This is a genomic window from Candidatus Symbiobacter mobilis CR (assembly GCF_000477435.1).
GTDB lineage: Bacteria > Pseudomonadota > Gammaproteobacteria > Burkholderiales > Burkholderiaceae_C > Rhodoferax > Rhodoferax mobilis.
This window is the reverse complement of the sequence record NC_022576.1, coordinates 1148970-1206640: the sequence shown is the minus strand read 5'-3', so window position 1 is coordinate 1206640 and position 57671 is coordinate 1148970. Positions and strand designations below refer to the sequence as shown.

Genomic DNA, 57671 nt, shown 5'->3' with positions numbered 1-57671 from the left:
GAAATGACGACTTCGAGGGTTTCGGCGTCGATGAGCTTGTCAGGGAGATGGTCGGAAATTTCCCCGTGGGTCAGGTAGCCACGGGTTTTTCCAAGCTTGATCAGCAGCTTCAGCCGTTGCCTGCGCTTGGCCAAGTCTTCTTCGGACAGAACGGTTTCGTCCAGCCCGAATTCCTTCATCAGCGCACGTTCCTTGGCTTTGCTGATCTTGACGCGCAGTGGCTTGCTCTTGTCATCGATAGCACTGGCGGCGTGGGGAATGCCCGCAGCGTTGCCGGGAGGGGGAGCCGCCGGTGTGGGCGGCGGCATCTTGCTTTTTCCCACAAGAGCGGCCGGGGCTGCAGCCACAGGTGCAGCAGGGGCGGGGGCCTCCGTAGGCGGAGATACGGGAGCGGCAGCCTTGGCCGGTGCCGGGGTTTTTTTGCGGCTACGCGGCGCAGCGGTGTCGCCAGTGGCTGTAGTAGGGGAGGGGGTGCTGGGCGCGTCGGCGACTACATCGGCAGTAGGGGTGTCAGGGTTGTGGACAGGGGCGGTAGGGGCAGGCCCATCGAGAGCAGTCTTTGGGGCAGTCTTGGGCGCAATCTTGGGAATAGTCTTCGGAGTAGTCTTCGCAGCAGTCTTCGAAGGAATCTTCGAAGGGGTCTGCGGAGTAGTCTTCGGAGTGATAGCAGATGCAGCAGGGGCGGTCTTTGTCGCTTTGCCTGCGGATGCACCGGCGCTTTTGCTCGCTACGGTGTTGCTCGCTGCGGTTTTGCGGGCAGACGGCTTGGGAGCACGGGGTGTCTCCGAAGCCGCGACGGGTGGGGTGGTTTCTTCAAGCTGGATTGATGGCTCGACTGAAGGCAAAGGGGCTGGCTGCAACGATGCTTCCGGCTTGGGGGTGGTGTCGGATTTTTGGGTTTTGCGTGCGCACATGGGAAAGGCTTGGAGCGGAAAAACCAGGTTGCCGGATTGGCGGGTTGATGGTTGGATGCATCAGCGAGGATGGGCATCCCAAGCATCCTGAGCAAGAGAGGAAGCCAGGGCTTTTCCATCGCAGACGGGAGAGGCACGGCACCCAGAGATACAGGGCGCAGGGCCGAGACACTACCGCGAGGTGTCGCGAGGGGAACGAATGGCAAATACCCTGCATGCAGACCGGCTGTAACCACTGCATCCAGAGCCTTGCAGCATGTCCAGTGGTACAGCGGATGATTCCGGAGCAAACCGGATTTTGGATTGTACCGACCCCTCGTTGGGGTAGACCAGCGTGGTGTGGGTATGGGTGCGACGGAAGTCGCGATGGTCTTTGGACAGAACACGGGGCAGTTCGATGCGAGCTGTGATGGCCTTGCATGGGAGTCGATTTTTTGCCCGGCTCTGAGGGGTAACATAGCCCGACGCAGACAAGGCAATTGTCAGTTTTGCGCAACACCTACCAACGGAGGTTATATGGGTACGTACCGGGGCAGCATCGTCGGGGCCGCGCTTGTGGCGTGTGGCGTATGGATGTGTCTGGCGGCTTCGGTAGCGCATGCCGCTGCGGAACCCGAAGAGGTCGTGGCGGAAACCAATCGCATCCGTGCGCTGGTTGGGCTTCCGGTTGTAGCGCGCAGTGGCATCCTTGACGTCGCGGCGCAGGCGCATTCGACCTATCTGCAAACCAATCTCACTGATGCGATTGCGCATGAAGAGACGCCTGGCAAGCCTGGGTTTACGGGCGAATGGGTGGCAGATCGCACGAGGGCGGCTGGGTACACCTGGCAGACTGTCGCCGAAGTGATTCATGGCGGCACCGATTCCGGGATCGATACGGGGCGAAAAGCCGTCCTGGGGCTGGTGCAGGCGATTTACCACCGCTTCGGCGTGCTCAACCCCCAAGTCGCGGAAGTCGGTGTGGGCGTCGCCGGGGATGTGGGTGCTTATGCCAACGTCGTCATCAATCTGGCGGCAACGCAAGACAACATCGTCACGATGCCCGCTGGGTGGGTGGGTACCTACCCGATCGATGGGCAAAGCGATGTGACGCGGGATTTTTCTTCTGACACGGAGGTGCCGGACCCCGTGGCTAATAAGGATCGCGTAGGCTACCCCATCAGCATCCATGTTCCGGTTGGTGTTGTCTTGACGGTCGATGCCTTCACGGTACGCCCAGTCGGGGGCAGTGAGCTGGCTACGACATTGCTGGATGCGGCGACGGATGCACATGTTCCTGGCAATGCAGCCGCCATCGTTCCCCTAGACGTTCTTGAGTACGGAACGAGCTACCAAGTGCATTTCCAGGGCGCAGTCGATGGAGAAGAGTTCACCAAAGATTGGACGTTCACGACTGCGCCGTACTCCAGCATGGTGGTCGATATGCCGTATCGGCGCGTGGCCACCAGTGACGTGGTTCGTGTTCAGGTCACTGGGGGCAATGGGGATGTGCGCTATGCCCGCATGGGCTGGAGTGCAGCCCAAGGCACGGAGCCTGCTCCTTCTGTGACCATGGTTTCTGCGGGTGTCTTCGAGGTGCGTGTTGCTTCCGCAGCGGAAGTCACGGTGACGTTCGAGGACAGCGATGGACAAACCGTGCAGGCTGTCATCGATTTTGTGGTTCCCGTGCCCGAAACGATCTCCCTACAAAAGGACTGGAACCTCGTCGGCAACACCATGCTCGAATCCTTTGCGGTGCGGGAGCGTTTCGGCACCCCGCAAGCGCCGATTGCTGGGGTCAGCGACCGGGTGATTTCGGTCTGGAAGTGGGTCGCGTCCCAAAGTAAATGGGCGTTCTATACCCCGTCGAAGACCGATGCAGAACTGGCGGCGTTTGCTGCACCAAGGGGGTACATCGTTCTCGACCGCATTGGCGGGGGCGAAGGGTTCTGGGTCAAGTCGACAGCGAGTCTGGACTTACCCGTTCGTACCGGCGTGCCTGCCTCGGTCATTCCGACGACCCTGGTGCGAGGCTGGAATTTGCTCGGCGTCAGCGAGGCCATGAGTCCGGCGGCGTTCCAGGAAGCCTTGGTTACGGGCGCGGTGGGAGGACACTCGCTGTGCTATTCCAGTGAGGAATGCTGGCATGTGACCACGCCCGACACCACGTTGGCGTCGTTTGGCTTCCGCACCCTGTGGGCGTGGGTGCAGGACGAAGGGCAAGAAGGGAAATGGCGCTTTTTTGCGCCCAGTAAGGCTGCGCAGGGAGGTACCGAATTGGCTGACTATGCCAGCAAGATGGGTTATCTGCCCTTTGACCTCGAAGAACACCTATTTCTGCGGCGTGGGGAGGGATTCTGGATCAACAAATAAGGGAGGTGCGTAGCCCTCCAATCGCCCCCCCTCGGGCGCGTTACATGCCCGGGTTGGAAGCCGGTGGGTGCGCGCTGCTGACATCCCGCTTCCTCGTCTTGGAATTCGGCTGGCGCAAAAGTACGCTTTTGCGTTGTCTGAATGTGCAGGGAGCTGGGCCGCACGAGCAATTCGAAGCCGGGGTGGCCGAGTTGTTTCGTGCGATCGACGGCAGCAAGGCCCGGTGCCGTTCTTGGAAGCTCGTCGTTGGGGAGGATTGGGCGCGCCCCGTCGTCCTTCCGCTGGCGGCGGGTTCGTTGTCCGAGGAAGAAGTGGAGACTGCGCTGCGGGAATATGCACGGCGCACCTATGGCGATCAGGATCAGGAATGGCACTGGTGCTGGGGTCCGCAGGCCGATTCCCTCGTCGCCGTGTCTTGGCCTCATGCGGGATGGTTGGCCTTGGCGCGAGGCATGGCGCAGCGGGGTTGCACGCTGTCCAGCGCCAAGCCGATGGGCGCCGACTTGGCTGGCGGATTGATCGTCATCAAAGACGAGATGTGGCTCGTCATTGCTGCGGCAACCTTGTCTGTCATGCGGTGGAGCTCTGGGGTGTTGCTCGACTGGTTCGTACTGCCCGACCCGGCAGAAGGCGGGCGAGTCGAAGCCCTGTGCCTGCGGTTGGAGCAAGAAGCCGCGCGCCGTGGGGATACCTGCCGCGATATCGTCCTCGTCGATTTCGAGACAGTCGGCGGTGGCGAATCGTCGCGGATCTGGGAGGGGATGCGCCATGCTGGATGGTCGGTGCATCACTGCGCTCAGCGGGAGATTCGTGGCAGCCTGGCCTGGAGGTTGCGGCAGGTGGCCTTGTCCTCGTGGCCGGCATGAGGCTCGGAATCGAGAACCCAGAGTGGGCTGTGCTTGGGATGGTGGATGGGGCTGTTGATTGCTAGCAAACATACCCCGGTTCCGAGGACATCGGACTGGGGGAACTGGCTCGATGAAACTGGAACTCGACTTTGCTCTGAATCGCGCACAGCGTGCGCGGCGCGTGCAGCTTGCCGTAGCCAGCCTGGGGCTGGTGTTGGGGGTGCAGGTGGGGGTGTGTGCCTGGCGGTACCAGGCTGCGGTGACCAGCTTGCAGGAACACGAAGATGCGATGCACGCGCTCCGGCAACCAGTGCAGGGGGCGACCTCTACGTCCGCTGCCTCCGCTGAAGTCGTCACGCAGGTGCGCGAGATGATCGACAGTCTGGCTTTCCCCTGGGACGCCGTGCTGGCCGCGATGGAGAAGGCACGGGTACCCGATGTCGTCGTCGATGCCATGGAGCAGCGTGCTCCGCAACGTACGCAAAATTCCCATGCGCAGGATCAACGTGCGCAGGAAATAGGGCACCGGGTGATTCTTCGCGTACACGCTCCCGATATCGGTTCCGTGCTCGAATGGTTGCATCGTCTTGAAGGGCAACCTGTGTTGCGCCGGGTATCTCTGGTGTCGGAGTCGCTGCGCGAGCAGGGACGTATCGATGCCGTCGTGGATGCCATGTGTGTACCGGGGTTGGCATCGCAGCCGGGGTTGCCGGGATTGGTATTGCAATGAAGGGGGGCGTTCGCCCCTCGGTGGCGGTGGGGTTGGTGCTGTGTGCGATGGTCGGGGGCCAGTGGGCTTTCGAGCATTTCGTCGCGCAGCCCATGGAGCGTTCGATAGCCCAGGCGCAGGTCGCTCTGGAAAGCGCTCGTGCCGCCCCGCCCCGTGCTGCGGCTTCCACGTCGCAGGAACGGCTCGACGCGATTGCCGCGCATTTGCGCGCACAGCCCGGTTGGCGTAATCGCATTGCGCAATGGCATCTTGCCGCGCAGCGCAATGCCGTGTTGATCCGCAAGGCCGAATACCGCTCGCCCGAGGCCGTTGGGCCGGTAGGGAAGTGCGAAGTGCGCGCCGATCTGGCGGGGGAATACCCGGCGATTCGGCAATTTCTGCAAGATGTGTTGCGCCAGGACGAAGCCGCAGCGTTGGAATCGCTGGCCATGCATCGCTGTGCCACGACGGTGTGTGCCGTGGCCCAATTCGTGTTCTATTGCCAATGACGCAGAAGACCGATCGGATACGTCGCGTGCTGCTGTGGGTGGCTGCTGTGCTGACCTTGTGGGCTACGTGGTGGGTGGGGCAGGAAGAGCCTGTGGCCCCTGTTGCCGCACAGCCTGCGCAACGTATTGCCGCGAGGGCGGAGAAAGCTGCAACAGCCGCCAAATCTGCAAAAACTGCAAAAACCCCGATGGAAGTGCCCGTCGTGTCTTGGCCGGTGCGCGCTTCGTCCTCCGCGCAAGAGGATGTGCCGGTGGACGACCTTTTTGCGCTGCCTGCTCCTGCTAGGGTCGAGCCGTTGTCCCCGCAGCCTGTGCCCCCCCCGCCACCCCCGGAATTTCGGCTGCGCTACGTCGGCGAATACCACGATGGGGTTCAGCGGCGGTTCTTTCTGGTGGATGCCCTGGAACAGGTCACGACCGTGGAGTCCGTCGGCAACGTCGTAGACGGGGACTGGGAACTCAGCGTGGTCGAAGACCATCTCTTGCAATTCCGGCACCGCAGTACCGGATTCCTCCATACCGTTTCTTTGGAAAACGCCCCATGACCCGCATTTTTTGCTACTGTGTCCTCGTTGTGTGGCTTGCCGGTTGTGCAGCGCAGCAGGCGTTTGTCCGTGGGCGGGAGCACCTGGCTGCCCAGCGCTGGGAGCCAGCCTTGGCCAGCTTTCTGGAAGCGCGGGAGCTGGACCCGGACAACGTAGAAATACGCGCTGCCGTTACGTCGAGCAGGGAGCGCGCCGTTGCAGCCGTCTTGGGCGATGCAGCCTCGGCGGTCGCCCAGCAGCAATGGGACAAAGCGGCCCAGGCATACCGCCGCGTGTTGCTGCTCGACCCTGCCAACGACCGTGCGCAACAGGGCTTGCAGGGCGTGGAGACCGCGCAGCGCCACCAGCACTGGTTCGATGAAGCGCAGCGTGCGGCGGATGCGGGGAGGGATCGCGAAGCACGCGCCAAGTTCCAGAAACTGTTGGGGGAGCGCCCCGGTCATGCGGCGGCCCGGCAAGCCCTGCGGGCGCTTGATGAGAAGATGGGCTATACCGGTCAGCTTCCGGTGCTGGAAGCAGGGTTGCGCAAGCCGGTGTCGATGGTGTTTCGCGATGCCACGCTCAAGATGGTTTTTGACGCGCTCTCGAACAATGCCGGGGTCAACTTCGTTCTCGACCGAGACGTGCGGCCCGATACGCGGGTCAGCGTTTTTCTGCGCGAAGTCGCTTTTGACGAAGCGCTCGCGCAGGTCACCCGCTCCAACGGCCTCGCCCAGCGCGTGGTCAATGCCAACACCATCTTGATCTATCCGGCGCGTGCGGACAAGATCAAGGAGTACCAGGATTTGATGGTGCGCAACTTTTTCGTCGCCAACGCGGACGTCAAGCAGCTTTCGGCTCTGCTCAAAAACGTGCTCAAGATCAAGGACATCCATACCGACGACAAGCGCAACCTGATCGTGATTCGCGATACCCCGGAGCAGGTCGCGCTCGCAGAAAAAATGGTCGCCGCGCACGACCAGCCCGAGCCGGAAGTCATGCTCGAAGTCGAAATCCTCGAGTTCAACCACACGACCGACAACCAGATTGGCGTGCGCTTCCCCGATCAGGTGACGTTTGGCGTTGCCAGTCCGATCACGCTCCAAGCCTTGCGCGCGGTCAATGACGCGGCCGTTTCCGTCAGCGGGCTGGACACCGCCGTGGTGTTGAACCTCAAGCGCCAGCTTGGAGACATCCACACCCTGGCCAATCCCCGCATCCGTGTACGCAACCGGGAAAAAGCCAAGTTCCATATCGGCGACAAGGTTCCGGTCATTACCTCGACGACCTATCCAGGTTCGACCACGGGGGCGACTACCTCGTCGGTGAGCTACCTTGATGTTGGGATCAAACTCGAATTCGAGCCATGGATCGGCCTGGACGACGATGTCGTCATCAAGACGTCGTTGGAAGTGAGTGCCATCACGAACACCGTCGTCAACACGGGAACGACTGCGTACCAGGTCGGTACCCGCAACGCTGCAACGACGCTGACCCTGCGGGATGGGGAGACCCAGGTGCTTGCTGGGCTGTACAGCGCGGATGAAACGGACACCAGACACCATCTTCCCGGGCTGGGGGATATCCCCGTGCTTGGCAATCTGTTCCGAAGCCGTGCGATCAAGGGGGGGCGTAAGGAAATCCTGTTGTCGATCACCCCGCGTATCCTGCGCAATCTGCACCGGCCTACAGCCGATCTACTCGAATTCAACGCGGGGCCTGAGACGGCGGTGTCTTCCGGGGGCATGGCGCCTGTGCCGTATGTTGCGCCGATGCCGGTCGCTCCCCGGTTCCCTCCTGCAGTCGGTGGCATGGCCCCTGGCGCTGGCGCCCTGCCTGCGTCGACGGCGCCGAATGCGCCCCCTGTACCCGGCTCACCCGCTGGATCCATGGGGAATACTTCCACTCCTGCTATGGAATTTGAGCCTCCTCCCGGCGTGGGCAGCCGTTGAGGCAGAATGCCCAAGGGGGTTGGGAGGCCTTTTCTGCTTTGGTTTTCTGCAAGCTAGGAGGACACATGAGCAAGCTTTCTGCGTCGAGCTTCCTGCGCTGGAGCGTGGGTTGTCTTCTCTGTTTCACCGTGGGGGTCAGTGCTGCTGCGGTGGTCAAAACGTACACGGATCATGGCGACGGTACCGTCACCGACCCGACCACAGGGTTGATGTGGATGCGCTGCGCGATGGGGCAAACCTGGCAAAACGACACTTGTACGGGAACAGCGGCGACCACGGCGGTGACGACGACGACCTTTGCTGGGCATAGCGATTGGCGCTTGCCCAATATTCGGGATCTGCTTTCCCTCGTCGATCGAACCATGGCATCACCGGCCATCGACACGAAGGCTTTCCCCGCAGCCCCTGCGCTCGGGTTCTGGACGAGCACGCCGATCGTCATCGGGCATCCGCAAGGGTGGGAAGCCAACCCTTTCTGGCGAGTGAATTTTGGCTACGGTGTCAGCGTGGCTGTGAGTGCGGGAACGAGTGTCCATGCCACGCGCCTGGTTCGTGGAACCGCATTGCCCTTGACCAAGTCCGATACGGCATACACCGAGAACGGCGACGGTACCGTCACGGACATTGCGACGGGCCTGGTCTGGCAGCGGTGCGCTGTGGGGCAGTCGTGGGCTGCGGGGTCTTGCAGCGGGACGCCGACGCAATATGCGTGGAAGGATGCACGCGGACTCACCAGTAGCTTGGGCGGGAATACCGATTGGCGTATCCCGACGGTCGCAGAACTCCTGACTTTGGTCGATTACGAACGTTTGGGGCCTGCGCTCCATCCCCGGATGTTCCCGAACGCGCCGACCGCACAAGGTGCGCTGTTTTTTTCTTCGACACCCGTCACAGGGTTCGCCGACAGCGCGTGGGTGGTTGATGCATTCGACGGCACTAGCCACGGCAATCCGCAAGGCCTGTCTGCTGCGGTGCGCATGGTTCGTGGCGGCAAACAGGCTTCTATCGTGTCCCTGACCGTGCTGAAAACAGGGGATGGCACGGTGCGCAGCTCGGCGCTGGGGGGGGTGGATTGCGGCGAAACGTGCGCGGGGGAATACAGCTCCGGCACCCGCATCACCTTGACTGCCGAGCCAGCGTGGCGTTGGGCCGAATGGGGCGGCGCATGTTCGGGAACGGCTACGACCTGTACCGTGACCTTGGATGCATCGAAAACAGTCACGGCGCGGTTCCATGCAGCGGATACGACGACGCAGGCTTTTCCCGTGTGTGCCGGGTGGAATCTGCTGGGCAACGGCTCGCGCCAACCCTTGGCCATCGACACCCTGTTTGGTCAGAACACTGCGGTGAGCACGGTGTGGGCATGGAACGCAGCAGGATTGCGTTGGCGGTTTTACACGCCCTTGATGGATGCAGCGGCGTTGCGCAGTCATGCAGCGTCCAAAGGCTATGACGTACTCACGCAGATCGATGCCGGGCAGGGGTTTTGGGTCAATACGACGAAATCGTTCGTTCTGAATCTACCCAGTGGGACGTCCGTTGTAGGGCAGGACTTTCAGCCGGGGCAGACTCTGGCTTTGCGTAAGGGCTTTACTCTGGCGGCGGTAGGGCAGCCTATGACGCCGCGCATGTTCAACCATGCGCTCAACACGCTGCCGATGGATCCCGGTGTCGTGCCCAACAATTTGCTGACGTTGTGGGCTTGGGATCACCCCTCGAACCGCTGGTACTTCTATGCACCCTCGCTCGACGCAGAAGGTGGCGATGCCTTGCAGCAGCACATCGACAAGGCGCGATACCTGGATTTCACTGCGGCCAGCAAGACCCTGGGCCATGGTGTGGGGTTTTGGGTCAATATCCCGTAGGTCCCGTAGGCGTGGTGGGGCAGGGTTTTCCCACGAAACGGCAATAGGACTGCACCGGGCATTCGATGCAGCGTGGCTTGCGGGCCAGGCAGACGTATCTACCGTGCAGCACCAGCCAGTGGTGGGCATGGTGCAAAAAGGCTGGGGGAATGCGCGCCAGCAGGGCGTGTTCGACGGCCAGAGGGGTTTTCCCCGGCGCAAGCCCGGTGCGGTTCGCCACGCGGAACACATGGGTATCGACGGCGACGGTGGATTCCCCAAAGGCCACGTGTAGCACGACGTTGGCGGTTTTGCGGCCCACGCCGGGCAGGGCTTCCAACTCCGTTCGGGTGCGGGGCACTGCGCCGCCGTGGTGTTGAACCAAGATGGCGCTGAGTTCGATCAGGTGCCTTGCCTTGGTGCGGTACAGCCCGATCGTGCGGATGAGGTGCTCCAGCCGTTCCAGCCCCAGTTCCAGCATCGCTTGCGGGGTACGCGCCAGGGGAAAAAGCCGCTGGGTGGCCTTGTTGACGCCCGCATCGGTCGATTGCGCCGACAGCACCACGGCGGTGAGTAGCTCGAAGGGGCTGGAAAACGCCAATTCGGTGCGAGGTTCGGGTTGCGTGCGCGACAGGGCAGCGAAGAACCCGGCAATCTCGTCGGCAGACATGGCCCGATCCGCTGGGGAATTGGGCTGGGGCGCATCTGCGCGACGGTGGGGGGGGGATGCCATAATCGTTCCGGTGTTGCGCCGCAGGGGCAGAAAATCCAGGGCGTGGCCAGTATGTGGCGAACAATAAAGGGCGAACGAAGAAGGGCGAACGAAGTGTTTGCTTTTTGTTCGCCTTTTTTATCGCCTATTTTTCACCGCTAACGAAAGCAGGGTTTGCGCATGTTGGACGTTTTCCGCAAGCACACCAGGATCATGATGTTCTTTGTGTTCCTGCTGATCATTCCTTCGTTTGTACTCTTCGGTATTGATGGATACCAGCGGATGCAGAACGAGGATCGTGTCGTGGCGGAGGTCGGCGGTACCGACATCAGCCATGCGCAATGGGAGGCCGCGCACCGGGCCAATGCCGAGCGTCTGCGTGCCGCGCACCCGGAATTCGACGCCAAGCTGCTGGACTCTCCGTTTGCGCGCTACGCCACCCTTGAAGAACTGGTGCGCGACAAGGTCTTGTCCGCCGCTGTCGAGAAATACCGCTTGGTGGTTAGCGATGCCCGGCTTGCCAAAACCTTGCACGATGATCCTACCATCGCCTCGCTGCGCAAGCCGGATGGGCAGATCGACATGGATCGCTACCGGCAGTTGGCCGCGATGCACGGCATGACGCCCGAAGGATTCGAGCACGGCGTTCGCCAGGATCTTTCACGCAGGCAGATCGAATCCACCGTGCGGGATTCGGCTTTTCCCGTACCGGCTCTGGCGGACTTGGCTACGCAGGCGTACCACGAGCAGCGTGCGGTGCAGGTATGGAACTTCCCCATCGCTACCTACTTGCCCAAGGTGCAGCCGACGGATGCGGAACTGCAGAAGGAGTACGACGCCACCCCTGGCGCATTCCTCACTGAAGAGACGGTCAGCATCGAATATGTCGTCCTCGACATCGAAGCCATTCAAAAAACGATTGACGTGCCGGAGGTTGACGTTCGCGCCTACTACGACCAGCACATCGACCGCTACCGCAGCAAGGAAGAGCGCCGCGCCAGCCATATCTTGATTCGTGCAGACAAAGATGCGGCGCAGCGTGCGCAGGCCCGTGCCCGCGCTGAGGAGTTGCTGCAAACCTTGCGCAAGGCGCCGACACGATTTGCAGAGCTGGCCAAACAGCATTCGCAAGATCCGGGTTCGGCTACCAAGGGCGGCGACCTTGGCCATTTTGGGCGCGGGATGATGGTCAAACCCTTTGAGGATGCCGTTTTTGCGCTGAAGGTGGGGGAGCTGAGCGACGTGGTCGAATCAGACTTTGGCTTCCACCTCATCATGCTGACTGACGAGCGCCAGCCTGTGCAACGCGGTTTGGAAGAGGTGCGTTCCACGATCGAAACGGAACTGCGTACCCAGCAGGCGCAGCAGCGCTTTGCCGAGGCCGCCGAATCCTTCACCAACTTTGTGTACGAGCAGCCGGATACCCTGCAACCCGCTGCAGAAAAGTGGAACCTGACAGTTCGCACCGAGCAGCATTTGGCGCGCCGTCCGCATCCTGCCGGGGGCGTGTTGGCGAACCAGAAATTCCTTGATGCCATCTTTGCCCCGGACAGCATTGCCAAAAAACACAACACCGCAGCCATTGAGCTATCGCCCCAACAGCTTGTGGCAGGGAGGGTCCTGGCCCATGCCCCGGCACGCAAGCAGACTATCGATGAAGTGCGCAAGCAGTTGCTTGCGCGTGTGGCCCGCAACAAGGCCATGGCGCTGGCGCAGCAGGAAGGGGATGCGCTGGCTGCGAAGCTGCGCAACAAAGACCCCGCCGTAGCATTGCCGCCGGAAAAGCTCGTCTCGCGCCAGTCTTTCGGGGACGTGCCTTCGCAGCTCGTGCAGGCGGCGATGCAGGCCGAAGCGGCGTCGCTGCCCGTGGTGCAAGGCGTTGCGCTGGGAACGACGGGCTACGCAGTCGTTCGCGTCGCACGCATCGTCCCTGCGGATCGTTCGGCATCAGCCAAGGAAGACCGCGAACAATACGCCCGCGCCTGGAGCGATGCCGAAGGCCAAGCCTATTCCGCAGTGCTGCGGCAGGTACTGGGTGTCCGCATCCTCGAACCCAAGCCCGGCGCCGCTGCGGGCCTTACGCTACCTTGACCAAGTGCGTGATGAGCATGACGATATAGCCCCCTTACTCGTCAGACGATGCCGCGCACCTGCCTGATTCAGGGTGTCTGTGCAACGTCATGGCAGTCATCCCCACCTGCCGTACTGTTTGGCACTGTCTGCGTGGGCATACCTAGCCGGGACAATTGTGCGTAAGTCCTATTCTCTGCGAGAGCCAGAGCAAGGCGTCGATTGATGCGATGGATGTAGAAGGCAATACCGCCAACGAGCAACAAGATCGAGACAGTCGTCGCCAGCGCCCAATACAAACGTCGAAGATCGACTTCTCGCTTTTCCTGGTAGAAAAAATCATCGAGAGGTCGGTCGAACTTGACTAGTCCGAAACGCTGATAAGCATTCGCGATGTATTCCCAGCGGCCAGGATTGCTGTGGCCGATCTCGATCACAGTGGGGTCGATCAGACGGTACAGCGCTTGGGCCTCGTAGGCAAAGTGCTCGCGGCTTTTGTGTTGGGTGTTGTAGCGCGTGAGAAGCAGATCGATGATTTCCGACTGGTGTTGCAGCGCGTATTGCCAGCCGCGCATCGATGCAGCGCGAAAGGCCGCGACGACATCGGGCCGTTCGGTCTCCATGGCTTTGCGGGTGAACAGCACGTCGCCGTAAAAATCCATGCCATAGGTTTGCGGCTTGAAGATGGTGTGCGGAATACCGCGCAGATTGAGCAGGAAAGGCTCATTCGACACGTAGGCGTTGAGGGCTTCCACGCGGCGGTCGAGAAAGTCGTCGAGGTGGCGCTCGTTGGGCACGATGTGCAGCTTGTCAAGCGCAATGCCTTCGTTGGAAAACATCGCCTTGAGTTCGACGTCCTGGTCGCCGCCCATGAGTGCGATGGCTCCTTTCCCTGGGCCAGCGAGATCAGCCAAGTGCTTGTTGTGTCCATGCATGAGCAGGATGTTGGGGGAATGCTGGAACACCGGCCCCAACATCAATACCGGCTTGCCCTTGAGGTACTCGATGACGAGGCTCGACACCGCGATACCAAAATCGCTGTGACCTTCCAGTACATCCACCACCGGGTTGATGTCGGGGCCACCTTCCTTGAGCGTGACCTCCAACCCAGCTTCACGGTAGTACCCCTGGTGCAGCGCAGCGTAGTAGCCGGCAAACTGAAATTGATGCCGCCAGCGCAGTTGTAGCGAGACGCTTTCGAGTGAGAAGGCTGACCCAGCAGTACAGGCAGCTAGCAAGGCCAGTGCCAGCCTGCGTCGAATGGCGTAGGGCGTGAGGAAGGTGAACAGCGTAGGCATAGTGGAAACCGTGATGGACAGATGCGTCAGGGCGAAAGTCGTGGCAGTGATCCTGAAAAAATCGAAGGAACTTCGGAGCAGTGGTGAACTGCACAGTCAGCTTGCTTACGGGAAGATGTGCAAGGCAATGTGCAAGGCAATGCGATAGGCACTGCGCATTGCGTTACGCATTGTTATCACCTCGCTCGTTGCACACCTCAATCTGTTTCAACAGTCGGTCGAAGTCGCTTTCAAACAAGCGGTCCTGCATGATGCGGTATTTCTCGAATTCGCTTTCGGCATGCGTCTTGGCGATTTCCGCAGAAACCTTGCCTGCATCCTGAAGGATTTCCCGGTCCCAGAGTTTCAGGAAGCCACCCAAGCGTTCTTCCCAATCCTGCATGGTCATGGGGATGCGGCGCATGGCATGGAGTTCGGCCATGTCCAGATACGCTGACACGATTCGCTGCATCTGCGCCAATTCGAATTCGGAGAGGTAGTTCTTGGCGACGGACACGTCGTATTTGTGGATCTTGCCGTGGGGTGTGCCTTCCCAGTGGGTCAAGCCCATGTTGTCCTTCTGGTGATTCGCACGGTCTACGATCACCTCGGCTGCCGTCTGCCCGTGAATGGCATAGTGCAGCTTGTTCTGCACCGCTGCAAAAAAACGTTTGGTAGCCGTGGCTGAGGAGTCGTAATCCAGCGCCGTAGCATAGATGTCGGTGATCTTCTGGTAGAACTTGCGTTCAGAGAGCCGGATTTCCCGGATCTTCTCCAACTGCCGCTCGAAGAAATCGTCGGTCAGCACGCTGCCACCGCTCTTCAGGCGATCCACATCCATGACCCAGCCTTGAATCGTGTAGTCCTTGACGATCTGGTTGGCCCATTTGCGGAACTGCACGGCTCGCTCGTTTTCGATTTTGAAACCGACGGCAATGATGGCCTGCAGGCTGTAGTGATCGACCTTGCGCTGAATCTCCCGTTCGCCTTCGGTTTGAACCATTAAGTACTGCTTAATAGTTGCGTCGCGCTCCATCTCGTTGTCGGCATAGATGCGCTTCAAATGCTGGCTGATAGCCGACACGGATACATCGTAGAGCGTGGCCATCATTTTTTGCGTGAGCCAGAGGTTTCCATCCTCATAGCGCATTTCCACGCTGGCGTTGCCACTGCCGGTCGCTGCGACAAAGGTCAGATATTCTGCTGCCGAGGAGCGAACGAAGGAAGCCTCGGCTTTCTTGGAGGGTTGTGGTGGTTTGCCAGATTTCATGCTCTGCCCATAAAGTGGACCCCAGTGTCAAGACAATTTTTCAGTCAATTTCAGTCAATATAAGCTGGGCCTGTTTGCACACACAACTGCACGGCGTTGCCCCGGTTTTGTCTTGGTATTCGGTTGCGGTGGTCCCGGTAATCCCTTGGAGCCAGTCAGCGTTCGCTGAGCCAACTATCCGAAAAATCGGCACTGCCGCACCCCGCCTCCCATGCCTGGAGCTTGCGTTCGAAGCTCCAGCCCGCATTGGCCGGGCTGGTCGAAGGCATGATGCGGGTGTCGAAACCGAGCGCTGCCAGTTGCGGCGCGAACCGGCCGGGCGTTTGGCCGTTGAAGAGGACGCGCCGTAGCGATGGCGCCCACCGGGGCAGCGCGCCGAAATCGTTGGGCCTGCCGTTGCGGATTGCGCTGTCGAGGCTGCCTTGCCGTTCGCATTCGGCATAGACATCCCAGATGGCGATGCCTGCCGCTTGCACGGCAGCTCGTCGGGTGGCGTAGTCCATGGCGATGAGTGGGCTGTAGGGGCGATGGGCTGCATCCCCGGTCTGCCGTCGATCCAGGATCGCGCCCAGAATCTTCCAGAAATGGTTCTGGGGGTGCGCGTAGTACTGCTGCGCGGCCAGGGATGCCGTAGACGGGAACGACCCGAGGATCAAAACCACCGACCGTTCGTCGATGATCGGGGGCAACCCCCGGAGCAAGGTTGCTGAAGCATGGAGCGCGGTAGCCATGCGGGTTACGGCGACGATGCGGCTGGGAAGGGTGGCGAGAGGGTCAACGCGATCGGCTTGCCTTCGGTAGTCGTGGCAAAGATGCGTGCCGGGGCATCGGCATGGATGCAGATGATGGCGTCATACCCCCCATCGCCGCCAGGGGACGCCGCCGCCTGCACCACCGTCCCGCACGGGGTTTCGGGGTCGGCGCAGATCTCCTGCCCCGCATGGAGTGCGACGGCACAGCGTGCCAGACAGGCGCGGCGTTGCACCTTGCCCCGGTATTGGCTGCGTGCGATCACCTCCTGCCCAGGGTAGCAACCTTTGCGGAAGTCGATGGCGCCCAGGGCGTCGTATCCCAGCATTTGCGGGACGAACAGGTTGGACGTGCGCGCCGTGATCCACGCGATGCCACTGTGTACGGCCAGCCATTCCCAGGTTTCTTCGTCCAGCGCATTCGGTTCATTTACCTCGTTGTCTGGACTCGCGGGTGCGGGGGGCTGGGTGGCGGGCGAATCACCAATCCACAGGGCACGCGCCACACCTGCGGCATCGGGCAGGCGCACCACGTCGGCGCCATTGATACGCCAGCGCATCCAAGGGGCCGCATCGTCGGCAGCGTGTTGCGGGGCACAGGCGGCGACTGCGGAACCGACGAGACCCCATACCGGTCGATGCAGGCTGCAATCTTCGAGGATCACTCGGGAGCGCAACACGAATTTGCGCAGTCCCTGCAATGTGGTGGCGACCAGATCCTGGGCCACGACCAGGAACACGGCCTCCTGCGTTGCATCATGCACCGGGTTTTGCGTGGTACCTGGTGTGGCATTCGGGGTGGCGTTGGGCACCGCCACTTGCGTCCCGCGCAATAGCACGACGCTAGCCAGCAGCCGCCCCTGGGGGGAACACCACCCAGCCAGGCATGCGTGGTTCGCGTCCCGATGCAACACGTCCTGGGTCAACATGTTGTGGAGAAACGCGGCGGCATCCTGTCCCTGGCAGCGCAATACCCCGAGTCTCGTACACCGAACGACACCGTTATGCATCCTAAAAAGCCTACAAATTCATTAGATTGCGGTTTTGGTGGAGGGTTGTGCGTGGCCCCCCAATGCACGGCGTCTGTTTCTCCATGGCGCGATCCGGCAGGAGCCTCGGGAATTATGATCTTTGCCCCCCACCAGGGTGGGGAGCGAGGGGCGCAGCGTTGATGTGCCGGTTTCGGGTCAAGGAGTGAGAGTGCGGATCGTTGTCGGGTGGATCGTCGTTGTGGCGTTGGGCGTGGCCGGATGGGCGCGCTGGTGGGTCGATGCCGACCTTGAGCTGGCCACGCCGACGGTCGAGGTGTTGATTCCCTATGGCATGTCGCCCCGAGACGTTGCAGTAGCCGTCGTCGACGCCGGGGTGCAGACCCCCGCATGGCTGCTATACGCATGGTTCCGGCTTTCGGGCAAGGCGCCCCAGCTCAAGGCGGGGAACTACGAATGGGAGGCGGGCGTCACCCCCAGATCATTGCTGGCGCGTCTGGTACGTGGGGACATTTCGGTGCGGGCAGTGACCCTGGTCGAAGGCTGGAATCTGTGGCAGTGCTTGCAAGCGCTATCGCGCGAGGAGCATTTGCAGCACGACGCCCAAGGCTTGGAACCATCTGCGCTGATGAAAAAACTCGGTCGGCCGGGTAAGCACCCCGAAGGCCGGTTCTTCCCCGATACCTACCACTACACCAAAGGCTCCAGCGAACTGGCTTTGCTGCGCCGTGCCCTGCGTGCGATGGATACACAACTCGCCCAGGCTTGGCGGCAACGAGTGCCCCAACTGGCGGTGTCCACCCCGGAAGAGGCGTTGATCCTCGCCAGCATCATCGAAAAAGAGACGGGGACTGCTGCCGATCGCACGATGATTTCCAGCGTGTTCCACAACCGGTTGCGACGCAAAATGCCTTTGCAATCCGACCCCACGGTCATCTACGGGATGTGGAAGCGTTTCGACGGAAACCTGCGCAAACGTGACTTGCAGGAGTCTTCTCCCTGGAATACCTACACCCGTGCCGGGTTGCCGCCGACACCCATCGCTATGCCCGGCAAGGCTGCATTGCTCGCTGCCGTGCAGCCTGCGCGCAGTGCGGCGCTGTATTTCGTTGCGCGTGGCGATGGAAGCAGCCAATTCAGCAATGATCTGTCCGACCATAACCGTGCCGTCAATCGCTACCAACGTGGACGTTGAGTCTGCTGCCCTCCTTTTTTCTTCTGGCCGGCCTTCTTCCGGTAAGCCTGTGCGCGGCCTGTTTTTGAGCGTTGAAGGCATCGACGGTGCGGGCAAGTCCACGCATATCGACGCCCTTGCGCAAGCCTTTGTGGCCCGAGGGCGTAGCGTCGTGTGTACGCGCGAGCCAGGAGGCACGCCCTTGGCGGAACGCTTGCGAGCGTTGGTGTTGCATGAGGACATGGATGCGACGACGGAGGCGCTGCTCGTGTTTGCAGCGCGGCGGGATCATCTGCAACGGGTGATCGAACCCGCTTTGCAGCGCGGGGAAGTCGTGTTGTGCGACCGGTTCACCGATGCCAGTTTTGCCTACCAGGGGTTTGCCAAGGGGCTGGATCTCGACGTGCTTGCCACGTTGGAGCGCATCGTGCAAGGGTTGCCCGGCCCACGGTTGCTGCAGCCGGATCTGACGCTGTGGTTCGATCTCGATCCAGAGGTCGCGGCGCAACGGTTGGCAGGGGTGCGCGTTCCTGACCGTTTCGAGTCGCAGCCCATGGCGTTCCATGCCTTGGTCGTCGAAGGCTACCGCTGGAGGCGGGATCGTGACCCGGCGCGGTTCGTGACGATTGATGCAGGGCAGCCGCAGCAGGTGGTTTGCGAACAGGTCTTGCAGGCTCTCGTTGCGCGGGGGGTGCTGGCGTGAGTGCGGAGGCCGTGTGGATACACAGGCAGTTGCAGCGGTTGTTGGCCCAGCGTGGGCATGCATTGCTGTTGGCGGGGCCGGGAGGGCTGGGGCAGTTCGATTTGGCCATGGCCCTAGCCCAATCTTGGTTGTGCGAACACAGCACCCCTGACGGCGCGTGTGGCGCGTGCGCGGCCTGCCATGCGATGGCGGTGCATACGCACCCGGACTTTTTCGCGCTGTTGTCTCCTGTCAAGCGGGTGGAGCTGGGTTGGCCTGGCGAAGAGGATGGGGGCGCCAAACCCAGCAAGGACATCCGCATCGACGCCATGCGCGGCGCCGTCGAATGCGCCCAGCGAACCTGCGTGCGGGGCCGGGGCAAGGTGGTGGTGGTGTATCCCGCCGAGCGCATGAATGTCTACACCGCCAATGCTTTGCTCAAGACGCTCGAAGAACCCGCGCCCGGGGTACGGTTCGTTTTGGCAACCGAGGCCGAGCACCAAATCCTGCCTACCCTGCGCAGCCGTTGCGTTCGCCACGCGATGGCTTGGCCTGCCCCCGACGAAGCCATCGATTGGTTGTGCGCGCAGGGGCTGGATCGTTCGCAGGCCGCTGTGGCGCTGCGTGCGGCTGCCGACAAGCCCCATGAGGCGCAGCGCTTTGCCGCCTTGGCAGGGGTATGGCCTACGTTGCCGAGAGCGGTGCAATTGGGCACCGTGCAAGCCCTGCAGGGGTGGACGGCAGCGCAGTGGGTTGATCTGCTGCAAAAGCTTTGCCACGATCTGCTGCGTACCTTGTGCGGCGCCGCGCCCCGGTTCTTCGACCCCGCAGATCTGCCCCGCGCGGGCACTTGGGGGAGCCTGACGTCGTGGGCGCAGTCGCTTGCCCGCACGGCCCGCACCGTCGAGCATCCCTACCACGCAGGGCTATTGCTTGATGCCTTGCTGCTCGAAGCGCGGGAGGCCATGCGTGCGGATGCACGGCCTACAAGCCGATAAGGGTGTGATGGGGTAGACAACGCTTAACGCGGTTGAGGGGCTGCCGGGGCGCTCGTCGCTGCGGTGGGCAAAGGCGGCAGTTCCAGGGTGACGGTGGCTGTGTCTTGTCCTTGGGGGGCCAAGTCCACCGTGCGGGGGCTGACAGCGTGCAGCACCAGGGTGTCCGCAACGACTTGTCCCACACCGAAAGGCTGGGGCGGCGCGCCATCGACGGCGATCAACGCCCGGCCCCTCGCGCCTTGGGCGATCACGCCGAGCAGTTTGAACCGGGTGGAAGCCGCTTTGGCGGGCGCGGGAGCCGATGCCGGTTTGTTCTGCGATGCCCCGAGCAATTGCGCCAGTTTCCCCTGCGCGGCATCGTCATGGTCTGCGCGATGGGTGGGCAGGATTTCTGCGGTCGAGGCAGCGTCGAACGGCGCAGGCACATCGCGCCACCGTGCAGCCCAATAGCCCATGCTCGCCGTGGCAAGCGCTGCGAGTAGCAAAGCGCTGAGCTTGGGGAGCCAGCCTGGGGTGGAAAGAGAAGGATCCACAGGAAGAAGGTCGGCGGGAGGGCCGATCGAGGTGTGTGCAGGGGACGCGATAGATGTCATAGAGGATGTTAGCAATCGCGACGAATGGAGCCGATTACGATGAGCATCGTTATGCCCATGAACCCCTCCTCACACCACGCAGGTTCGACGATGCTGTACTGTTTTTTGCCTTGGCTACGGTTTTGCAAAAGGGTTCGATGGGCGCTGTGCGTGCTGGTTGGCATGTGGGCGATGGGGGGCGCATGGGCAGCCGGGTTGCCTGCGCTGGGCGAATCCAGCCCCTTGTCTGCTGCGGAAGAGCGCGCTTTGGGTGACAGCATCGTCCGCAGCCTGTACCGCGATCCCGACTATCTCGACGATCCCGTTCTCGGCGACTATGTCGAGGGCTTGTGGCAAGCCTTGCTCGCGGCGGCGCGCAGCCGGGGGGACATTCCCACAGAACTGGATGAGCGTTTTGCGTGGAAGATTCTGCTGGGCCGCGACCGCAGCGTGAATGCCTTTGCGTTGCCGGGGGGCTATCTGGGCGTGCATCTGGGGTTGTTGTCCGTCGTCGAGACCCGCGACGAACTGGCCTCGGTATTGGCGCATGAACTGAGCCATATTACCCAGCGGCACATTTCCCGCCTCATTGCGCAGGAACGCAGGAATGCGCCGTGGTTGCTCGCGGGGGTGGTGCTTGGCGCAGTGGCTGCGTCGCGCAGCCCCGATGCGGGCAATGCGCTGATGGTGGGAAGCCAGGCATTGGTTGCACAGGGCCAATTGAACTTCTCGCGCGATATGGAGCGCGAGGCAGACCGCATGGGGCTGGGGATGATGACCCAGGCCGGGTTCGATGGCCAGGGTACCGTGTCGATGTTCGAAAAGCTCCAGCAGGCAACGCGGCTCAACGACAGTGGAACGTATCCCTATTTGCGTAGCCACCCGTTGACGACGGAACGCATTGCAGACATGCAAGCCCGCGTGGGCTTTCCCGTGCATGGTGCGGCGAAAGGGAACCCGGACTTGGTGCATGGGCTGATGGCAGCGCGTGCGCGGGTGCTGGCAGACCACACAAGCCGCGATGTGCTGTATGGCTGGAGCAAGGGCCCTGACGATGCAGGCCCCACAGCCCATCCCGTAGACCGCCAAGCGCCTGCCTGGTATGCGGCGGTGCTATCCGCCAGCCTGTTGCAAGAGCCTGCTCTCGCTCGTCGGCATCTGGAGCGGTTGCGCTCGGTGCTGGCGGGGCAGGGCGACGCGGTGCAACAAATTTTGGGGTATCTGGAAGTCGACATCGCGCTGACCGCGCACGACCGCACCCCCGCACAGCGGTTGGCGCTGGGGCATTTGGTGGGGTTGCCTGCCGGGAGCGCTCCAGCAGGCGGTATGGCCGATGCTGCCCACTCCCGCGCAGCCTTGGCGTTGCAAGCGCAACTGGTTCGTACTGGAGCGCAGCGTAGCGATGTCGAGGGCGTGTTGCGCCGCCTGTATGCGTGGGTGGGAACGAACAAGGACGACGCAGGCGCGTGGCAGTGGATTGCTTGGCTGCAACAAGGGTTGAGCCGTCCTCTCCAGGCCGCCCGTGCCGAAGCCGAATCATGCTGGGCGCGATTCGACGAACAGGGCGCGCTAGACCGGCTTCGCTCCGCGCAGGACTACGTACGCAGCAACGCCGCGCAACTCGGCCCAGGCGACTTGGTTGAAGCCGCGATCATCGATACGCGCAAGCGGGACATTGAGGAACGGCTACGGCAGCGTGCGCCGGAGCAGGGTGGGCGCAACCCGTAAAAGCCTCTGTAGATTTTTCGGGATCAACGTATGCGTGCCAGGCGTTTTTCGATGTCTGCGGTGCCCACTGCGCCGGGGATGCGCGAGCCATCGGCGAAAACGAGCGTGGGGGTGCCGGTGATTTTGTGCTTGCGCCCCAGCGCTACATTGCGAGTCAGCGCCGAGGTATCGCAGGTCGCCGTGGCGGGGGCGAGATCGCGAACCATCCAGTCCTGCCAAGCCTTGACCCGATCTTTGGCGCACCAGATGTTTTTGGAACGTTCGAACGAAGCGCCACCGAGGATTGGGTAGAGGTACAGGCGAACCGTGATGTTGTCGATCTGGAGCAGATCGCGCTCGAACTTTTTGCAGTAGCCGCAGTTGGGGTCTTCGAAGATCACGATTTGCCGCTTGCCATTGCCTCGGACGATCGTGATCGCATCCGCTGCGGGCAGGGCATCGAAGCGAATGGCAGTGAGCTGGTCGGTCCGCTCCTGCGTCAGGTCGCGCTGTTGCCTGGTGTCGATCCAATGGCCTTGGAACAGATAGTTGCCTTGCGCATCGGTGTAGAAAATGTCTGCATCGTCGACGCGAATCTCGAACAGTCCGGGTAGGGGAGTTTTGCGCACTTCCTGAATAGGGGGCAATTGGGGCAGACGTTCGCGGAGGTTTTTGCGGAGCACGGCCTCTTGGGCGCATACCGATCCGACGAGCAGGGATAGGGCGATGGTCAAGGTCAATAAGAGCTTCATGCAGTGCAGGGGGTAAGGTGATTGGCCAGAAAAATCCATTGTCGCCAAAACCCCCTCTTTCCACAGGTTTGCATACCGCAGCTTTCCCCTCTCCTGCAAGGGCTGGATGCCCTGCAATGCATGCTGTGTCCCCGGTCGATACACTCCCGCGCTTCGTTCCCGACTGGCCTGCCGCTGTTCCGCACCACGATGCATTCCGCTCCCTCAGCGCCCCATGCCCAGGTTGCCCCCCAGGCTGACGCTGCCAAGCCGCAGCGTGGTAAAGGGTTGCGCCCGCAGTGGGGGGGCAATGTGGCTCGCAACCCCCTGCTGTGGTCCGTGCCGCAGCGCTTGGCTTTGGTCATGGTTGTGCTCTGCCCGTTGTGGTTTGCAGTCTGGTGGGCGATGGGACGCTGATGGTCGTTCCGGCGGATATGGTCGTTCTCGACAATCTGACGGTCAGCTACCGCCAGCACCCTGCGTTGCACCATCTGCGCGGTTGTTTCGCTTCGGGTTCTTTGACGGCGGTCATGGGTCCGAATGGGTCAGGCAAGAGCACCTTGCTCAAAACCATCGTTGGCTTGTTGCGCCCGGCAGGGGGGCGGGTGGTGGTCCATGTCCCTAGGGAGCGGGTGGCGTATTTGCCGCAGCTTGCGGAGATCGATCGGAACTTCCCCCTGTCTGTGCTCGATTGCGTGGCGTTCGGGTTGTGGAACACCGTCGGGGCCATGGGGAAGGTCGGGCATGACCAGCGTGGGCGCGTGTTGGCGGCTCTGCGCGAAGTAGGGTTGGCCGGTTTCGAGCAGCGTACCCTGGGGTCGTTGTCCGGGGGGCAGCTACAGCGCGTGCTGTTTGCGCGCCTGTCGGTGCAGGAGGCTGACCTGGTCTTGCTCGACGAACCGTTCCACGCCATGGATTCCCGCACCACGACTGCGCTGCTTGCGCAAATCCACCGTTGGCATGGGCGCGGTACCACGGTCATTGCCGTGTTGCACGATGAAGGCATGGTGCGTTCGCATTTCCCCCAAACCGTGCTGCTTGCGCGGGAACTGGTAGCGTGGGGGGCCACGACGGAGGTGCTGACCCAGCCTCACTTGGAACGCAGCAGGTTGCTGGCCGAAGCCTGGGACGATCAGGCCGATATTTGCCATAGCGACGATTCCTTGCCCATGGCATCTCCGTCCTCGCCTTCGCATCTGCATTCCAATCCGCCCCCGTCTTGGTCTGCGCCATGATCCAGACCGTCCGGGAAGTCCTCGTCGATCCCTTCGCGGACTTTGCCTTCATGCGCCGTGCGCTCGTCGCGTGCATGGCGCTTTCCCTGGGGGCCGCGCCGTTGGGGGTGTTGTTGACGCTGCGTCGAATGAGCTTGTTGGGGGATGCGCTCAGCCATGCGGTGCTCCCCGGGGTCGCGGTGGGGTTTGCGGTGGCGGGCCTTTCTTTGCCTGCCATGGCTTTGGGCGGGGTGGTGGCGGGGCTGTTGGTTGCCGGAGTTGCCGGGGTCGTCAGCCGATCCACCTCCTTGCCGGAGGATTCGAGCCTGGCGGCGATGTACCTCGTTGCGCTGGCCATAGGTGTGGCGCTGATCTCCCGGCAGGGAAGCCAGCTCGACTTGCTGCACATCTTGTTTGGCAGCGCGCTTTCCGTCGATGTCGATGGACTGGTGCTCGTCGCGTCGGTGGCTAGTGTGAGCCTGCTGGCGCTGGCTGTGGGCTACCGGGGGTTGGTGCTCGAATCCTTTGATCCCATCTATTTGCAAGCCAGTGGGCGCAGCGTGTGGATGTGGCAGCAAGGTTTTCTGCTGCTGGTTGTGCTCAATCTGGTTGCAGGCTTCCAGACGATGGGGACGCTGATGTCTGTCGGCCTGATGATGTTGCCTGCGGTGAGTGCGCGCCTGTGGCATGACACCTTGGGTGCGCAGCTTGCCCACGCGAGCATCCATGCAATGGTTGCCAGTTTGGGCGGGTTGCTGCTGTCCTATCACCTGGATACCCCAAGTGGGCCGACGATGGTGGGCTGCGCGGGGGTGTTGTATGGCGTGTCGTTGTTGTGTTCCCCATCGGGGTATGTGCCTCGCTTGCTGAAGCGCCCGCACAGGGTGGCCTGAAGTATGTGTGAAGCAGACCTGGAGTTGGTGTGGTCAGTACAGGGAGGTTCGCGATGTTGTGGCAGTGCTGGAAGCAATGGATGGTGGGGCTATGCGCTTTGTTGGTCTCTATGGCATGGGGCGCTGCCTCCAAGCCGGTACCGATGTCGGAGCCAATTCCTGTCGTGGCCAGTTTCAGCATCTTGGGCGATGTCGTTCGCGTGGTCGGCGCAGACCGCATTGCTGTGACAAACCTGGTTGGGCCTAGCCAAGATGCACACACCTTTGAACCACGGCCCACGCACGCTCGTGCCTTGCTGGCGAGTCGCCTGGTGGTTTTGCATGGCATGGAACTGGAGCCTTGGGCGCAAAAGTTGTTGCGATCCAGCGGGTACAGCGGGGCTGTCGTCGTGGCCAGCGTAGGGGTGCAGCCGCGTCGTTTTGGCAATGCGGTGACGTTGGGTGCGCATCATGAACACCATGACGATCATGATGATCATCAACACCATGGGCATCACCGGCACGGTGGCATCGACCCGCACGCATGGCAGAACCCCCTCCACGTCGTGCAGTATGCGCACAACATTGCCGAGGCACTATCCAAGGTCGATCCTGCTGGTGCAGCGCAGTACCGGCGCAATGCACAGTCGTATGAGAAGGAATTGCACGCCTTGGATGCGTGGATCCGGGATCGGTTGTGGACGATACCCGTCGCACAACGCAAAGTGTTGACGGCCCACGATGCCTTTGGGTATTTTGCCGATCGCTATCAGGTCACGTTTCTGGCCCCGCAGGGTGTGTTGACCGATGCCGAACCAAGCGCCAAGGCGGTAGCCCAGCTCATTCAACGGGTTCGCAAAGAGCAGATCCGCGCCATCTTCACGGAGAACCTCGACAACTCTTCCCTATTGCGGCAGATCGTTGCAGAGACGGGGGCCAAGGTGTTGGGCAGCCTGTATTCCGACGCACTCTCCCTGCCTGGAACGGCAGGGGACACGTACTTGCGAATGATGCGCCACAACGTGGATTTGCTGATGCAAGGATTGGCCCGGTAGTCCGGCTACGAAATCTACGGAGCCTTTGCCACCCGCACCTTGCCACCGCTGGTGACGACGCGGATGCGCTCCCCGGCAGCAAAGGTTTCATTGCCCTTGGCTTGCACGATTGCGCGTTGTTCCCCATTGCCGAGGCGCACGATGATTTCGATGGCATCTTCACGGGTAGCCATGCGCTCAATGGCGTTCCCCGCAGCGGCGCCTGCAACGCCCGCAAGCATCCCCAGCACTTGCGATTCGCGCTGTACGCCGCTGGCGCTGTAGCCTGCAACGGCGCCGGTGATGCCGCCGACGACGGCGCCCACACCGCTTTGGCTTCCGTCGACGACCACGTTCCGCACGGATACCACGACGCCGTCCTGAATTTGGGACATGCGCTGCGCATCCTCGCGCGAGATGACGTCGGGGCTGCTGGTGGCACAGGCCCCCAGCATGAGCGCTACGGCCAGCGCGTATCCTATGGCTGTTGTACGTTGCATTGCGATCTCCTTGTTTCGGCTGCTGTACGCTGAATGACTGCAACCCGCGCAAGGCGGGATGCCATGCAGATTGGTGGGCCCCCGGGGAGTCGAACCCCGCACCAACGGATTCCGGTTTGCGTGGCTTTCGCCACTCCCTGGACTATGCCTTCACCATGGCGCAATGCTGTAGGTGGGTGCCGTCTAGTCTCTACACCTTCCTCGGAACGGTTGTTCCGGGGCTTGGCTCGGCGTTGCCATGCGCAATGCGCGTACAGGTTTCACCGACTTTGACACCATCCCTTGCGCCGTTTCCGAGCGCAAGGCACAAATCGAATTGCGCGATCTATGAGTCCGCTGCTCTAACCATGCATGAGCTAGAGGCCCGCCTCCACTGCGGCTCAGAAGCCACAGCAGAGCCAAGCATTGTAGGAAACCAGGACATACCACCGTGCAGGCATTACCGTGGATGGCTGAGTGCGTTGCTGACGAGCTTGGCCGTGATGTCGACGATCTCGATCATGCGGTCGTAGGCCATGCGCGTGGGGCCTACCACGCCGAGGGTGCCGACGATCTGGCCGTCGACTTTGTAGGGTGCGCTGACGATGGACAGTTCCTGGTAGGGCACGACTTGGCTTTCCCCGCCGATGAAAATGCGCACTCCTTGCGCACGGCCTGTGACGTCGAGCAGCCGGATGAGCTGGGCTTTCTGCTCGAACAACTCGAAAGCCTGCCGGAGCTGGTTCATATCGTTGGCGAAGTCGCTGATGGACAGCAGGTTCTTTTCGCCGGAGATGATGACGTTATCCGCAGTCTGTGCGGAAACATCTGCGCTGACATGCACCGCAGCGGTCATCAGACCGACAATTTCCACGCGCAGGGAAGCGATTTCTCGTTCCAGCCGTTCCCGCATCTCTTCCAGGGTCAACCCTGCGAAGTGGGCGTTGAGGTAGTGGGCTGCCTCGATCAGTTGGGCCGGGCCGTAATCGATTTCCGTATGCACGACCTGGTTATGCACGTCCCCATCCGGGCCGATGATGATGACCAGCAACCGCCTTTCGGACAACTGCAGAAACTCGATGTGCCGCAGTACCGAGGGCCGACGGGGAACGACGACGACCCCGACGAAATGCGACAGGCTCGATAGCATCTGCGCAGCGTGGGACATGACCTTTTGGGGTTGATCTGCTGCGAGCTGCGAAGGCACATCCAACGTATTGCGCTGCACAGTGAGCATCGTGTCGACGAAGAGCCGGTACCCCCGTGCGGTGGGAATCCGTCCAGCAGAGGTGTGGGGGCTGGCGACGAGGCCCAGCTCTTCCAGATCCGACATCACATTGCGGATCGTCGCGGGGGATAGCTCTACCCCACTTGCCCGCGATAGGGTTCGCGACCCCACGGGCTGTCCATCGGCGATATAGCGCTCGACGAGCGCTTTGAGCAGCATCTTGGCGCGATCGTCCAACATCAAGGCATTGTAGGAGGCGGGTTTTTGCGCGGAATTCCCCCCATTGATACACTGCCAGGCTCCCGTTTACCGGGGTTTCACGGGGCGTGCGTGCCGTGTGCGGCAGGGTGGCGACGTCCGGGTAGTGGTGCTGTGGATTGCATAGGAGAGGCAAGTTGACACTGTTGTCGTACGGCGTGGCGCTGTTGTTGGGAACCTTGGCGGCTGTGGGGCTGTTTTTCTTCTCGGCGACCCGGGGCGCCTTGCTGGTTCGCGGTGCGTTGGGGCGGTTGCGCGGCGAGGATGCGCATGTGTACCCCCTGTACTCGGATATGCGGCTGATCCGGTTGGTCGATTGCCAGCCGATCATTGCGGCGATTTTGCTGTTCCAGTACAGCAGACTGGTGTCGATCATCACGCAGGGGATGCAGCACATTGACTTGCATGGTCGGCGGGTATTGATCACGTCCTGTGCTTTTGGCAACGTGATGCCCCGTGTCGTGCGCGCTGCAGCGCAGGCTGGGGCTTCCAAGGTGCTGGTGGCCGACATCATCCAGAACGAGCTGGATCACGCCATGCGCAAGCTGGCCGACTATCGCGAGTACATCGAGCCGATGCGTGACAACGCGGTATCGATGCGGCTGCAAGACGGTTCGGTCAGTGCCAACGTCATGTTTTTCCTGCTACACGAGCTGCCCCATGCCTATAAGGAGGACGTGGTTCGAGAGGCCATTCGGGTGTTGGCGCCGGGGGGCAAGCTCTTCCTGGCGGAATTCCATCGCCCTGGGCCATGGTTGCTGCGGGCCTTGAGCTGGGTGTACTTCAAGGTGTTCGAGCCGTATGGCTTGGCCTTGTGGGATACGCACGACCCCGTCACGCTACTCGAAGCCATGCCCGGGGTTACGTGCGAACGGCACCTGGCTTTTTTTGGCAATTTTCAGGTCATTGTTGCGACCAAGGAGTGAAACCTTAGCGGGAGCGTTGCGCCGCCAGCGCCGCCGCCGCAGTGGCCCAGCGCCGTGCCATGGCGGGCGTGTTGATGCACGTGGTGGCGTGGGCTGTGCTGTAGACGGATCGTTCCAGCAATTGGATGTCCGCTTCGTGCTGTCGGGCCACGTGGGGGTCTTCGAAGAAGATCACTTTTTGGCACTGCAAGTCGAGCACGCGCTCCGCAATCTGCGCGTCCCCACCGAGAGGGCCGCTTTGGTAGCACGTTACCCAGGGGCGCGAACTGTCCCATCCGCGTGACCACGCCATCGCGTTGAGCTTGCGCCCTGTCGTCCCGGTGGCGACACGGCTGGCAAAGCGCGAGAGCGTGTCGAAATGGTCCCCGGCAAAGGCAAGCATCTCGTTCTTGAGCGCATCGTGCGCAACCAAGGCCATGGTTTGCGCTTCAAGCTCCCAGCATGCACGCGCCTGGGGAAAGAGTGCATCAGCTTTCCCAGCCAGGATCAACTCGACGGCGATCCATTCGATTGCGCCAGCCAGGGTGGCGACGAAGGGCTTGGCGTGGATGATGCACTGGCGCTTGAGCGCAAGGGTTTCTGGATACATCGACGTAGGGTTGACCGGGTCGATGAAAAATACCACGCCATCCAGCACAGTACCAGGTTCCACCCCCCCGGCGATGCGTGACACCAAGCGCATCAGCCCACCGTCGCGACCATAGCCTACGGAGACGAGTTGGTCACGCAGTAGGCCGTTGACGACCAGCACATCGTGTGCTCCACCCGTGGCGTGGAAATGGAGACCGAGTTCGCGCAGCCCAGGTTCGCATAGCCGTGCCCATTGCAACAAAGCGCAATCCTGGCCGATGCGATGCAGCCGGTGCGCAACGAGTCCGTATTGCACAGAAAAATTCCTTCCTTACTTCCAGCACTCGTCGCGGGAGAGCGTGGCCCCCACGACACCCTTCATGCCTTCCTGGTTGATCGTGAACGATCCGCAAGGGTCAGATCCCATGGGCGATCCGCTGACGGGCTGCATGGTCAGGGTGTAGCTGCTCGCGTTGACGTTGGAAGAATCGAGCGTGACGAGCGCATACATCTGCTCGCCTTCCGCCGGGGCGCGCTTGAGTTTGTCGGGGATCTGGCTGAAGACACCGTTGCCTCCGCGATCTTGGTCGTAGCGGTCATTGGCGGAATAAAACCGCTCCATGAATTGCGCTACTTGCAGCAATTGCACCCGTGCGTCTGCGCGCCGACTTTTGGCGATGTGGCTGGTATACGCAGGTGCTGCAATGGCCGCGAGGATGCCGATGATCACGACGACGATCATGATTTCGACCAGGGTGAAACCATAGTCGCGCCGTGCCTGTGCGGGCCGGGCAGCACCAAGGTGGTTAGGCATAAGACGAGTCATGGTGTACAGAGTATGTGGTGCAACAAGGCTGGCATTCTCGGTGACGCAGCGTGGCAGTTTCGTGTGCCAGTCGCGAAGCGGCTTCACGAAACTCCCCTCGCCCAATGGGAGAGGGGCAGGGGGTGAGGGGGGTCTGTGCAAAGTCATGGCAGTTATCGCATGAACAACTGCCTCCACTCGCGGGAACGAACCCCGGTAATGGGCGCGGGCTGGCAGTTGCCCATCAGTGTGCAGCTCAGCTTGACGGTGATCCCGGAACCATCGCCGCCGGTGATGCCGGTGTAGACGGTTTGGGTGGCGTCGCTCAACGCATTGACCTTGAGCCAGGTGTTGCGTCCGTCCGCCCGGGCAGTGAACCCGCTGACCATTGCGTCTTCGGAGTTGATCGTCCCGTCCCCGTTGGTATCAAGCACCTGCTCACCGGGACCGGCGCCGGTCAGCCCGTCGATGATGTAGACGTAGCCCGTTCCCTGGCCGCTTTGCGCGCAGACGTTGGAGGAAACATTGCTGGGGGAAATGGCATCGACGGCGATATAACGGCCCAGCAAGCCTTCCAGCGGATACACCACGCGCTCGCCGGTGTGGGGCAGATCAATGTACCACCCCCGTTTGGTGGCCCAGTTCACTGCATTGCGCGAGACAGAGTAATAGGTCACATCCTGCACCGAAGTCGACAAATCGCTGTTGACGACAGTGCGGCTTAGGGTTTGCGCCTCCGAAATGGTCTGCTGCACCAAATTGCCCGTACCAGTCTGCGGAATGCCTGTCGAAGCCACTGCGCTCCCGAAAGGCTGGCTGTCCCAAATGCCATAGGCAGTTTGTTGGTCAGTCGTCGAGATGTCGCTGGTCTCGAAGAATTTTCCGGTGCCAACCACGACGAGGTACCCCGTCGTGGGGGCTTCATTGGGGGTATAGGGGTTGGGGCGGAGGAGGACGGCAGGTGCGGCAGTGATCGGTTTGGTGTTCCCTACAGCCAACAAGGGTTGCCCTTCGAACCCCAGCTTCCAGTCGGAGGCGGCAGGGCCACTGAGGTCGAATTTCCAGAGATTCCCTTTGAGGTCGCCCGCATAAGCGCCGACCACCTGCTGGTAGTTGTTGCGAACGATCCGAACGCCACCCAGCCCATTGCCAGGGCCGTTTTCTGCGACGATTTCCTTGAGGAGTGCCCCGGTGTTGAGGTTGACGACATACAGCCGCGCCGAGCCATTGGCGCTCATGTACCCATTGCCAAAGATGGCAACCCAGTCACCGCTTGGTAGCAGCCCAGCCTGGAGGTCGGTGAGGATGTGCCCCAGTTGCGCAAACCCCGTGCGGGCCGGGGTGATTTCCCAGAGCACGCTGTCGGCAGTCATGGCCAAGGGATCGGTGACATTCAGCGCAAAGATGGATTTGGGGCCTGCGCCAGAGGTTCCCAGCAGGAGGTTGCGCCACTGCGTTCCATCGTAGCTGGCGGTTTCCATCAGCGGGCCGTCTACGTAATAGCGGTGCGCATACGCCTTGTCAGCCAACAAGTGAAGCTGGGGCAGCACGGCATAGGGCACATAGGCAAAAATTTCCGTGCCAGCATCGTCTGGGGTCGATGTCGTGCCGTCGCGGAACGCATGCAGCATCCCGTCGTTCGCGCCGACGAAGAGCACCCCTTCCAGGTTCGTCGAGTTCCCAAGGACGAATTCGCGGTAGGAACTAGCGCCCGGCACCCCGCTCGGGAGCTTGTCGTACTGCAAATCCACGCCTTTTTTGACGAGCATCGGGCTGGAATTGACGATATCGCCCAATCGGGCTTCGCGGGTACGGAAGCGGCCAAAGTCCCCTTCTTCTGCTGCACTCCCACGCAAATAGTCGATGAGCGCAGCATCCACAGTGCCTGTCATTCTGCTGGTCAGCCCAGCGGTCGTCATGGCTGCCAGCTTGAATTCGACGGCTTTGGGAGAGGTGGTTGAACCGGTTCCCACGACGATATTGCGGTCGTTGGGGTCGGGCAAGGTGCTCAGGGGGTCGCCGGAGACGGCGTCTACGGATTCGACTTGCCATGCAGTGCTGACCTCATTGCCCGTCACAGGGTTGAGATTCCGCGCCGTGACGTTGCCTACCCAGGACCCCGTCGTGTACTGCGGCGTGTATTTGCGCGTGCCGTCGACCAGATTGGCCGTGGAAACCGCCACGCCGGACTGCGACGAGCTGAGCTTGTTGATCGCGGTCATCATTTTTTCGATGGCTTCCGAGAGGCTATCGGAGTCCGCAGCATTGAGGAACTGCCCGCGCGAATTGATTGCGGCGTGCCACATGTCGTCAATCGCGCTGGGGCTGTCCGCAGTAGCCACAGGCCACAGGATGTCACCGCTGGCAAGGCTGGCCAGGGTGGCCTGGGTTTGGGGCAATGTTCCATAAATGCCCAGACCAATACCATAAAACGACACGTTTTGCCAGAATGCCTCGTTGATCCCGCTGATTGCGGGGATATTGTTGGTCAGATCCGTGCGCAGGTCGTTGACCCAATACTTCATCGCCACGTCGGCAAGCGTGTTGCTTGTTTCGTCTTTGTAAGGATAGGCGGGGGTGTATTGGTAGGTCGATCCCGTGACGCTAGTAATCGAGGGGCCTGTGGTTTTGTCGACGTTGCCAAGGGTGGGATTGGGCGCAGCACCGTTCCAGTATCCATCGGTCATCAGCAACATATTGGAGCGTCGACATGTTGCATGGTCGCTCTTGGGTTCGGTTCCCCCCGTGGTGCTGGGGTCTGTACTGGTCGACTCAAAATCGGGCATCGACCCCCAAGGGCCGTTGCTATCCGATCTGCTGAAATATCGCCCTACGTAGTGCATTGCCAGGCGGTTGGGCGTATCCCCAGTAGCGTTGGTACTAGAACCATAGAGCCAGTCGTAGAAAGCCTGCTTGCGTTCCGTAGTGAACAGACTCACGCCTGCGTGGAGTACTTTTTTGCTTTCCAACCAGTTGATGGTGCCCCACCCCAGGCGGAACGTTGATGTCAACGGTTGGAATGCGAGGCCGATCCCCGTGCGGGCCAGTTCTACACGGGTGGAGTGGTACAGCTTCCAGTTGGCGTAGTTTTGCTTTTCTTCTTCCCACGTGCAAACATTGCCTGCACAGTCGGTACGGGCGGCGAATTTGGGGTATTGGGTGACGGAGCTGGAAGCAGTGTTTGGGTAGCGGATCGAGGTGGCTCCCGGCGCCAAGGGGCTTGCTTCATCGGGGAGATACCCTGCCGGGGTGCCGGAAGTGAAATAGTCCGCGAGGGCACTGGGGGTACCCGTTCCATCCCATTTGCGGTTGACTACTGTCGACGCGGGATCGACTCCCATGATGACTTTGTACTTGAACCCGGAACCGCTACCCTTGTTGGCCAAGGTTATGGTAGGGACAGCGACATAGCCAGACCCATGGTTGGTGACATTGATGGCTGTGATTTGTTTGTTGCTGTTGACAGTGACGGTGCCTTCGGCCCGTACACCACCGGAAGGAGGGGCGGAGAAGGACATGGTGACCCCGCTGGTCGGGTACTTTTTGCCACCGTTGGTGACACTGACGCTATCGACTTGCAGGGTTTCGACGCCGGGCTTGTAGAAGTACACACTGAATGAGGTCACGGCATCGGGGGATGCAGGGTCCATCTCTGAACCGTTGGCATTGATCCGCAACTTGTATCGGATGCGCGGGTCGTAGTACATCAGGTTGACATCTGGCGATTTGGGTGCGTAGTTGCCCCCCGGAGAAGCCATGCCATATCCGCTGTAAGAGGTACCGTACTGGTACATGTAGCTTGAAGCCATCGAACCCGAGTCGTCGAAGACGAAGACGAGATTTGGCTCTGCGGCGGAGCTTTGGGTCAGCAGCGGGGTTTGCGCCATGTCCGCGACAGCGCTGCCCAGGCACAAAAACCAGGACAGCAGCGATGCAATGAGTGCGTTGCGCATGGGAATCTCCTTGTCGTCACAAAACCTGAGCACCGGGTACTGCAGGGAACAGTCAGCGGATCATGTCGCCGCCATCTCCATCGTTGCCCCCGCCTCCTCCGCCACCGCCGGTGATCGAGACACCAAGCTCGAAAGTTGATTGCAGCCAGACTTCCGATCCCTGGGGGCGACGGTTTGCACCGGTGGCAACTCCTACGACTTCTGGGCCAAAGCCCCGGGCAGTGATGAGGAACGATGTACTGTTGTTGGCTGCCTGACCTGTCGACAATTGCACGGGAACGGCTTCGATGATGCATTCCGGGGCGCGTTGGTAGGTGCTGCCTAAAGCACTTTGGTTGACGATGGTCCCAGGGACTGCAAATACCCCCTTGGTTAGTGCGTCGTGTGCATCCCAAAACGTCAGGCTTTGCCACATGGGGCTACTGGGATTGACGAAGACGGTAGGGGTTGTGGTGAGCGAAGGAGGGAGAGTAGGTGTTTGGCCGTACGCCATCGTGACCACATCTTCACAAAACCGCAGCCCAATCTCCGCAGCCTGCGCAGCCAGGTTGTTGGTGCGTACCGCGCCGGAAGCAGATTCGGTCGATGCGGAATTGCGTATCGAAAACGTGGCCAGCATCGAGACGACCATCAGCACGATCAACGCTGCAATCAGCACCACGCCGCGTTGCAGTGGTTTTGCAGGATAGGTTCCAAGCATGGCGTACCCCCTAGATGACGCGGTTGCGTAACACCACGGTGGTGGAGTACGCACGCCGCAAGCGCAAATCGGGCGGGTTGTTTTCCAAGGTGCCGTCGCAGCGAACATACCGGGCCGAATCCAGGTTGTCGAGCACAGGGTTTTCGCTTCGCATCACGACGCAGATGCGCACTGTGGACACCTTTTGCCAGCGGGCGGAATCGCTAGGCAGCCCGGAAAGGCCCGTGGCCGTAAGGACTTCCGCCGCATCCAAATACCCCGCAACTGCCAGGGTGCCGGTGTTCGTGGCGATGTCGGTTCCGTAGCTGAACTGCAAGTCTTCGACGTTCTCTACCAAGGGTTGAGGAACTGTGTTGCCGTTACCCAGGCAATACAGGCTGGGGGCAAGAATGTTTGTGGACGTGCCGATGTAGAACCGGTTGTCGGCAAGGTAAAAGTTGGGGGTGAGTGTGGTTTGCTGCGTCCCGACCACTCCTGTGACTTGCGCAGTCATGGTGGGTATAGATTGGCCTAGGCAGTCGGTGGGGCGTCCAGCCCCCGTGACTTCCGTATTGAACGTATCGGCCTCGTAGCTGACGGCAATCGAATCCGGCAAGGTGGTCGTGCCGGATGGGCAGGTTAGCGCGTCGAGGTCGGTAGCCGTCCCAAGATTGCTGAACCTGCCATCGCAGCCGCGCACGATGAAGGTGTGCGTGCCGACAACCGCGCAGACATCGACGACGGTGGGCTGGACGACCCCCGGAGCGTAAATGGGGTTGCGAGGGCACGCCAGGGTACGGTTGGATTGTTTGGGGTTGTTGCCCGCCATGCGCAGGTGTTGGCTCAGGATGGCCAGCACGGCGTTGGCATCCTCGTTCATCAACGCCTGGGCGTCGGCCATGCGTGCCGTCGTTGCCGAACCCATGTAGGTTGCCAACGTTGCGACGATGAGCACCAGCCCCAGCGCCATCGAAACCATCATTTCGATCAGGGACAACCCGCGTTGGCGAGCGCTAGGTGCAGGGGAGCAAGGGAACAGGTTCATGGTTGCAGGGAGAGCAGAGCGAAACACTCAAAGCCGAAAACGCACGTACAGGCAACGCGGTTTGGGGTCTTCGAACGAGGCGACTTGCGATGGGCATTGATCCGAGCTGCTGGGGTTGATCGCGGCAAAAGTTTGGGGCTCGTTCCAGATGATCCACAAATTCCCGTCTGTCACTCCGGCAGAGGTATCGCGTTCCACGCGCATACCCCCGGCGGGCAGTTCGCTATCGAGCTTCCAGTTTGTGTAATTCCTGTCCAGCGTGGCGAGCAGCGCAGGGGTGCAGTTGGGGTACACGCAGTCGCTGGAGGGTTTGGAAAGACCCTTGCGCATTCCGTTGTACGTCAATTCCTCGTTGTAATTGCCCGCGATGAAGGCCGGGATATTGGCGCGCATCCGCTCAATATGGCCGGACGCCAATACCGAAGCCGTGGCACGCAACCCAGCTATCTTCGGCAATTGCACCGATACCGCAAGCATGCTGCCGAGCGACAGCAAACCAAAGGACAACACCAGAACGGTGACCAGCACTTCGATCAGCGAAGCACCACTTTGGCGCAGACAGTGTGGGAGGGGAAACGGTAGGGTAGACATGGCTAAGGTACACATTAGGAGGCGCAACTAGCATACCCATCACCGGCAACGCGGCCCCTGCCGCCGACACTGACGCAGACCATTCGTCTGGTGGGAATCGGAAATTTGGGGCCTCCGAATTGAAGGGAGAGCGTTCCACCACTGAGACTGCGTAACCGGCCAGTGGCCGTAAAAACAATCGAGGTGGTCGAAGATCCGCCAATCGAATCTAAGGAAGTCAACGGTTCTTGTCTACGCAGGATAGGGTCGGAAGAGGATCGGCCGTTTAGACTGTCCGCGTCGTAATAAACGATCCAGCCGCTGACCCATCCATTGCCACCAGGACCGGAGCCCGTATTGCATGCCGGGCTGGTCGCCAAGGGGGCATCACTGCGGCACATAACGACCCCCCCACCCCGCCGAAGCGCCTCACTGCGCGCAAACCGCAGATCGGCCAGGAAGGTATTGACTCCCGAAGCAATGGCACCTGTCTGGATGATGGAACGCAGCGAGGGGGCTGCAATGGTGGACAGAATAGCCACGATGGCCAATACCACCATCAATTCGATCAAGGTAAAACCACGATGCTGGCTGTGCAGGATGTTGCTCATGATGCTTGGCATTATGGGACGGGAGCAAACGCAACGTATCCCCCATCGGGGCTTTCTCCGTGAGAGGAATGTAATCAAACCGACTTTTTGCTGTAGTGGGTGGGAATGGAGAGCATCAATGCAGGGGAATGGGGGCACGGGGAGTGTGCAAACGGCGCTGTCTTGCGACTTCCGTCGCTCCTGCAACATGGACAACGCCAAAGAACCAAACAGGCTACAGAAAAAGCGGAGAAAACTGCGTGTTCTTCGCGTATCATCTGCGCCGTGTTGCCTGGAAAGGTGGATACATGGGTCGTGGCGTTCAATGCTGCGTCCTCTCCGGGCTGTCGGTAGTGCAGTGGCCTTGTGTAGGGCTTCTTCCTCCGCGTCGTCCCGCGCTGTGTTTGTGCAGTTTTTGCACAGTCTTATTGGGAAGTTATTTGGAAGGGGCCTCTTTATGGGCAACAAGTTGTACGTGGGCAATCTGCCCTATTCTTATCGTGACGAAGATTTGCACCAGGCGTTTTCTGCGCATGGTTCCGTCACTAGCGCGAAAGTCATGATGGAGCGCGATACCGGTCGATCCAAAGGCTTTGGCTTCGTCGAAATGGGCACGGACGCCGAGGCGCAAACCGCCATCAATGCGATGAACGGCCAGCAAGTGGGTGGCCGTGGTCTGGTGGTCAATGAGGCCCGTCCCCTTGAACCGCGTCCTCCCCGTAGTGGTGGGGGGGGCTATAGCGGTGGTGGTGGCGGCGGCGGTGGCAGTTATGGTGGTGGCGGCGGTGGCGGAAGCTACGGCGGCGGGCGATCCGGCGGTGGTGGTGGTGGCGGTAGCCGGGGAGGCTACGGCGGCGGGCGCGGCGGCGGGTATTGATTTCCTGTCAGACCACGATCAATGTACGATTGATTCACGATGCAGTCACGCTAATGCCACGCTAAACCCGCGTTCATCCGCGCTCATCGACGTAATACAAACGGCCCCTTGTGGGCCGTTTTTTTTGGTGCGTACTAGGAGCGCAGAGGATGCACGCTTTTTTTTGCCGTGTGCAACCCTCGCGACTTCCGTCGCTCCTACAACGGGAACGGAGGCATTGGTTACCCTGGTGGCCCGCCAAGCCGGGCACGTGGCTTGCAGGCAGCCGCTGTGCCAATCGATCAAATACCGCATTCGGCAGGATGTGCAGGATTCGGGCGATGATCGCCATGGGCCATGGGATGACCTGGTAGCTCTTTCTGGCTGCGATGCAGGGCACTGCCTGGGCAGCGAAGGCTTGCGCCGACATCAGGAAGGGCATATGGAACCCGTTGTGCTCGGTGAGCGGGGTGCGCACGTATCCTGGGCAGATCGTCACGACCGAGACACCTGTTCCTCGCAGCTCCCCCCGTAGGCTCTCGCAGTAGGTAATGGCCGCAGCCTTGCTGGCGCAATACGCCCCGTGGCCGGGCAGGCCACGAATCCCCGCTACGCTGGAAATGCCCACCAGCACCCCGCTTGCGCGGGCACGCATCGCGGCAAGGAAGGGGGAAAAGGTGTGCGCAATGCCCAGCACATTCGTTTCGATGATGTTGCGCAGGATGAGCAAATCGTCTGCCTCTGCGGTATCGACCCCCGCGCTGATGCCTGCATTCGCAATGACGATATCGGGCAGCCCCTGGCGTTCGATGCAGCGCTGGGCGACCTGGGCCATATCTGGTGCGTTACGCACGTCGGCAGCGTAGGCACAGTGGCCGGCAGGATGAGTGGGCAGGGCGCTGAGCACGGTTTGCAGCGCATCCTCCCGCCGTGCAACCAGTGCCAGACGGTGGCCCAGCGTGGCGTAGCGATGCGCCAAGGCTTCGCCGATGCCACTGGTCGCTCCGGTGATCAGCACCAGGGAACTCGAACTCATGGGGAGTGGGGAGTGGCGCGAGCCATCAGCGTGGCGCGAACATGGCCGTCGAGCACGACGGCCTGGGTGCGGTCATCCATGTCTAGACGATCCGCAGTGAAACGGTGGGCACCATGCCTCAGTGCTATGGGCCGGTCGGAAATGACCCGGCGTGTCGTCGTGAAGATGTGCAGGAACTCCCCCCGAAATTCCATGGCAGGATGTTTGCGACCGCTGGAGGCAGCAGAGGCAGCAGAGGCAGCAGCCTGCAGGATGTGCGCGTTGCCGACGAGACGCACTTCCGTCGCGTCGGCATCTGTCAGGGCACGGTTGGCGCTGGCGATGCTGGGGTGGCCTGCCGCGTCGAAGGAACGGATGCGTACCCCTTCGATGTCGAGCGTGCCGGAGTCGGGGTAATGCTTGGCATGTGCGCCGACGATTTCGCTGCGCAATCGCCCTGCTGGGGTGTAGGTACGCAGCGAAAAGCCGTGGAGGAAATAGTCGTCATGCGGGGACGCGGCCTCGCTTGCAGCCGGTGTAGTCGGCGCAGCCGAGGTATGCACGAGCCAATACGAGAACGAGGCTAACGTTCCCATCAGCAGCACCGGGGAATACAGCGTAAGTCGGGAGAGTACGCGCAGCATCCACGGGGGAGGCGGCGAACCAGTCATGCCGTGGCGTCGTGCAGTAGGCGGGCGTAGTGGCCGCCTGCGGTCAACAGCAAGTCGCAGCATTCGCGCACGGCGCCTTCCCCACCTCGACGGCGGGTGGTGTAGTGCACGGCGGCAAGCACTTCGGGGTGGGCGTTGGGGGGCGCGCAGGAGAGGGCGCAACGCTGCATCAACGGCAATTCATGCCAGTCGTCGCCCATCACGGCGGTTTGTTCCCACGTCGCGCCGACGACCTGCAACACCGAGAGGGCGGCGGGAAGTTTTTGCACCTGCCCATAGTGGGCATGTTCGATGCCCAGCGCACGCAGCCTTGCCCGTACCGGTTCCGAATCCAGGCCAGTGATGACGGCAACGTGGATGCCTACCCCAGCCAGCAGCCGCAAGCCCAGGCCGTCGTGGGCATGGAAGCGCTTGAGCACCTCGCCCCCCGCGCCGAAATACAGCCCTGCATCGGTCATGACGCCATCGACGTCGAGGATCAGCAGGCGTACCCCTTGGGCGCGCAGCAGCAATTCCGGGGAGAAGGAGAGGACAGGGGTAGTCATGGCGATGGAGGGTAGTGAGAGCGCTGGTCAGATGACCTTGGCGCGGAGCAGATCGTTGCTATTGAGAGCGCCGCACAGGCATCCCTGATCATCGACTACCAGCACGCTGGTGATGGCGCGTTCTTCCATCAGTGCAACGGCATCGACGGCCAAGGCATCAGGGCCTAGTGTCCAGGGCTTGGGGTGCATCACCTCTTGCGCAATGCGGGTGCGCAGGTCGATGCCTTGTTCGATCCATCGGCGCAGGTCGCCATCGGTGAAGATACCTTGTACGCGATCCTGTGCATTGACGATGGCGCTGCAGCCCAGCCCTTTGGCGCTCATTTCCTGTACCAGTTCGGCAAAGGTGGCATCCATGCCTACGCGGGGGATGGCCGTGCCGGTGCGCATCACATCCCGCACGTGGGTGAGGAGCTTGCGCCCGAGTGTTCCCCCGGGGTGGGATCGGGCAAAGTCTTCGGCCCGGAACCCCCGCGCATCAAGCAATGCCACGGCCAGTGCATCCCCCAGGGCAAGCTGGGCAACGGTGCTGGCGGTGGGTGCCAAGTTCAGTGGGCAGGCTTCCTGCGCGACGCTGCAATCGAGCACGTGGTCGCAACACTGCGCCAGGGAAGACTGGAGCCGCGAGGTCATTGCGATACGCAAGACCCCCATGCGCTGTAGGGGGGGGAGGATGGCCAGGATTTCGTCGGACTCGCCGCTGTAAGACATGGCGAGCACTGCATCCTGCGCCTGGATCATCCCTAAGTCCCCGTGGATGGCTTCCGTAGGGTGGACGAATAGGGACGGGGTGCCAGTGGAAGCGAGCGTGGCGACGATCTTCCTGCCGATGTGCCCGCTCTTGCCCACGCCCATGACCACAAGCCGACCTGGCGTGTGCAGAATGGCTTGGACGACATGGGCAAAACGTTCGTCGAGCCGATCACGGATGCCGAGCACAGCCTGGGCTTCGATATCCAGCGCCTGCCGTGCCAAGGTGAGGATGCGCGAATCGTCGGGCGAAATCGGGGCGCGGGGGGCATCGCTAGACATGGAGAAATTGTAGGAGTGGGCCGAAAAGTGTCCCAAGGGAAATGGGATGTACGCAAAACCACCCCAGCGTCGTTATATCCCCTTGTCGCACTGTCTTTTTGTACTGTCTGCGTGGGGAGGCCTAGCCGGGACAATTTTGCGTAAGTCCTAGTAAAGTAGTCCGCATGGGTTCCTTGGAATTGACATTGTTGTATCTCTTGGCCGCCGTGCTGGGGGTGGTGGTGTGCCGCAGCCTGAAGCTGCCGCCGATGTTGGGGTATTTGGCGGTCGGGGTATGCATCGGCCCACATGCGATGGCCGTGGCGCGCGATGCGCAGGGCGTGGCGCATTTGGGCGAATTCGGCGTGGTCTTTCTGATGTTTGTCATCGGGCTGGAATTCCACCCCCACAAGCTGCGTGCCATGCGCAAGCATGTGTTGGGGCTGGGGCTGCTGCAAGTCGTCGCCACCGTGTTGTTGGGCACTGGTGTGGCGCTTGTATTGGGGTGGGCAGTCGGATTGGGGATCGACGCTCGGGCAGCCTTCGTGCTGGCAAGCGCTTTGGCCATGAGTAGCACGGCTATCGTCGTCAAGTTGATGAGTGAGCGGCTGGAGTTGGAGTCGGAGTACGGCAAGCGCGTGATGGGCGTGCTGCTGTTTCAGGATTTGGCGGTGGTTCCCCTGCTGGTGCTGATTCCCGCGTTGGGTGGGCCGGCGGGGGATATGTTCGCCACCCTGCTATGGGCGGTGTGCAAGGCTACTGTGTTGGTGGTGTTGCTGCTGGTTGGCGGGCCTGCCGTGATGCGATGGTGGCTGACGCTCGTTGCGCGCAGGAAGAGCGAGGAACTGTTCGTTCTGAACATTCTGCTCGTCACACTGGGGCTGGCGTGGCTGACCGAGCTTGCAGGGCTGAGTATGGCGCTGGGGGCTTTTATTGCGGGGATGCTCATTTCCGAGACCCAGTTCAAACAGCAGGTCGAAACCGACATCCGTCCTTTTCACGACGTGTTATTGGGTCTGTTTTTCATCGGCATCGGGATGTTGCTCGATTGGCGGCTGGTGCTGGAACGCTGGCCCGTGGTGCTCGTGCTGCTGGGCCTGCTTTTCGTATTCAAGGCTGCCGTGGTTGTCGGGGTGGCGCGGCTGTTGGGGGCCACGCCGGGATCGGCGTTGCGAACCGGGTTGTATCTGGCGCAAGCGGGGGAGTTTGGGTTTGTGCTGCTGACGCACTCGCATGGGATCATTCCGGCGGAACTCTTCAACCCCGTCCTGGCGGCGATGGTGTTGTCGATGCTGGCGACCCCGCTGATCGTCTTGCGCAGTGGGGACATCGTCATGGCTATCGCGGCAAACGAGTGGCTGATGGAATCCGTGCAGATGACGAGCATTGCCCGGCAGTCGATGAAGGTGCGCAAGCACGTCATCATTTGTGGATACGGGCGTTGCGGGCAGAACCTGGCGCGGATGCTGGAAGAAGAACATATTGCCTATGTCGCGCTTGATCTCGACCCCGACAGGGTGCGGCTGGCTGCCGCTGCGGGGGATACCGTCGTCTTCGGCGACGCTGCACGGCTGCAAGCGTTGATGGCTGCGGGGCTGGCGCGTGCTTCCGCCGTCGTCGTCACCTACCTCAACACACCTAGCGTGATCCGGGTGTTGGGGCACATTCGCGAACATGCCCCGCACGTCCCTGTCGTCGTGCGGACGCAGGATGACCACGATTTGGAGCTGTTGCAGCGTTCCGGCGCAACCGAAGTCGTGCCGGAGGCGATTGAAGGGTCGTTGATGCTGGCCAGCCATGCGCTCGCGCTGGTGGGAGTTCCGATGCGGCGCGTGATCCGTAGGACGCAGGAGCAGCGCGATGCCCGCTATGCCCTGTTGCGCGGCTACTTTCGCGGTGCGGACGACGCCCCGGATGGCGATGACATGCAGCAGGAACGTTTGCACAGCGTGCGCCTGCCCCTGGGGGCGCGCTGCCTGGGCAGGACGGTCGATGCCCTGCATTTGTCGGAGCTGCACGTGCAGCTTGTGAGCCTGCGGCGCAAGACGGGACAGGTGTTGTCCCCGGCGGATGCCACGAGTCTTTTCGAGGGGGATATCCTGCTGCTGTCAGGCAAGGGGCCTGCGTTGGAAGAAGCCGAGCGCAGGCTGGTGGCGCGCTCCGGGCCAGGGTAGAGCGCAGCGGCAGTGGGGAATAGTGGGGTGCCAGTGGGGTGATGGCGTAGCCTGTGTGCTACTGCTACTGCGATCACTGCTGGCGGAAGCGGTGAGATTCGAACTCACGGGCGCCTTGCGACGCCGCTGGTTTTCAAGACCAGTCCATTAGACCGCTCTGGCACGCTTCCATACCGTTTTGCACTGGAATGGGGCATTGTAGGGAGCGGCACAACGCGTCCGTTCTCGTTGTAGGAGCGACGGCAGCCGCGATGTCCCCACGGGACTACTGGTCGTCGTGCGGAATCCTGGGCAAGGCAGCCAACCATTTGCGCAGGGATTCCTTGAGGACGCCCACTGCAACGGGCTTGGTGAGGAAGTCGTCCATGCCCACTGCCAGGCAACGCCGACGATCTTCTTCGAAAGCATCGGCGGTGAGGGCGAGGATGGCGGTGCGCGATTTGCCAGTCGTCGCTTCCCACGCACGAATCCACTCCACCGCAGTGCATCCGTCCATCACGGGCATTTGCACGTCCATCAGGACGAGGTCGGGTAAGTCACTATCCTGTTTGGCGTGCTGAAAAACGTCGACGGCCTGCTGGCCATCCGCCACGACATCGACCTGCATACCCATGGCTTGCAGCATCGATACGATCACAAGGCAATTGACTGGGTTGTCTTCTGCTACCAGGATGCGTGCTTTGGGCAAGGGGATTTCCGCGATGTCTCCGCGCAGTTGCACGGGGGCTTCCGGGTTGACGTTGCGGGTTTCCCCTCCATTGGGCAGTGCGCGAACGGGCACGCGGAACCAGAACCGCGACCCCTTGCCCACTTCGCTTTCCACACCGACTTCCCCCCCCATGAGCCGGGCAAGGTGTTCGACGATCGATAGCCCCAATCCGGAGCCACCGTATTCGCGCGTCGTCGAGCTATCGGTTTGCGTGAATGGCTGAAAAAGGAGATCGAGTTTCTCCGGCGCAATGCCAATGCCGGTGTCTGTCACCGCCCATTCGAGCAACGCAACGTCCTCGCTTTCGTCGACGACATGGCATTCCACGCGCACTTGGCCCTGGTGGGAAAACTTGATGGCGTTACCAAGCAGGTTAGAAATCATTTGGCGAAGCCGGTAGGAATCTCCCTGGAAACGTCGGCCAGCAGAGCCATTCCACACACCGTGCAATTGCAGATGCTTGGCGTCTGCGGCGCCGCTAAAGAGCATGCACACTTCTTGCAGTAGCGCGTGGGGGTCGAAAACGATGGTGTCGAATTGGAGCTTGCCGGCCTCGATCTTGGCCAGGTCGAGCACGTCGTTGAGTAGCGTCAGCAAAGTCTGCCCCGACGCGAGGATCGTCCTGGCGTAGTGACGCCGCGTGTCTTCAGTGACCTCGGGCGCCATGAGCAACTGGGCAATCCCCAGAATGCCATTCATGGGGGTGCGGATCTCGTGGCTCATCGTCGCGAGAAATCGGCTCTTGGCAACGTTCGCAGCCTGGGCATCCTGCGTGGCGTGAACCAGGTCGGTGATGTCTACCCGGAACCCTGCCGTGTGTCCATCGGGCATCTTGCGCTCGATGACCCGCAGGATGCGCCCGGTGTCGAGTTCGACTTCCATTTTTTCGCCGTCGCCACGGTGAACCGCGAAGCGTTGATCCAGCCATTCTTCTTCTCGCCCGACAGCATCCTTGTACTGGCCGCGACGCACTCCTTCCCGCACGATCGATTCGAAATCGGCGCCGGGAACGAACAAGTCTGCTGATGTCGCATACAGCTCGCGGTATTTGTCGTTGCAAAACACGAAACGGTCTTGCGCGTCGAAGAGCACGAAGGCTTCGTCGACCGTGTCAATGGCGGCACGCAGCAGGGTTTCGATGCGTTGCAGCTCTTTGCGCGCACGGTGGTGCTCGGTGATGTCGAGGCTGATGCCGACGTAATGCAGCAGCTTGCCGTCTTCGTCGTGCATGGCGGAAATGTTGGCCCAGACGATGTACAGCGAGCCATTGGCCCGCCGGTTCTGGATTTCCCCCGACCAGTGATCCACGGTGTTGAGGGACTGCCACATCGTTTGGTAGAACTCGCGCGACTGCTGGCCAGACTTGAGCACGTTGGTTTTGTGTCCCCGCACGGTTTCCAGCGAAAAACCCGTCTGTTTCACGAAAGCCGGGTTGACGCGGATGATGCGCGTCTGCGGGTCGGTCACGACGATCGATTCCTGCGCGCCCATGAATACCGCCTCGCTCAACAGCGCCTGCCGCTGCTGGTCTTTGAGCACGGTGATGTCCGTAGAGATTCCGGCCACGCCGTAGATCGTCCCGGAACGGTCGCGAAGCGGGAACTTGCGGGTGAACAAATCCAGCTCGCCGCGTTGGGTGGCAGCGAAAGTCTGCTCTTCCAACGTCAGCACTTCGCCACTGGAGAGGACTTTGTGGTCGGTCTCGTTGTGGAGGATGGCATCTCGCAGCGGCAAGAATTCTTCGCGCTTGTGGCCGACGACTGCTTCCCGGGGCAAGCCCCACATGTGTAGACAAGACTGGTTCGCCAAGAGCATTTGGCCGTGCTTGTCCGCCGCGTAGATGCTGCTGTCGCTGGAATCCAGCAGCAGTTCGTAGAACAGACGATCCTGCTCCCGGGCGATTTCTGCGGTTTGGTCCACGAGGGTCAGCAGAACCCTGCGGTCGAGCTTGTAGTCGATCGACAGGCACATCAGCGAGACGTCGAATACCCGCTCTTGCCCATCAATCGTGACGAAGACTACCTTGGGGACGGAAGCCGTTTGCCCGGGTAGCACATCGCGCACTACACGGTGCAGGCGCCCCCGTTCGCCATTGCCGAGCCTCTTCCAGAGCCGCACGTCCAGGCCAACGTTGGGCCCTAGCACGCCGAGAAGTTTGTCCGCCAGCTCGTTGGCATCATCGACGATGCCGTTGGTATCGATGACGATGGCAGGGATCGGGAGCCGGGCAAACAGGCTGTGGTAACGGCCACGCAAAACTTCCGCGTCTTGCTGCGCAGCACGCAGTTCGTCGTTTTGTAGTTCCAGCTCGATCTGGTAAATGCGCAGATCTTCGAGCAATTGGAGTGCTTCGACGTTGTCGGGCATGCCCGCAATACGCCCGGCGTCTGCCTGATCGAGCACCGCCTTGGCTCGCTGCTTGAGGCGCAACAAACGTTCGCTATTTTGTGTAGTGGACTCCATGACGCCCTTCGAGCAGAGTATTCCCCCCGCTGCAACCTACAGCCGTCGTGCTACCCCAACCCTGATCTCCCTGTGCCGACAGCCAAGAATGGCCATTGTAGAGAGTGCCCCATAGGCAAATAAGAAGACTCCATTCCATAGATATGGCACAGCGAATCCATGCGTTGGCGGTATGTGTGAGCATCCCGTCAGGCTCCTAGAATGCCCTTGCGCAGCCGACCGTTTTTGGCTGTGCAAACACCGCTGCCACCTATTGCGGCAACTGGTTGAGCCATGGCATCTTCTGCTTCCGAACTTTCCGAGGACACCCAGCCGCACTATCTCACTGCGGAAGAGTTGCGTATCGGTGTGTTCGTCATCCTGGACATCGCCTGGTTCCGGCATTCCTTCCCCCTTAGTAGCTTCAAGATTCAAACGCGGGAGCAGTTGCGGGAGCTTAAGGCGCTGGGGTTGCAACGGTATCGCTTCGATCCCCAGCGTACCGATCCCCCCGCCGAGACACCCTTGCCGCCAGCATCGGCGGCAGAGGCTTCCTCCCCGCACAGCACCCGCCATGCCACCGGCACCCCGGAACAGCCGCAGCGCCCCCCGGCGGTTCGGCAGTACCTGCAGAGCGTCGATCAAGTCGAGTTGGCTTTTTCCAAAACCGTAGGGGTGCTCAAGAATTTGCAGCGCAGCATGCGCACCCAGCCACGCCAGACGGTCGAGGAAACACGCGCCTTGGTCGTCGAGATGACGGACACTTTTTTGCAAATCCCCAACGTCACACTGCATGTCCTTGGCGAAAAGGTGGGGGGGGAGGATGTGTACTTTCATAGCCTCAACGTCACGATCCTGGCGATGATGGTCGCACGGGAACTGCGTTTCTCGCCCGAAGACGTGCGAGAACTGGGCGTGGGAGCCATGTTGCATGACGTGGGTTTCGTCGACATTCCCGACCGTGTCGCCAAAAAATCGCCGAATGACGCCACGACCGCTGAGCGGCATTTGCAGCAAACACACGTCGCCCTGGGGGTGGATTTCGCGCGGAATGTCGGCCTATCGGAGCTGGCATCGTCTGTGGTCGCGCAGCACCATGAATTTGTCGACGGAAGCGGGTACCCCCTGGGGCTTGATGGCGCCCGCATGACTCCTGCAGCCAAGCTTGTCAGCTTGGTAAACCACTACGACAAGCTCTGCAACCCTGTCGATGCGACGATCGGTATGACCCCGCACGAGGCACTCTCCCATCTGTTTGTGCAATACCGCAAGAAGTTTGACGCCCAGATCCTCCATACGCTGATCCGCAGCCTAGGGGTGCATCCGCCTGGTTCGCTACTCTTGCTTTCCAATCATGCGGTAGGGGTGGTGACGTCCGTCAACCCCCAAAAGCCCTTGCGACCGTGGGTCATGCTGTACAGCGAGTATGTTCCCCGAGATGAGGCTCCCGTCCTCAACCTCGAAACCGAAACGTCAATCAACATCGTCAAGTCGATCCATCCTCAGCATCTCCCCCCCAATATCTGCTCTTACCTCAACCCGCGCAGGCGGATGGCCCTTTTTTTCGGTGCAGACGCTGCTGGTGAAGCGAGCGCAGACCACTGACCACCTAACACTGACAGGGAGACTGCCGCCATGCATACCGATGCCATGCTCTTGGAGGCATCGAGCGAGATGCTTTTTTTGCTCGATGCGCACAGTCTCCATATCGTTGCAGCCAGCCCGGGTTCCCATGCGCAGCTTGGCTATCCCACCGGGGAATTGCTTGGCAAGCACATCAGCGATATCGAAACCGCGTTGTCCGACCATTTTTTCTGGGAGGAAATGGCGACCAGCCAAACCCCTCTGGAGGCCTCGGGTAGTTACCGCCGCAAAGACGGCACGGAGTTCGATATTCGCAAGCTGGCCCGGCGCAGTGATCTCGATCCTGCGTACTACGTGCTGCGTTCGCGCCCGGCGCGTGGACCGCAAAAGCCGGGGATCGTGCTGGCAGATGTCGGGTTGCATTTCGCAGCCACGCTGGAATCGACCGCAGACGCGGTGTTGTTGACCGACACCCACGGCGCGATCATGAACATCAACCGGCGCTTTTCTGCGTTGTGGTCGTTGCCGCAAACCTTGCTGGATGAGCATAACGACCGTGGCATCGTCGCGTGGATCGAAAACCAGCTTCGTGCAGCACCAGGCTCTACAGCGCGTTGCACCACGCTCCATCAGGTCGTGATGCATGGCATCGACCCCGTCGGGGACGCCCAGGAAACACTGCTTCTGGCCGATGGCCGGATCGTCGAAACCTTCTCCCACCCGGTGCGCAGCAGGGAGCAGACCATAGGCAGGGTGTTCTTTTTTCGGGACATGACCGAGATCAAACGCAACGAAGCTGCCTTGCAAAAGGCGCGGGACGAGGCAGAGTGCGCACTGGAAAGCAAGGGCCGGTTTCTGGCCAATATGAGCCACGAGATTCGCACGCCGATGAATGCCGTGTTGGGCATGCTCGAATTGCTGCAGGATACGGACCTCAGTCGGCGACAGCTCGACTACGTTCGCAAGGCAGACATTGCCGCGCATTCCCTGCTGGGGCTGCTCAACGACATCCTCGATTTTTCCAAGATCGATGCAGGCAAGATGGTGCTCGACCAGCAGCCTTTCGACCTGGACGCCTTGCTGCGCGAAATCTCTGTCGTCCTGGCCGCCACGCTGGGAACCAAGTCGGTGGATGTGTTGTTTGACGTGGCTTCCACTACCCCACACCACCTTGTCGGGGATGTGTTGCGCCTACGGCAGGTATTGACCAATTTGGGCAACAACGCGATCAAGTTCACGCATACCGGGCAGGTCATCCTGCGCGTGCGGCCGGTATCTATGTCCGAAACAGTCTGTACGTTAAGTTTTTGCGTGCAGGACAGCGGTATCGGCATTGCCCCGGAACATCTGGAACGCATCTTTGAAGACTTTACGCAGGCCGAGACGACCACCACGCGCCGTTTCGGGGGTACCGGGCTTGGCTTGTCGATCAGTAGGCGGCTCGTCGCGCTCATGGGCGGGACATTGCGCTGCGAAAGCGTTCCCGCAGCGGGCAGCGCTTTCTTTTTCGAGATCGATCTTCCCCTGGCGAAACCGGCCTCGCACCAGGTGCTCGCGCTTGATGCGACAGCCGTGTTGGATGTGCTTGTCGTTGATGACAACCCCGTCGCGCTCGAACTATTGGGATCGATGGCCCAATCGCTGGGGTGGCATGTGGAATGCGCGCACAGCGGCGCCATGGCCGTCGATTTGTCGAACCGTCGGGCACGCCGCAGCAAACCTCCTTACCACGCTATCTTCATCGACTGGGATATGCCGGGCATGGATGGATGGGAGACCATCGCCAAAATTCGCGAGGTATGGAGAAAGGACAACACCGAACCAGCCAAAGAATCGCTGGTCGTGATGGTGACGGCGTACGACCACCATGCTCTGATGCGCTGCGATGCAGCGCAGCGCGCAGCCTTGCATGCATACCTCGTCAAACCGATCACGGCATCCATGTTGTGTGAGGCCGTTGCGCATTCTTCCGGGCAGGATGCCCACATCCTTCCGGGCCGCATCCGCACGACCAACCGAGGCAGATTGACGGGGATGCGACTGCTTGTCGTCGAGGACAACCTCGTCAACCAACAAGTGGCTGGCGAACTGCTCTCGCGGGAAGGGGCGCTGGTCGAGCTGGCCGACGACGGCGCAGCGGGCGTGGCGGCGGTGGCAAGGTCGTTGAACAGCGAGCCTTTCGATGTGGTGCTGATGGACATGCAGATGCCGGTGATGGACGGCTTGGCCGCAGCCCGAGCGATTCGCCAAGAGTTGGGTCAGTCCGAAATTCCGATCATCGCCATGACCGCGAATGCCTCTGCCGCAGACCGGGAACAGTGTCTTGCAGCAGGCATGAACGACCACGTGGGCAAGCCCTTCCACCCCGACGCCGTGGTGGAGCTACTGCTCCAGCACACGGGCCGGGCCGGGACTGTGGTGCCCTGACGGTCGCCGAAGCAAGCCTCAGGGGCGGTGCGTGTTGTGCCCTCAGCCCAGCCCCGTTCCTGGCTGGGTACGGTATCGGAAGTAGGACTTATGCAACACCGCCCCAGCGTCGTTCATGGGAAAGTCGCGAAGCGACTTCTCGAAGCTTCCCTCGCCCAGCGAGAGAGGGGTTAGGGGGTGAGGGACACTGCCATGACTTTCATAATGCAGGGCGTCTGCGTACAGTCATGGCAGTTATTTCCGGGCATGTAGGGGTACGGCGCATTCGCTGTCGGAGTGTCTGCAAAGGGGTGACAACGATGGGTGCTTCCTGGAGAACATGGTGGGCGTGCTGTGCTTGGGCACTGTGTGCCGGCATGGGTACTTCCGTCTGGGCAGCTCCGTTGCGGGTGGGCTTGTACGAGAACCCGCCCAAGGTTTTCACTGACGACTATGGTCGCCCTAGCGGCAGCTTCATTGAGCTGCTCCAAGAGATTGCCAAGGTCGAAGGGTGGACGCTGGTCTTCGAGCGCTGTGCGTGGGAGGAATGCTTGGAGAGAGTCGAAGCCGGCGCGCTCGATCTGATGCCCGACGTTGCCGTCACCGAGGAACGGGTGGCGCGATTCGACTTCCACCGTGTCCCCGCAATGCATAGTTGGTCGCAGTTGTACCGCCACCCCAGCGTGCGCGTCGATTCGCTGCTTGATCTGGCTGACAAGCGCATCGTCGTGCTGTCTCAGGGAGTGCAGGCTGCTGCGCTCGGTGATTTGTTGTCGAGCTTCAACGTCCACGCACAGATGATCGAGGTGCAGTCTTTGCGGGAGGCCTTTGAAAAGGTTGCATCCGGGCAGGCCGAGGTAGCTGCGGTCGGCCACCACTTTGGCGAATACACCGCGCACGAATATGGCTTGGTAGCCACGCCCGTGCTGTTCCAGCCCGCGCGGCTCTACTTTGCCGTGCCTCGTGGCCGACATGCCGCAGTGCTGCGTGCCATCGACGACCGCTTGGAACAGTGGATACGCGACGATGCGTCGGTGTACTTTCAGATCATGAATCGCTGGGGGATGCGTGCCACCCAGCGCCCCCATTCCCGCATCATCCTTATAGCGTTGGCGGGGTCATTGTTCATCGGGTCCATGTTGGCAACGGGGGTATGGTGGCTGCGCCGTCGTGTACGGCAGGCAGTGGCCGACTTGCGTCTGTCCCATCAGCAATTGGAGGCTACGTTGCAGGCGATCCCCGATTTGCTGTTCGAGGTCGATCACCGTGGGCGATACCTGCACGTCCATGCCAGCAGGGAGGAACTTCTTGCTGCTCCGAAGGGAAAACTGCTTGGCAGCACTATCGACGATGTCTTGCCCGTACAGGCTGCGGCGACCGTACACAAAACCATCGGAGCCGCCATTGACCGTGGGCGTTGCGATGGGGATGTGATCGAGCTTGAAGTGGCCGGGGGAACGCACTGGTTCGAGCTATCCGCAGCGCGCAAGGTGCTGCAGGATGGAGGGTTGCCCAACGTCATCATCCTGTCTCGCGACATTACCGAGCGGGTCAACGCGCAAGCGCAGTTCCAACATCTGGCGCGGTTCGATGGATTGACGGGGCTGCCCAACCGCGCCTACGTTCGCCAGCTCTTGCAGCAGGCGACGATGGCTGCGCACCGTGAAGGCAAACAGGTGACGGTGCTGTACCTGGATGTGGATCATTTCCGCACCATCGTCGATACCTTGGGGCACGACGTTGGGGATCGGCTATTGACGCAACTCTCCCAGCGGTTGGGCAAAAGCCGACGCGAGGCCGACATTGCGGGACGGATGGGAGGCGATGAATTCCTGCTGGTGTTGCCGGGCATTGATGCTGCCGGGGCAGCCGTGGCGGCGCAGCGGGTGCTCGACTCGATGCAGCCGAGTTTTCGGGTTGGCTCGCATGAAATCAGCATCAGCGTGTCCTTGGGCATCGTTGTGTACCCCCGTGACGGAACGGACGTCGATGCGCTGCTGCGTAGAGCGGATGCGGCGATGTACCAGGCCAAGTCCGAGGGACGCAATGGCTACCGGTTCTTCACTACCGCGATGCAGGAGCGTTCCGCACGCACTTTGACCATTTCCAACGCCTTGGCGCTGGCGCTGGAACGGGAGCAGTTCCAGGTGCATTACCAACCCATTGTGCGGATCACCAATCGTGAAGTGATTGGTGCGGAGGCCTTGCTACGGTGGACGCATCCGCAACTGGGGCAGGTACCTCCCTCGGAATTCATCACCGTCGCAGAGAGTGCTTCGCAAATTGTTCGCATCGGGGAATGGGTGCTGCGGCAGGCTGCAGGGCAGGCGAGAAAGTGGCTCGACTTGGGCAGGGAGATCGTCGTTTCGGTCAATGTCTCGCCGGTGCAGTTTCGGCAGCCCAGTTTTTTGTCTACCGTGCGCGCTGTGCTGGAGGAGCACACATTGCCACCCTTCTTGTTGGAGCTGGAAGTGACGGAGTCCTTGATGATGGGGGACGAACGTGCGGTGCAGAAAACCATGCATGCCTTGGCCGATATGGGGGTGCGTTTTGCGATCGACGATTTCGGAACGGGGTATTCGTCGATGGCTTACCTGCGCCGCATGGGTTTTCACAAACTCAAGATTGATCAATGCTTCGTTCGCGATATCGGTACAGACCCGGACGACGAGTGCATCATCGACGCTATCTTGCAACTGGGGCGCAACCTGGGGATGGCCACGCTCGCCGAAGGGGTGGAGACCGAGGAGCAGCGTGTGTTCCTCGCCGCGAAGGGCTGTGATTACCTCCAAGGCTGGCTGGTCAGCCCGGCGCTGCCGCCTTCGTCGTGGGATCTGATCCTCGGGGTGGGTCGCCCGCTGCCCTAGGGAGTACAACCCAAGACATTCCCGGCAATGCCCCAGGAATAAACCCTCGCAGTGGCCTGTGCCGATTCCAGACCATGGATGCGGGTCGGTATGATCTTTGCCTATGCATTCTTCCCAAACCCCCATTTCTGCCCATCCTCCGGCTTCCGATCCTGTTCTCGACGGCGCATCGGGCTTTGTCTACGACCGTGCCGCCCTGGAGGGTGCCGTCGATTTTGCGCTGGATCACGCAGCTCGTTTGGGATGCAGCGATGCATCCGCCTACGCGAGCGAGAGCTGTGGGCTGGAGGTCTCGGTGCGCAATACCGAGCTGGAAAGCGTGGAGCGCAGCCGGGACAAATCGTTGGGGGTGACGGTTTACGTAGGGCACCGCAGCGGCCATGCCAGCACCACGGATTTGGCGGCTGCGGCCATTGCCAGAACGGTGCAGGCAGCCTTCGATATTGCCCGATTCACTGCCGAAGACCCTTGCGCGGCTTTGCCTGATCTGGCGGATGTGGTGCTTCCTGCACAGCAGCGCGGCGATCTGGAACTGTTTTTTCCGTGGTTGATGTCGACTACGGACGCTACGGAATTGGCATTGCATGCAGAACGCGCCGCGCTGGAGCTGGATCCACGCATCACCAACAGTGAAGGGGGGAGCGTTGCGATAGGGCAGTCACAGTTTTTTCATGCACATACCCACGGTTTCCGGGGAGGATATGCCAGCTCAATGCACTCCGTGTTTGTCGGGGTCATTGCCGGTGCAGACGATGCGATGCAGCGCGATGGGTGGTCTTGTACCCGTCGTCATCCGCTCGACCTGGAATCGCCCGAGTCCATTGGACGGCGTGCCGCAGAGCGTGCATTGGGGCGGCTCGGGGCGCGCAAGCTGGCGACCACTGAATGCCCCGTGTTGTTTGAAGCCCCTGTGGCGGTGGGGCTGATCGGTCACTTCGTGCAGGCAGTCAGCGGCGGTGCGTTGTACCGCCGTAGCAGTTTTTTGCTCGATGCGTTGGGGCAGCGGGTTTTTCCGGAACACATCGACATTGCTGAAGACCCTTTCCTTCCCCGTGGACGGGGCAGTGTCCCCTTCGATGCCGAAGGCGTGCGCGTGCAGCCTCGCAACGTCGTCGAAGCCGGAACGGTACAGGGGTACTTTCTTGGCTCGTATTCGGCACGCAAGTTGGGTATGCGAACGACGGGCAACGCTGGCGGCTCGCACAATCTGCGCCTGTATTCGCGCAACACCACGCCCGGTGACTCGCTCGAAGCGATGCTGGAACGTTTGGGTACGGGGCTGTTCGTCACCGAATTGCTGGGCAGTGGCGTGAACCCCGTCACCGGCGACTACTCACGCGGGGCTTGCGGATACTGGGTGGAGCGGGGGCGCATCGCCTTCCCGGTACACGAAGTCACCATTGCAGGCAACCTGCGCACGATGTACCAAGAGCTTGTCGCGGTTGGCGCCGATGCCTATACCCTGGGTGCCAAGACGACGGGGTCGATCTTGCTGCGTAGCATGAAGGTTGCCGGCGCTTGACTCGATCAGGGGCGCGCACGGCACGCTGCGTGGATGGCTGACGCTGCCTCGCCCACCAAAGCAGGCCCGTTGTACAGCAACCCCGTGTAGAGCTGGATGAGGTCTGCCCCAGCATCGATTTTTTCGACAGCATCCTCCGCGCACAGGATGCCTCCGACGCCGATGATCGGAAAGGTTGGGCCTAGCAGCTTGCGCAGTTGGGAGACAACTTGGTTGCTGGCGTGGCGCAGTGGAGCGCCGGACAGCCCCCCGGCTTCCTGCGCGTGCGCCAGCCCTGCGACGTTGCTGCGATCCAGGGTGGTGTTGGTCGCGATGACGCCTAGCGTGTCGTTCGCGTTGCCTGCGGTGTCGCAACCATACTGCCGCAATGTGCGTGCGATGGCGTCGAGCTGTTCGGCGTCGAGATCGGGCGCGATTTTCAGGAAGATCGGTACATGCCGCCCCATGCGTTGCGCCAAAAGTGAACGGCGTTCGCACAATGCCCCCAGCAGCGCATCCAACGCTGCATCGCGTTGCAGGTCGCGCAAGTTGTGCGTGTTGGGGCTGGAGATGTTGACGCAGACGTAGTCCGCGTGGGCAAAGACGGTATCCATGCAGCGTAGATAGTCCTGCACTGCGTGTTCGATGGGGGTATGGGCGTTTTTGCCGATATTCAGGCCCACGATCGTCGAAGGGGGTGCTGTGGGATGACTGGTGAGCCTGCGCAGGTAGTGCCGGGATTGCGTGACGTGGTCGACGAAGGCGGCCAGCCCGTCGTTGTTGAAACCCATCCGGTTGATCAGCGCTTGCGCGGTGGGGAGGCGGAACATCCGGGGGCAGGGGTTGCCTGGTTGCGCGACGGGCGTCACCGTTCCCACTTCGACGAAGCCGAAACCCATTGCGCACAGGGCATCGATGCAGCGGGCGTCCTTATCCAGCCCCGCAGCCAGACCGACCCGATTGGGAAAGCACAACCCCGCGATGCGAATGGGATCCTCGACGCGCCGTTGCGCATACAAGTGGCGCAAAACGGTGTGCTGCGTGCGCTCCAGCATCCCCATCATGAGCGTGTGGGCGCATTCGGGGTCGAGCTGGAATAGCCAGGGCCGCAGTAGCGCATAGGGAAAGGGTGCCATCGGATAAGCTTTCCGTTGTTTGCGCAGTCGTTGCGCGTTGCATTCGTTGTGCGTTGGTGTATCGACGATGCCTACCTCAGGAGGCCCCCATGCAGGCACTATCCCAGCAGCAACTCAAGACGTTGGTCGGCGAAGCCGCCCTGGAATACGTCAGCGGGGGCGAAATTATCGGAGTGGGTACCGGATCGACGGTGAACTGCTTTCTCCACGCACTGGAACGGATTCGTGATCGCATCAAGGGGGCTGTGTCCACCTCGCCCGCCAGCACTGCGTTGCTGCGCGAACTGGGAATCCCGGTGCTTGACCCCAACGACGTCGACGAACTGGGGGTGTACATCGATGGTGCCGACGAAATCGACCACCACGGGTACATGATCAAAGGCGGCGGGGCCGCACTGACCCTCGAAAAAATCGTCGCAGCCCAGTCCCGGCGCTTTGTCTGCATTGCCGATGAATCCAAGCTCGTCGACTTGCTGGGGACATTCCCCTTACCTGTAGAAGTGCTGCCTGTCGCAGAGCGCAGGATCGTCCGGCAGTTCGAGGCCATGGGGGCGCAGGCCACGATTCGTCAATGCGGCGGGGCTGCGCTGCTGACGAACCACGGCATGCACATCGTCGACGTTCGTGGGTTGCAAATCACGGATCCCCTCTTGTTAGAAGCCCAAGTAAGTCAGTGGCCGGGGGTTGTTACGGTGGGGATATTTGCCAGGCAGAAGGCGCATGTCTGCCTACTTGGGACGGGACAGGGCGTTCGCACCCTCACTTTTTGCGCCTGAATTCTCTGCACGGTTGATGTAAGGTTCTGCGTGCGTATCGGTGTAACGCCGCTGGCCAACAGGGTGCATGGCAAGGACCTGTACTGAAGGCTACCTGCGCGACCGTGCCCGGAGAGAACTCCAGACGGCAAGTCCCATCCGGGGGGCAAGGCCAGCCGAACATGGGTCACTGATCAGGCGACGCGCTGTTGATAACACCCCTGCAGGCAAAAACAGCATAGAACCTATTCCAGTAGGGGCTGCGCCATCGCATTGCACGCGGCGGCGGTGCTCGGAATCCTCATGTACTGTCAGTACATTCCGGTTCCTGCGCTCCGGCGCCACGCACACTGCTTCGGCTCGCATGCCTACTGAAATAGGTTCATAATCGATTCTGAAGCCTCTCAGTTACCCAAAACCGGCTCCATTACGCTGATCCTCGGGTGGACCCAATTCACCGATTAGTGACAGCAATCAAAGGTCTGATTGTTGAGATTTTTGTCTTGTCTCGGTATTCGAATGATGGCGTAGAAACCCTGGTTGGGATGGGATCGTCATCCGTCCTGAAAAATGCAATGCTTTGCTGCAATTGTTCTGCCTGTCCAGATAGTTCTTCACTGGTAGCTGCAAGCTCTTCAGATGCGCTGGCATTCTGCTGGGTAGCTTTGCTCAATTGTCCCATGGCCCCGCCAATCTGCATGATGGATTCGCTTTGTTCAGAACTGGCGGAAGCAATTTCCTGCACCAGTTCAGAAGTTTTTTGAATACTTGGGGCAATTTCGTTGAGCAATTGGCCCGCTATCTCCGCAGTGGTTACGCTGCTCCCTGCCAATTCACTGATTTCCTTGGCGGCTTCCTGGCTGCGTTCGGCGAGCTTGCGCACCTCAGCGGCTACAACGGCAAAGCCTTTTCCATGTTCACCAGCGCGTGCTGCTTCAATGGCAGCGTTGAGTGCCAGAAGGTTCGTCTGGTAGGCAATGTCATTCACAATACCAATTTTGGACGCTATTTTTTTCATCGCTGTGACTGTCTGACTGACGGCGCTTCCACCCTCAATAGCTTCTTTTGTGGCTTTGGCCGCCATTGCATCGGTGATCTTCGCGTTATCGCTGTTTTGGTTGATAGACGCTGATATGACATCTATGGAAGCACTGGTTTGCTCAACGCTTGAAGCCTGCTCGCTGGCGGCCTGT

General features: G+C 61.1%; 47 protein-coding genes, 1 tRNA gene and 1 pseudogene (2 of these 49 cut by a window edge). 24 read left to right on the top strand and 25 right to left on the bottom strand.

Going from position 1 to position 57671, the window contains the following annotated elements; all coding sequences use genetic code 11:
* Positions 1-914 carry the beginning of an RNA polymerase sigma factor RpoD gene (rpoD, locus tag CENROD_RS05010; RefSeq protein WP_022772028.1) on the bottom strand. The gene continues 1720 nt to the left of window position 1, outside the view, so the window shows 914 of its 2634 coding nt (coding positions 1-914); its start codon is at positions 912-914; its stop codon lies beyond the left edge, outside the window.
* Between the two features lie 516 nt (positions 915-1430).
* Between rpoD and CENROD_RS12420 the strand changes: the two genes are divergently transcribed.
* The 7 genes from CENROD_RS12420 to CENROD_RS04975 all read left to right on the top strand — a co-directional run bounded on the left by CENROD_RS12420 (position 1431) and on the right by CENROD_RS04975 (position 9673).
* The gene (locus tag CENROD_RS12420; RefSeq protein ID WP_051360305.1) at positions 1431-3266 is read left to right on the top strand and encodes a CAP domain-containing protein; all 1836 of its coding nucleotides are present in this window, start codon (positions 1431-1433) and stop codon (positions 3264-3266) included.
* 44 nt (positions 3267-3310) lie between these two features.
* Positions 3311-4132 carry a hypothetical protein gene (locus CENROD_RS05000; protein WP_022772025.1) on the top strand — a complete coding sequence of 274 codons (822 nt, stop codon included), beginning with the start codon at positions 3311-3313 and terminating at the stop codon, positions 4130-4132.
* 112 nt (positions 4133-4244) lie between these two features.
* Positions 4245-4844, top strand: a complete 600-nt coding sequence (locus CENROD_RS04995; RefSeq protein ID WP_022772023.1) for a hypothetical protein — start codon at positions 4245-4247, stop codon at positions 4842-4844.
* Positions 4841-5332 carry a hypothetical protein gene (locus CENROD_RS04990; RefSeq protein WP_022772022.1) on the top strand — a complete coding sequence of 164 codons (492 nt, stop codon included), beginning with the start codon at positions 4841-4843 and terminating at the stop codon, positions 5330-5332. Before CENROD_RS04995 ends, CENROD_RS04990 begins: the two co-directional genes overlap by 4 nt.
* Positions 5329-5877: a hypothetical protein gene (locus tag CENROD_RS04985; protein WP_022772021.1), complete on the top strand. Its 549-nt coding sequence runs from the start codon at positions 5329-5331 to the stop codon at positions 5875-5877. The genes CENROD_RS04990 and CENROD_RS04985 overlap by 4 nt, the downstream gene beginning before the upstream one ends.
* Positions 5874-7808, top strand: a complete 1935-nt coding sequence (locus CENROD_RS04980; RefSeq protein WP_022772020.1) for a secretin N-terminal domain-containing protein — start codon at positions 5874-5876, stop codon at positions 7806-7808. The genes CENROD_RS04985 and CENROD_RS04980 overlap by 4 nt, the downstream gene beginning before the upstream one ends.
* A 65-nt stretch (positions 7809-7873) precedes the next feature.
* Positions 7874-9673 carry an Lcl domain-containing protein gene (locus tag CENROD_RS04975; RefSeq protein WP_022772019.1) on the top strand — a complete coding sequence of 600 codons (1800 nt, stop codon included), beginning with the start codon at positions 7874-7876 and terminating at the stop codon, positions 9671-9673.
* Here the strand turns inward: CENROD_RS04975 and nth are convergent.
* Positions 9660-10322, bottom strand: coding sequence for an endonuclease III (gene nth, locus CENROD_RS04970; protein WP_022772018.1), 663 nt, complete (start codon positions 10320-10322; stop codon positions 9660-9662). The two genes, CENROD_RS04975 and nth, sit on opposite strands and share 14 nt — an antisense overlap.
* Positions 10323-10544: 222 nt before the next feature.
* Between nth and CENROD_RS04965 the strand changes: the two genes are divergently transcribed.
* A complete protein-coding gene (locus CENROD_RS04965) occupies positions 10545-12455 on the top strand; it encodes a SurA N-terminal domain-containing protein (protein WP_022772017.1) in 1911 nt (636 codons plus the stop codon).
* Between the two features lie 68 nt (positions 12456-12523).
* On the opposite strand, the gene CENROD_RS04960 is transcribed toward CENROD_RS04965, so the two are convergent.
* The 4 genes from CENROD_RS04960 to ygfZ all read right to left on the bottom strand — a co-directional run bounded on the left by CENROD_RS04960 (position 12524) and on the right by ygfZ (position 16659).
* Complete coding sequence (locus tag CENROD_RS04960) at positions 12524-13732, bottom strand: ABC transporter substrate-binding protein (protein WP_022772016.1); 1209 nt, start codon at positions 13730-13732, stop codon at positions 12524-12526.
* 163 nt (positions 13733-13895) lie between these two features.
* Positions 13896-14981, bottom strand: coding sequence for a virulence RhuM family protein (locus CENROD_RS04955; protein WP_022772015.1), 1086 nt, complete (start codon positions 14979-14981; stop codon positions 13896-13898).
* Positions 14982-15136: 155 nt separating this feature from the next.
* Complete coding sequence (locus CENROD_RS04950) at positions 15137-15682, bottom strand: DNA-deoxyinosine glycosylase (protein ID WP_051360425.1); 546 nt, start codon at positions 15680-15682, stop codon at positions 15137-15139.
* Positions 15683-15717: 35 nt separating this feature from the next.
* A complete protein-coding gene (gene ygfZ / locus CENROD_RS04945) occupies positions 15718-16659 on the bottom strand; it encodes a CAF17-like 4Fe-4S cluster assembly/insertion protein YgfZ (protein WP_051360304.1) in 942 nt (313 codons plus the stop codon).
* Between the two features lie 271 nt (positions 16660-16930).
* Between ygfZ and mltG the strand changes: the two genes are divergently transcribed.
* From mltG to CENROD_RS04930, 3 genes are read left to right on the top strand one after another with little or no spacing between them, the layout of a single operon-like run.
* Positions 16931-17914, top strand: coding sequence for an endolytic transglycosylase MltG (mltG, locus tag CENROD_RS04940; RefSeq protein ID WP_041193290.1), 984 nt, complete (start codon positions 16931-16933; stop codon positions 17912-17914).
* A 49-nt stretch (positions 17915-17963) separates the two neighbouring features.
* On the top strand, positions 17964-18596 hold the full coding sequence (gene tmk, locus CENROD_RS04935) for a dTMP kinase (protein ID WP_022772010.1): 633 nt from the start codon (positions 17964-17966) through the stop codon (positions 18594-18596).
* A complete protein-coding gene (locus CENROD_RS04930; RefSeq protein WP_041193288.1) occupies positions 18593-19573 on the top strand; it encodes a DNA polymerase in 981 nt (326 codons plus the stop codon). The genes tmk and CENROD_RS04930 overlap by 4 nt, the downstream gene beginning before the upstream one ends.
* A 23-nt stretch (positions 19574-19596) precedes the next feature.
* On the opposite strand, the gene CENROD_RS04925 is transcribed toward CENROD_RS04930, so the two are convergent.
* Complete coding sequence (locus CENROD_RS04925; RefSeq protein WP_022772008.1) at positions 19597-20166, bottom strand: type II secretion system protein N; 570 nt, start codon at positions 20164-20166, stop codon at positions 19597-19599.
* Between the two features lie 39 nt (positions 20167-20205).
* Between CENROD_RS04925 and CENROD_RS04920 the strand changes: the two genes are divergently transcribed.
* Positions 20206-21873, top strand: coding sequence for a M48 family metalloprotease (locus CENROD_RS04920; protein ID WP_238551827.1), 1668 nt, complete (start codon positions 20206-20208; stop codon positions 21871-21873).
* Between the two features lie 23 nt (positions 21874-21896).
* Here the strand turns inward: CENROD_RS04920 and CENROD_RS04915 are convergent, their stop codons facing one another.
* Complete coding sequence (locus tag CENROD_RS04915) at positions 21897-22604, bottom strand: DsbC family protein (protein ID WP_041194110.1); 708 nt, start codon at positions 22602-22604, stop codon at positions 21897-21899.
* A gap of 189 nt (positions 22605-22793) precedes the next feature.
* Here CENROD_RS04915 and CENROD_RS04910 point away from each other — a divergent pair, with 189 nt between their 5' ends.
* The 4 genes from CENROD_RS04910 to CENROD_RS04895 are packed head-to-tail and all read left to right on the top strand — an operon-like array spanning position 22794 to position 25724.
* Positions 22794-23000 carry a hypothetical protein gene (locus CENROD_RS04910; RefSeq protein ID WP_151194585.1) on the top strand — a complete coding sequence of 69 codons (207 nt, stop codon included), beginning with the start codon at positions 22794-22796 and terminating at the stop codon, positions 22998-23000.
* A 17-nt stretch (positions 23001-23017) separates the two neighbouring features.
* On the top strand, positions 23018-23818 hold the full coding sequence (locus CENROD_RS04905; RefSeq protein ID WP_041194109.1) for a metal ABC transporter ATP-binding protein: 801 nt from the start codon (positions 23018-23020) through the stop codon (positions 23816-23818).
* Positions 23815-24690, top strand: coding sequence for a metal ABC transporter permease (locus tag CENROD_RS04900; protein ID WP_022772004.1), 876 nt, complete (start codon positions 23815-23817; stop codon positions 24688-24690). Before CENROD_RS04905 ends, CENROD_RS04900 begins: the two co-directional genes overlap by 4 nt.
* Positions 24691-24743: 53 nt before the next feature.
* Positions 24744-25724, top strand: a complete 981-nt coding sequence (locus tag CENROD_RS04895) for a metal ABC transporter solute-binding protein, Zn/Mn family (RefSeq protein ID WP_022772003.1) — start codon at positions 24744-24746, stop codon at positions 25722-25724.
* Between the two features lie 14 nt (positions 25725-25738).
* Here CENROD_RS04895 and CENROD_RS04890 read toward each other — a convergent pair whose 3' ends face one another.
* Both CENROD_RS04890 and hrcA read right to left on the bottom strand, forming a co-directional pair.
* Positions 25739-26203: an outer membrane lipoprotein gene (locus CENROD_RS04890; RefSeq protein ID WP_022772002.1), complete on the bottom strand. Its 465-nt coding sequence runs from the start codon at positions 26201-26203 to the stop codon at positions 25739-25741.
* 439 nt (positions 26204-26642) lie between these two features.
* Complete coding sequence (gene hrcA, locus CENROD_RS04885; RefSeq protein ID WP_022772000.1) at positions 26643-27650, bottom strand: heat-inducible transcriptional repressor HrcA; 1008 nt, start codon at positions 27648-27650, stop codon at positions 26643-26645.
* Between the two features lie 155 nt (positions 27651-27805).
* On the opposite strand from hrcA, the gene CENROD_RS04880 reads away from it, so the two are divergent.
* Positions 27806-28594: a methyltransferase domain-containing protein gene (locus tag CENROD_RS04880; protein ID WP_022771999.1), complete on the top strand. Its 789-nt coding sequence runs from the start codon at positions 27806-27808 to the stop codon at positions 28592-28594.
* A 4-nt stretch (positions 28595-28598) separates the two neighbouring features.
* On the opposite strand, the gene CENROD_RS04875 is transcribed toward CENROD_RS04880, so the two are convergent.
* The 7 genes from CENROD_RS04875 to CENROD_RS04845 form a co-directional block, all read right to left on the bottom strand.
* Positions 28599-29480: a methylglyoxal synthase gene (locus CENROD_RS04875; RefSeq protein ID WP_022771998.1), complete on the bottom strand. Its 882-nt coding sequence runs from the start codon at positions 29478-29480 to the stop codon at positions 28599-28601.
* 15 nt (positions 29481-29495) lie between these two features.
* Positions 29496-29990, bottom strand: a complete 495-nt coding sequence (locus CENROD_RS14485) for a type IV pilin protein (RefSeq protein WP_022771997.1) — start codon at positions 29988-29990, stop codon at positions 29496-29498.
* Positions 29991-30142: 152 nt separating this feature from the next.
* Positions 30143-33922 (bottom strand): pilus assembly protein, encoded by a 3780-nt coding sequence (locus CENROD_RS04865; protein WP_022771996.1) that lies wholly within the window; start codon positions 33920-33922, stop codon positions 30143-30145.
* A gap of 52 nt (positions 33923-33974) precedes the next feature.
* A complete protein-coding gene (locus CENROD_RS04860; protein WP_022771995.1) occupies positions 33975-34622 on the bottom strand; it encodes a pilus assembly PilX family protein in 648 nt (215 codons plus the stop codon).
* A 10-nt stretch (positions 34623-34632) separates the two neighbouring features.
* Complete coding sequence (locus CENROD_RS04855; protein ID WP_022771994.1) at positions 34633-35646, bottom strand: PilW family protein; 1014 nt, start codon at positions 35644-35646, stop codon at positions 34633-34635.
* A 27-nt stretch (positions 35647-35673) separates the two neighbouring features.
* Positions 35674-36237, bottom strand: a complete 564-nt coding sequence (gene pilV, locus CENROD_RS04850) for a type IV pilus modification protein PilV (protein ID WP_022771993.1) — start codon at positions 36235-36237, stop codon at positions 35674-35676.
* Between the two features lie 14 nt (positions 36238-36251).
* Positions 36252-36827 carry a GspH/FimT family pseudopilin gene (locus CENROD_RS04845; protein WP_022771992.1) on the bottom strand — a complete coding sequence of 192 codons (576 nt, stop codon included), beginning with the start codon at positions 36825-36827 and terminating at the stop codon, positions 36252-36254.
* A gap of 436 nt (positions 36828-37263) precedes the next feature.
* On the opposite strand from CENROD_RS04845, the pseudogene CENROD_RS04840 reads away from it, so the two are divergent.
* Positions 37264-37677: pseudogene (locus tag CENROD_RS04840) on the top strand (RNA recognition motif domain-containing protein); the annotation flags it as partial.
* Positions 37678-37756: 79 nt separating this feature from the next.
* Here CENROD_RS04840 and CENROD_RS04835 read toward each other — a convergent pair.
* The 4 genes from CENROD_RS04835 to CENROD_RS04820 are packed head-to-tail and all read right to left on the bottom strand — an operon-like array spanning position 37757 to position 40925.
* Positions 37757-38698 carry an SDR family oxidoreductase gene (locus tag CENROD_RS04835; protein ID WP_022771990.1) on the bottom strand — a complete coding sequence of 314 codons (942 nt, stop codon included), beginning with the start codon at positions 38696-38698 and terminating at the stop codon, positions 37757-37759.
* Positions 38695-39348 carry an LPS export ABC transporter periplasmic protein LptC gene (lptC, locus tag CENROD_RS04830; RefSeq protein WP_022771989.1) on the bottom strand — a complete coding sequence of 218 codons (654 nt, stop codon included), beginning with the start codon at positions 39346-39348 and terminating at the stop codon, positions 38695-38697. Before lptC ends, CENROD_RS04835 begins: the two co-directional genes overlap by 4 nt.
* Positions 39345-39893 (bottom strand): KdsC family phosphatase, encoded by a 549-nt coding sequence (locus CENROD_RS04825; protein ID WP_022771988.1) that lies wholly within the window; start codon positions 39891-39893, stop codon positions 39345-39347. The genes lptC and CENROD_RS04825 overlap by 4 nt, the downstream gene beginning before the upstream one ends.
* Positions 39894-39920: 27 nt before the next feature.
* Positions 39921-40925 (bottom strand): KpsF/GutQ family sugar-phosphate isomerase, encoded by a 1005-nt coding sequence (locus tag CENROD_RS04820; RefSeq protein ID WP_022771987.1) that lies wholly within the window; start codon positions 40923-40925, stop codon positions 39921-39923.
* Positions 40926-41089: 164 nt separating this feature from the next.
* On the opposite strand from CENROD_RS04820, the gene CENROD_RS04815 reads away from it, so the two are divergent.
* Positions 41090-43078, top strand: a complete 1989-nt coding sequence (locus tag CENROD_RS04815) for a monovalent cation:proton antiporter family protein (RefSeq protein WP_022771986.1) — start codon at positions 41090-41092, stop codon at positions 43076-43078.
* 80 nt (positions 43079-43158) lie between these two features.
* On the opposite strand, the gene CENROD_RS04810 is transcribed toward CENROD_RS04815, so the two are convergent.
* Positions 43159-43248 (bottom strand) — tRNA-Ser (locus CENROD_RS04810).
* 95 nt (positions 43249-43343) lie between these two features.
* Entirely contained in the window at positions 43344-46250 is a 2907-nt protein-coding gene (locus tag CENROD_RS04805; protein ID WP_022771985.1) for a PAS domain S-box protein, read from the bottom strand.
* 273 nt (positions 46251-46523) lie between these two features.
* On the opposite strand from CENROD_RS04805, the gene CENROD_RS04800 reads away from it, so the two are divergent.
* From CENROD_RS04800 to pmbA, 4 genes are all read left to right on the top strand, one after another.
* Positions 46524-47834: a cyclic di-GMP phosphodiesterase gene (locus CENROD_RS04800; RefSeq protein WP_022771983.1), complete on the top strand. Its 1311-nt coding sequence runs from the start codon at positions 46524-46526 to the stop codon at positions 47832-47834.
* A 30-nt stretch (positions 47835-47864) separates the two neighbouring features.
* Entirely contained in the window at positions 47865-50240 is a 2376-nt protein-coding gene (locus CENROD_RS04795; protein WP_022771982.1) for a PAS domain-containing hybrid sensor histidine kinase/response regulator, read from the top strand.
* Between the two features lie 356 nt (positions 50241-50596).
* Positions 50597-53086, top strand: coding sequence for an EAL domain-containing protein (locus CENROD_RS04790; protein ID WP_051360301.1), 2490 nt, complete (start codon positions 50597-50599; stop codon positions 53084-53086).
* 103 nt (positions 53087-53189) lie between these two features.
* Positions 53190-54608, top strand: a complete 1419-nt coding sequence (gene pmbA, locus CENROD_RS04785; RefSeq protein ID WP_022771980.1) for a metalloprotease PmbA — start codon at positions 53190-53192, stop codon at positions 54606-54608.
* A 5-nt stretch (positions 54609-54613) separates the two neighbouring features.
* Here pmbA and CENROD_RS04780 read toward each other — a convergent pair whose 3' ends face one another.
* Positions 54614-55723, bottom strand: coding sequence for a quinone-dependent dihydroorotate dehydrogenase (locus CENROD_RS04780; protein WP_022771979.1), 1110 nt, complete (start codon positions 55721-55723; stop codon positions 54614-54616).
* Between the two features lie 89 nt (positions 55724-55812).
* Between CENROD_RS04780 and rpiA the strand changes: the two genes are divergently transcribed.
* Complete coding sequence (gene rpiA / locus CENROD_RS04775; protein ID WP_022771978.1) at positions 55813-56499, top strand: ribose-5-phosphate isomerase RpiA; 687 nt, start codon at positions 55813-55815, stop codon at positions 56497-56499.
* Between the two features lie 433 nt (positions 56500-56932).
* Here rpiA and CENROD_RS14285 read toward each other — a convergent pair whose 3' ends face one another.
* A protein-coding gene (locus tag CENROD_RS14285; RefSeq protein WP_022771976.1) for a methyl-accepting chemotaxis protein crosses the window boundary here: on the bottom strand, positions 56933-57671 show its 3' end. The gene runs 2207 nt beyond the window's last position; 739 of the gene's 2946 nt are visible here — the last part of the coding sequence; the start codon falls outside the window, past its right edge; it ends in the stop codon at positions 56933-56935.

Bases quoted from the DNA above. Each gene is read 5' to 3' on its own strand.
- CENROD_RS12420 (WP_051360305.1), top strand. From the start codon at position 1,431: ATGGGTACGTACCGGGGCAGCATCGTCGGGGCCGCGCTTGTGGCGTGT.
- CENROD_RS05000 (WP_022772025.1), top strand. From the start codon at position 3,311: ATGCCCGGGTTGGAAGCCGGTGGGTGCGCGCTGCTGACATCCCGCTTC.
- CENROD_RS04995 (WP_022772023.1), top strand. From the start codon at position 4,245: ATGAAACTGGAACTCGACTTTGCTCTGAATCGCGCACAGCGTGCGCGG.
- CENROD_RS04990 (WP_022772022.1), top strand. From the start codon at position 4,841: ATGAAGGGGGGCGTTCGCCCCTCGGTGGCGGTGGGGTTGGTGCTGTGT.
- CENROD_RS04985 (WP_022772021.1), top strand. From the start codon at position 5,329: ATGACGCAGAAGACCGATCGGATACGTCGCGTGCTGCTGTGGGTGGCT.
- CENROD_RS04980 (WP_022772020.1), top strand. From the start codon at position 5,874: ATGACCCGCATTTTTTGCTACTGTGTCCTCGTTGTGTGGCTTGCCGGT.
- CENROD_RS04975 (WP_022772019.1), top strand. From the start codon at position 7,874: ATGAGCAAGCTTTCTGCGTCGAGCTTCCTGCGCTGGAGCGTGGGTTGT.
- nth (WP_022772018.1), bottom strand. From the start codon at position 10,322: ATGTCTGCCGACGAGATTGCCGGGTTCTTCGCTGCCCTGTCGCGCACG.
- CENROD_RS04965 (WP_022772017.1), top strand. From the start codon at position 10,545: ATGTTGGACGTTTTCCGCAAGCACACCAGGATCATGATGTTCTTTGTG.
- CENROD_RS04960 (WP_022772016.1), bottom strand. From the start codon at position 13,732: ATGCCTACGCTGTTCACCTTCCTCACGCCCTACGCCATTCGACGCAGG.
- CENROD_RS04955 (WP_022772015.1), bottom strand. From the start codon at position 14,981: ATGAAATCTGGCAAACCACCACAACCCTCCAAGAAAGCCGAGGCTTCC.
- ygfZ (WP_051360304.1), bottom strand. From the start codon at position 16,659: ATGTTGACCCAGGACGTGTTGCATCGGGACGCGAACCACGCATGCCTG.
- CENROD_RS04925 (WP_022772008.1), bottom strand. From the start codon at position 20,166: ATGACATCTATCGCGTCCCCTGCACACACCTCGATCGGCCCTCCCGCC.
- CENROD_RS04920 (WP_238551827.1), top strand. From the start codon at position 20,206: ATGAGCATCGTTATGCCCATGAACCCCTCCTCACACCACGCAGGTTCG.
- CENROD_RS04915 (WP_041194110.1), bottom strand. From the start codon at position 22,604: ATGAAGCTCTTATTGACCTTGACCATCGCCCTATCCCTGCTCGTCGGA.
- CENROD_RS04910 (WP_151194585.1), top strand. From the start codon at position 22,794: ATGCATTCCGCTCCCTCAGCGCCCCATGCCCAGGTTGCCCCCCAGGCT.
- CENROD_RS04905 (WP_041194109.1), top strand. From the start codon at position 23,018: ATGGTCGTTCTCGACAATCTGACGGTCAGCTACCGCCAGCACCCTGCG.
- CENROD_RS04900 (WP_022772004.1), top strand. From the start codon at position 23,815: ATGATCCAGACCGTCCGGGAAGTCCTCGTCGATCCCTTCGCGGACTTT.
- CENROD_RS04895 (WP_022772003.1), top strand. From the start codon at position 24,744: ATGTTGTGGCAGTGCTGGAAGCAATGGATGGTGGGGCTATGCGCTTTG.
- CENROD_RS04890 (WP_022772002.1), bottom strand. From the start codon at position 26,203: ATGCAACGTACAACAGCCATAGGATACGCGCTGGCCGTAGCGCTCATG.
- hrcA (WP_022772000.1), bottom strand. From the start codon at position 27,650: ATGTTGGACGATCGCGCCAAGATGCTGCTCAAAGCGCTCGTCGAGCGC.
- CENROD_RS14485 (WP_022771997.1), bottom strand. From the start codon at position 29,990: ATGACTCGTCTTATGCCTAACCACCTTGGTGCTGCCCGGCCCGCACAG.
- CENROD_RS04865 (WP_022771996.1), bottom strand. From the start codon at position 33,922: ATGCGCAACGCACTCATTGCATCGCTGCTGTCCTGGTTTTTGTGCCTG.
- CENROD_RS04860 (WP_022771995.1), bottom strand. From the start codon at position 34,622: ATGCTTGGAACCTATCCTGCAAAACCACTGCAACGCGGCGTGGTGCTG.
- CENROD_RS04855 (WP_022771994.1), bottom strand. From the start codon at position 35,646: ATGAACCTGTTCCCTTGCTCCCCTGCACCTAGCGCTCGCCAACGCGGG.
- pilV (WP_022771993.1), bottom strand. From the start codon at position 36,237: ATGTCTACCCTACCGTTTCCCCTCCCACACTGTCTGCGCCAAAGTGGT.
- CENROD_RS04845 (WP_022771992.1), bottom strand. From the start codon at position 36,827: ATGAGCAACATCCTGCACAGCCAGCATCGTGGTTTTACCTTGATCGAA.
- CENROD_RS04835 (WP_022771990.1), bottom strand. From the start codon at position 38,698: ATGAGTTCGAGTTCCCTGGTGCTGATCACCGGAGCGACCAGTGGCATC.
- lptC (WP_022771989.1), bottom strand. From the start codon at position 39,348: ATGACTGGTTCGCCGCCTCCCCCGTGGATGCTGCGCGTACTCTCCCGA.
- CENROD_RS04825 (WP_022771988.1), bottom strand. From the start codon at position 39,893: ATGACTACCCCTGTCCTCTCCTTCTCCCCGGAATTGCTGCTGCGCGCC.
- CENROD_RS04820 (WP_022771987.1), bottom strand. From the start codon at position 40,925: ATGTCTAGCGATGCCCCCCGCGCCCCGATTTCGCCCGACGATTCGCGC.
- CENROD_RS04815 (WP_022771986.1), top strand. From the start codon at position 41,090: ATGGGTTCCTTGGAATTGACATTGTTGTATCTCTTGGCCGCCGTGCTG.
- CENROD_RS04805 (WP_022771985.1), bottom strand. From the start codon at position 46,250: ATGGAGTCCACTACACAAAATAGCGAACGTTTGTTGCGCCTCAAGCAG.
- CENROD_RS04800 (WP_022771983.1), top strand. From the start codon at position 46,524: ATGGCATCTTCTGCTTCCGAACTTTCCGAGGACACCCAGCCGCACTAT.
- CENROD_RS04795 (WP_022771982.1), top strand. From the start codon at position 47,865: ATGCATACCGATGCCATGCTCTTGGAGGCATCGAGCGAGATGCTTTTT.
- CENROD_RS04790 (WP_051360301.1), top strand. From the start codon at position 50,597: ATGGGTACTTCCGTCTGGGCAGCTCCGTTGCGGGTGGGCTTGTACGAG.
- pmbA (WP_022771980.1), top strand. From the start codon at position 53,190: ATGCATTCTTCCCAAACCCCCATTTCTGCCCATCCTCCGGCTTCCGAT.
- CENROD_RS04780 (WP_022771979.1), bottom strand. From the start codon at position 55,723: ATGGCACCCTTTCCCTATGCGCTACTGCGGCCCTGGCTATTCCAGCTC.
- rpiA (WP_022771978.1), top strand. From the start codon at position 55,813: ATGCAGGCACTATCCCAGCAGCAACTCAAGACGTTGGTCGGCGAAGCC.